Below are 57,671 nucleotides of genomic sequence, written 5' to 3' on the forward strand. Positions count from 1 at the left end.
GCAACATAATTGATAGGCTCAAGATTCAGTCTAGCCAACGATTAGTACTTATTTTGTTGGTGCGAAAGTTGAGTTATAATAAATAAACTATTAGAAAGGGGGAAGTGCCCGATGGAGAAATACATAATGGCTATAGATCAGGGGACAACAAGTACAAGGGCAATTCTTTTTAATAAAAATAGTGAAGTGGTCAATATTTCGCAAAGAGAATTTACGCAATATTTTCCACATCCAGGCTGGGTAGAGCATGATGCAAATGAAATTTGGGGTTCGGTGCTGGCTGTTATTGCTTCCTGCCTGACGGAAGCGAGAGTCAAACCTTCACAGGTTGCAGGAATAGGGATTACAAATCAGAGAGAAACAACCGTTGTATGGGACAAGGATACTGGACAGCCAATTTATCATGCAATCGTATGGCAATCAAGACAAACTGAATCCATATGTATTGAACTGCGTGATCAACAGCTCGGAGATAAGTTCAGAGATAAGACTGGATTGTTAATTGATCCATATTTTTCGGGAACAAAAGTGAAATGGATCCTCGATCATGTTGATGGGGCAAGAGAAAAAGCACAAGATGGGCAACTGCTTTTTGGAACAATGGATACCTGGATCATTTGGATGCTATCAGGCGGCAAGGCACATGTAACAGATTATTCAAATGCATCTAGAACTTTGATGTTCAACATCCATACATTAGAGTGGGATAAGGAATTATTGGATATACTGGGAGTTCCTGCTTCAATGCTTCCGGAAGTCCGGTCTTCCTCTGAAATTTATAGTCGGACCGTGCCGCAGCATTTTTTCCAGCAAGAAGTCCCGATTGCTGGGGCCGCTGGTGATCAGCAGGCTGCGCTGTTTGGCCAGGCCTGTTTCGAAACGGGAATGGCAAAAAATACTTATGGAACAGGCTGCTTTATGTTGATGAATACGGGTGACAAACCTGTTAAGTCTAACAACGGTCTGTTGTCGACTATAGCGTGGGGGTTGGAAGGAAATGTGGAGTATGCGCTTGAAGGCAGCATATTTGTCGCAGGGTCTGCCATTCAATGGCTGAGGGACGGTTTAAGGATGATTGATGATTCTCCCTCAAGTGAAATGTATGCTACGAAAGTGGACTCAACGGAGGGTGTGTATGTTGTCCCAGCCTTTGTTGGTTTAGGAACACCGTATTGGGATAGTGAGGTGCGCGGTGCGATTTTTGGATTGACCCGGGGGACTTCCAAAGAACATTTTATCCGAGCGACTCTTGAGTCATTAGCTTATCAGACAAAAGATGTATTGATGGCAATGGAGGCGGACTCTGGAATCGCCCTGAAAAAGCTCCGTGTTGACGGCGGTGCGGTGAAAAATAATTTCCTCATGCAATTTCAAAGCGATCTGCTGAGAGTAGCTGTTGAAAGACCACAAATCAATGAAACAACGGCACTAGGTGCTGCCTATTTGGCGGGACTTGCCGTTGGCTATTGGAAAGATAAAGAAGAAATCGGAATAAGATGGTCTTTGGACGAGGAGTTCCTGCCAAATATGTCTGATGAGAAAGCAGTAAAATTATATAAAGGCTGGAAAACAGCTGTCAAAGCTGCTACAGCTTTTAAACTATCCTAATCTGCTTAAAAAAGTGGGTGAATAACAAATGATTTTTTCTTCTTTAGCCAGACAACCAATTCTGAATGAAATGGCATCCCATGAATATGATCTACTGATTATTGGTGGAGGCATCACGGGGGCTGGAATTGCGCTAGATGCTGCTTCCCGTGGCATACAAACAGCGCTTGTGGAAATAAGTGATTTTGCATCAGGTACATCCAGTCGTTCAACAAAATTAATTCACGGAGGCCTGCGTTATTTAAAACAGGGTGAAATCAAAGAAGTGGCAGAACTGGGAAGAGAAAGAGCTATCGTATATAAAAATGCACCGCATGTAACAACACCGATATGGATGCTCCTTCCTTTTCATAAAACCGGAACGTTCAATAAATGGTCAACAGCCATGGGGCTAACACTCTATGATGCTTTAGCCCGCGTAAAAAAAGAAGAAAAAAAGAAAATGTTATCGCCCGCAGAAGCTATAGAAAAGGAACCGCTATTAAACAAAGATCTGCTGGGAGCGGGAGAATATGTCGAATATCGCACAGATGACGCACGCCTTACGATAGAAGTATTGAAAACAGCTGCTCAAAACGGAGCGGATATCATAAATTATGTAGAAGCGAAATCGTTTATTTATTGTTCGGAGCAAAAAATAATCGGTGCGCATGTAAAAGATATGTTGACCCAAAAAACATACAATATCAAAGCGAAAGTGGTTGTCAATGCTGCTGGCCCATGGGTGGATGCTGTAAGGTCAGCGGATACTGGCAGTAAAGACACAAAGAAACATTTGAAACTTTCTAAAGGTGTTCACATCGTATTTGATCAGTCCAAATTTCCTTTGCAGCATGCTGTTTATTTTGATGCACCAGATGGCAGACTAATTTTTGCAATCCCAAGAGAGGAAAAAACTTATGTAGGGACGACTGACACGTTTTATAATGAAGACTTGACGTTGGTTAGAGCGGATCAGGATGATCGTGAATACTTGCTTGCCTGCATTACTGGCTATTTTCCAGATGTTCAATTAACGATGGCGGATATTGAATCAAGCTGGGCAGGGGTGCGTCCGCTAATTTATGAAAAGGGGAAGGAGTCAACAAAGCTTTCCAGAAAGGATGAAATTTGGGAATCTAAATCCGGCCTCATCACAATTGCTGGTGGCAAACTGACCGGCTACAGAAAAATGGCTGAAAGAGCAGTTTCACTTGTTGTAAAAAGGCTGCTTATGCTGGGAAAAGGACCTTTTGGTGCTTCCACAACGAAGAAATGCGTTTTGTCAGGTGGGGCAGTGGGAAATGCGGATCAATTTACACAATTAATTAATCGTTATAAAAAGAATGCGTCCACCTTTAGTTTAACAGAACAGGAAATCAGCTACCTTGTTTCAAAATATGGTTCGAATGTTGACATATTATTAAATTGGGCGCTGGAGACGCGCCAATCAGTAGACCGACTCCTATACGCAGAGCTCATGTATGGGATTCATGACGAAATGACTGTTACTCCTTCTGATTTTTTCATCAGAAGGACAGGGGATCTATATTTTAATATCCAAAGGGTCAAGAGGTGTAAAAAAGAAGCGGTTCAATTAATGTCTGATATATTTAAATGGTCAATAGAACAAAAGAAGGTATATGAAGATGAGCTTGATTTCCAAGTAAGAAAAGCAATCGATTATAAGTAGCAGATATTTTTAATAAGACTAAGATTCTGTTAGAATAGATATAAGGATTCAAATGAAAGCAGTGAGACAATTGAATAGCAAAAAAAAGCTAATTGTTCTCGTAGGCCCTACGGCAGTTGGTAAAACTAAAACAAGTATTGCGATAGCAAAGGCATTCAATGGTGAAATCATCAGCGGTGATTCCATGCAAGTATATAAAGGCATGGACATCGGAACCGCGAAAATCCGCTCTGAAGAAATGGAAGGTATTCCCCATCATCTATTGGATATACGGGAGCCTGACGAATCATTTTCAGTCGCTGAGTTTCAATCCGTTGTCAGGCAGAAAATCAATGAGATAACTGCTAGAGGCTCCATCCCGCTCATTGTGGGTGGAACTGGCCTTTATGTACAATCGGTCCTTTATGATTACCGCTTTTCAGAAGTGGAAGGCGACCCATTATATAGGTCCGAATTGGAGAAAAGGGCTTCTGCCGGTGAAGGTCCGCAGCTATTCAGGGAATTGCAGGCTGTTGATCCTGATAGCGCCAAGGACATTCATCCGAATAATGTGAAAAGGGTTATCCGAGCTTTAGAAATCTTTCATTTGACGGGGAGAAGAAAGAGCGATCAGCCAAAAGCCCAAAATCATGAACTACTATATGATGCTTCATTAATCGGGTTAAGCATGGACCGTGAAGTATTGTATAAACGAATCAATAAACGGGTAGATATGATGATGGAAGCGGGTCTTTTAGAAGAAGTAAGGTATTTCTACGACCAAGGTCTGCGTGATGCTCAATCTGTTCAAGCAATTGGATATAAGGAATTATACGAATACTTTGCAGGTAACCTGACATTAGAAGCTGCAGTCGATTTGTTAAAGAAAAATACCCGACGATATGCTAAGCGGCAATTTACCTGGTTTCGTAATAAAATGGATGTCTCTTGGTTTGACATGACGGATGAAAGGGAACACTTGAACAAAATAAAGCAAATTATTCATTTTATTGCAGGAAAGCTAGAATTAAAATCGAATACATAACTAATAGAGAAAAAGAGGAGGCCATCAGATTGAAACAACCTGTCAATATTCAAGATCAATTTTTAAATCAATTGCGCAAAGAAGGAATCCCTGTTACTGTTTTCCTCTTAAACGGTTTTCAACTTCGTGGGCAGGTGAAGGGGTTCGATAACTTCACCGTATTATTCGAAACAGAAGGCAAACAACAATTAGTTTTCAAACATGCGATTTCGACATTCTCACCTCAAAGGAACGTTCAAATAAACTACGAAGATCAGTAATATAAATAATCAAAGGAACAAAAGCGTACCATAATTCCATTTCGGTGCGCTTTTTAATTGGGAAAAGCTCATGATATTCAAAAAACTACCATAACCGAACACAAAGTGCATCGAGTGATGCACTTTGTGTTCGGTATTTTTCATTTCATTCAGCAGAAGCCTTCTACTTATGTAAGTGGTGAGAGGAAAGTATATTGGTATTTCATTCAGTGGTGGTTCAAACCCCAGCTGAATAAAGTTAAAGCCTTCAGAGGATGCCACAGATTTTATCGAGCGCTACTTGATAAAATCCGGGCGCAAATATGCTAACGCGCAATTTATTCGATGCAATATGTGTTCGATTTCGATTAATAAATTTACATAAACATTGTAAACGGTTCCATGTATACGTGGCACAGATTTTGCAATTGTATTGTAATGAAGCAAATCACTGATCAGGAGGGCTATGAATGGGAGAACTAATTTTTACCTTTTGTTATGGCGGCGCATTGATTGCAGCAGGTGTTCTCGTAAAAGCAATAACATCCAGGCAAGCTGCAGAGCAGGTAAAAAAGAAAGAAGTAATGAGCAAAAGCAGGAAGCAAGGGAGTGTAATTTAACATGGCATTTTCCATTGGTATTTTAGTCTCTTTTATTTTAATCATGGTCATTGGGATTGGTATTTCTAGAAAAGTATCGAGCGTTGAAGAGTATTATGTTAGCGGAAGGAATGCTGGAACGTTACTCATTACAGGGTCACTTGTTGCTTCCTTTTTAAGTACGGTTGCTTTCATGGGAGAGGTTGGATTTTCTTATGACGGTTATCCAATTTTATTATTGATTTTAACTATTTTTAACGCGAGTGGGTATGTTTTTGGCGTACTGTTCTTCGGTAAATATTTACGTCGGAGCAAAGCACTTACGCTGCCCGAATATTTCGGAAAAAGATATAATTCTTCAAAAGTGAGAACATTAACAGCTGCAACGACCATTATCGGTGTTTCTGCTTATTTGATTGCTGTTACTCAAGGAGGAGCAGTATTATTGGCGGAAATCCTCGGAGTGAAATATGGGGTTGCACTCATATTAATGTGGATTGTGTACACCTCTTTTACCACTTTGTCAGGAGCGAAAGGAGTTTTAGTAACTGATACGTTTATGTTCCTGCTCTTTTCAATTGCAACATTCATTTCAATTCCGCTTATCATAAAAGCGGTTGGCGGCTGGCCGGGGGCGATAATGGATGGCGCGTCATTGGCTGCAAGACCCGATTTGTTAAGCTGGCATGGTATCACGGGGGAAGGAGCCTATATGGGAACGCCTGGAGAAGCACTGGCTTGGGCAATTATTATGGGAGTTGTTTGGGGATTTGTGATAGCTGTTTCTCCATGGCAGACAAGCCGCTATCTGATGGCTAAAAATGAGCATGTCGCAATCCGATCAGGCGTAATCGCGATGATTTCATTAATTACACTTTATTTGTTCTTGCAAATCGGAACGTCACTAGTTTCTGTTGTCAATCCAGATATTGTTCCATCGGAAAAAGTGTTTATTTGGGCGGCACAAAATTTGCTTCCAACGGGTGTTGGAGTTGTAGCTGTAAGTGGAATACTGGCTGCAGCCATTTCTTCCTGTTCGACTTTCCTTCAATTAATTGGAAATAGTGTAACGCGCGACCTTCTTCCAAAAGCTCAGGAGGGACAATTACCCAATAAACAGGCATTAAAGTTGAGCCGTATATCGATGTTTGGTGTAAGCGCCATCATCTTGCTGATTACATTCTGGCAGCCGCCATCCGTCATGTGGATCGGCTATTTTGCAGCAACACTATTTGCTGCCTCATGGGGTCCAGCTGCCTTTTTCAGCATTTATTCAAAAAAGGTAACAAAAACAGCGGCGTTTTGGAGTATTATTTTTGGATTTCTAGGTGTTGTTGGTGGTGAGGTGCTCAAACTGTTAGGAGTCACTCTTCCAATTTATCTGCATCCGGCTATTATCGGATTTTCGCTGAGTACGCTCACAATTATTGTTGTCTCCCAATTTACTACTGTAACCACAGAGGAACGAGATTTTCAGACTCATTTAAGAAAAATCCCTGTCGAAGAACTGGACAGCAAAGATCAAAAGCTGACGGGGAGATATCCTTATCTACTTATGGCGAGTGGTATCTTGATCATACTGATTACGTTCATTTTTTATTATCTCCCAATTTCAAAAATTGCACTTTAAGGAGGGTTTAACATTGACGGTATGTTACATACCCCTTTTGAATGGACAACAAATTAAGCCATCAGCTTTAGGCCTTTTAGAACAAGCTAAAAAGCTAAATGACAGAGTGATTGCTTTCATCGTCCATTGCGGGATTAACGAAGGCAACCTCCAGTTGGATTGTGATGAAATTCATCTCATAGAATTGTCGGAAGAAATGTGGCCGATTGCATCAAATCATATTGCAGCGTTTGAAAAGTTTCAAAAAAACTGTATGAAGGGGGAAGCTGTTTTATTCAGCGCTTCCCCTCTAGCCAATGAGATAGCCGCTGGACTGGCACTCAAATTAGATCAGCCGATCGTTAATAAAGTGATGGAAGCTGTTCGTAAGGAGCAGCATCTGTCTATCAAAAAAGAAATCTATGGAGGAAAAGCTTGCTTATACGAAGAGATTGCACTAGGCAGCATCATTACATATGATCCAGCATTCCTGCCGAATAGAAAAAATGATGTGAACAAGGAAGTGCGGAAGTTCCATCAGATTATGAATATTACGGCGAACAAAGATATTAAATTTATCGAAAGTAAGAAATTGAGTTGGGAAGAGGTCAGTTTGACAGAGGCTACATGTGTGATCGGAGTAGGCAGAGGAGTATACCAAGGAAGCGGCAGTCAATTAAAACAGATTGAAGAACTGGCAAAAATATTAAATGCCCCTATTGGGGGAAGCAAGGTGGCTGATGAATTGAAGCTCATCCCGAGAGAAAGACGCATTGGGTCAAGCGGCGTCTCTTTAGATAAGGCAGATATCTACATTGCTATAGGAATATCGGGTTCATCACAGCATTTAGCAGGAATTAAAAATGTCAAACATGTTCTTGCTATCAATAATGATGCAGCGGCTCCCATTTTCAAACGCGCTGATCTTGGAATTGTGAGTGATTATGAAGCAGCAATTCCTCTCTTGATTGAGATTATAAAAGAGAAAAGTGGAGTGAAGAACAGTGAGAATACTAGTTATCTTGAGGCAAGTGTATGAACAGAAATCTATTCACTGGGATTATGAAAATAATGAATTGAGGGATAAGAAGGCCACAATTAACCAGGCAGATTTGAGTGCACTGCAATGGGCTAGTGAATTTTCAAAAGAACATGATGTTTCTCTGGATGTATCAATTTTGGCTGGGGAAAAGTGCAGTGAAACTTTGAAAGGCACATTGGAAAAATTTGCGTTGGAAACATGTACCCATTTTATGTCATGCAGAAACGAGCAAGAGGACGCACGCTACCTAGCAGCTTTTGTCGAAAAAGGCATGTATGACTTAGTTGTCTGCGGTGATGAAACCGAAGATGACCATAATTCCTCCTTGCTCCCAGTGTTGGGATATTCTCTTGGTATGGATGTTTTGACCTCCGTACACCAAATTGAAGCGCAAGGATCACAACAACTGCTAGCTCATCGAAAAGAGGAAAGAGGCGCGACGCAAATATTCAATATGAAACTTCCAGCTGCCTTGTCACTTACAACTCAAATCAGTAGGTTGAGATACAGTAGAAAACCAAAATATGAAATAAATATTGTTAAAGAGGAACAAGTTGAGCAAATAATCAGATCGAATAGAAGGCTTGGCGCACCTGAACCCATTATTACTCTCGGACATGTGCCTACGGATAAGAACCCTTTGGATCGTTTAATACATGTCATGGGATTTTCTAAAAGCAGTAGTGCCGGTTTATCGCAGCAAGCAAAGGCATTGTCAGAGGAGCATCTTCATTTCACAGCAGAGCGGCTGATGAAATGGCTAAAGGAGTAGGACGAAATGGAAATAAGAAGAGATACCTTTTGGAATATTTCATCAGACATACAAATTTGCTTTTATATCCTTGCAGGTGTCGCAAGTGTCATTTTTTTATATGGATTTTATCGCAGATACAGGCTTTGGAATCGAGGACGCAAAGAAAAGATTGAGTGGAAAAATATAAAAGAAAACTTTGGGTGTTTTTCACAGCTTGTCATTAGACAAACAAAATTAAAAAAAGACAGAGCAGCCGGAGCGATGCATAAAATGATCGCCTACGGTTTTACGGCTCTATTTATTGGAACCGTCCTTGTTTTTGTTGACGAAGACTTCAGAATTCCCATTTTGCAGGGTAAGTTCTATTTAGTCTATGAGTTGGTTTTGGATGTTTTCGGCCTTCTATTTATAGTGGGGCTCATTGCTTTCCTTTTCATTAGAGGAGGGAAATTCAGAAAGAGAATGCTGCAAAGCAAAATGGATTACCTGTTCCTCATTTTATTCCTTTTGATTGGAATCGGCGGCTATATAACAGAAGGAATCCGTTTGAGCGAAACGAATATCCCTTACGCACATTGGTCACCTGTTGGATATGGATTAAGCCTGCTATTTTCAGGGAGCCGATTGTTCAATGGAGATACGTATTTGTTCTGGTGGCTTACACATGGTTTGCTTGCATTTGTATTAATTGCGATGATTCCTTTTACAAAACTGCTGCATGTGTTCACAGCGCCGTTGAATATTTTGATTTCACCTGTAAAGCGTTCAGGTGATTTTGATGCAGTTGTGCTAATGAAGAATGATCAAAAGGACAGGATCGCTGTTGAACATATGTATGATTTTACAAATTTACAGCTTTTAAGCACAGATGCCTGTACAGAGTGCGGCAGGTGTGATCATGTATGTCCAGCCAAGTTAAGCGGGAAGGATTTAGCACCAAGAAATATCATTATGAAAATTCGCGATAACATGTCTGAAAATAGGGCGATTTCCTCGTTTATCTCATCAGAGGAATTAAAGCAATGTACAAATTGCAGTGCTTGTGTTGAAGCCTGTCCGGTATCCATTAACCACGTTGATTTGATACTTGCTATGCGCAGAGGAGCTTTGACGGAAAAATTGTTGAATCCACATGCAGAAGAGGCCCTCGTCCATTTGGAGCAGGATCAAAATATTTGGGGATCTCCATGGTCTGAAAGGGAAGATTGGATGAAAGGTCTTAATATCCCAGTTTTAAGAAATGAAGAAGATACATCGAGGGAGGCATAAGAACATGGAAGTTTTATTTTGGGTAGGATGTGCGGCTGCTTACGACGCACGGCTCAAAAGGATTGCTGCAGCATTTGCAGATATTATGAATAAAGCAGGGGTCAGCTTTGCTATTTTGGGAAACGAAGAACGGTGTACGGGAGATATTGCCAGAAGAATGGGTGATGAAGACCTGTATGAAAATCTTGCAAGAACCAATATTGAGACATTGAATAGACACAGAGTGATCTCCATCGTCACTACCTGCCCTCACTGTTTCAATATGTTCAAAAATGAATATCCGAAGCTCGGTGGAATCTTTGAAGTCGAGCATTATACGACATTTATTTATAAGCTTATTGAGACAGGTAGGTTAAAGGTTCCTAAAATCGAAAAGAAAGAAATCATTACTTATCATGATCCATGTTACCTTGGAAGACAAAATGGCATTTTTGAAGAACCGAGGAGCATTCTTGAAATTCTTGGATATGAAATTAAAGAAATGGAACATACGAAAGAAAAGTCCTTTTGTTGTGGAGCAGGAGGAGGAATGATGTTTCAAGATGTGAACAAGGGTGAAAAAATCAATAATATTAGAGCGAATGAAGCTGTAGCGACAGGGGCATCAACTACTGCAACAGGCTGCCCATTTTGCCTCGTCATGATGGAGGAAGCGATTGGAGCCATCAATCAAAAGGACGGGACAAATTATTTTACACGTGATATTGCGGAAATCGTCAATGAGTTAACAGAAGGGAGATAAAGTGAAATGTCGTCGTTCAAATATTTATTTACCCCCCAGAAAATAGGCGCCACCACGGTAAAAAACCGCATTTTCAGCACAGGGCATATGACAACATATGTAGAAAATGGACTGCCGACAAAACAATTGATTGCTTATCACCGGGAGCGTGCAAAAGGCGGTGCAGGGCTTGTAATCGTTGAGGCGAATGCGGTACACCCATCCGCAGCCTTCACTTCAAATACACTGAGTGCGTACACGGACGAAATTATCCCTCATTACAGAAAGATGGGAGAAGCCGTGCATGAATTCGACTGCAAGATGTTCGTCCAACTATTCCATCCGGGCAGAGAGGTGTTCCCTTCCGGAACATCCGTAGCTGTTGCACCTTCGATGGTTCCGACTGATCGGTTCGGGGTAATGCCAAAAGCTTTGGAGAAAGATGAAATCAAAGATATTGTGAATGGTTATGCAGAGACAGCACTTCGTGTTAAAAAGGGTGGACTCGATGGAGCGGAAATCGTTGCTTCCCATGGCTATTTAGCAAGTCAATTTTGGTCTCCGCGATTAAACCTGCGGGATGATGAGTATGGAGGATCGTTTGAGAATCGCCTTCGCTTCCTAACTGAAGTGATTGAGGCGATTCGAAAGAAAGTAGGAGCTGATTTTACTATTGGACTTCGTCTGAGTGTGGATGATTTCGAAAGAGAAGGATCGACTTTCGATGAAGTTGTAGATATTCTAAAATATATTGACAAAGATATCGGTGGGTTGGATTACTTTAATTTAATAGGCGGAAGCTCGGCCACTCTTGCAAGCTCTGTATTCATCGTTCCTCCTGCAACGATTCCTCCGGCTCATTTTGCCCCTTATGCGGCAAAAATACGCGAGGCTGTTTCTATACCCGTCATGGTAGGATCAAGAATCAATGATCCGGTGATAGGAGAAAAAATACTGGCAGGCGGTCAGGCGGATATGGTAGCAATGACACGAGCTATGATTTGTGACCCTCATATGCCGAATAAGGCTCTTCGTGAGGAATTTGATCGGATTCGCGTATGTATCGGCTGCAATCAGGCATGTATTGGCCATATGCATGATAACATCCCGATCAGTTGCCTGCAGAATCCGGTCACAGGGCGTGAGAACCAGTACTCTGTGTTAACTAAAGCAGATCAGAGGAAAAGAATAGCTGTTGTTGGCGGTGGGCCTGCTGGAATGAAGGCAGCTGCCATTGCCGCTGAGAGAGGGCATTATGTTACCTTATACGAAAAGAGTGGCGAACTTGGAGGACAAGTAAAGCTTGCCAGAAAAATTCCAACTAGAGAGGAGTTTGGAGAACTGGTACCCAATCTGAAACGAGAACTTGACTATTATCGAGTGAATGTGGTATTGAATAAAGAAGTGAATAGCGACTTTTTACAAAAGGAACAACCTGATGAGATTGTTTTAGCTGTAGGTGGAAAACCATTCTACCCAAATGCGGAAGGTCTGGAATCTTCGCATGTGCTCAACACATGGGAAGTTTTGGAAGGTACGGGCCCAATCGGTCGAAAAGTTGTTATTGCAGACTGGAAAGGTGATATGCCTGGGATTGGTACTGCTCTTTATCTTGCTGAAAAAGGGCACGAAGTTGAGCTGGTCACAAACTCAGTCCATGCGGGTTTTTCCTTGCAGCAGTATGTCAGAGACATGCTGCTTGGACGCTTGGCCATGACAGGTGTGACGGTAATCCCGCAATATAAATTGTTAAAAGCTGAACCGGGTAAGGCCATTTTTGAAAACATATATACGGCGCAAAAGCTTGAGAGGGAAGCTGATACTCTTGTTCTTGCATACGGACATATTCAGGAAGTGGAATTATACAACGAGTTGGTACAAAAATTTTCCAATGTGAAAAGAATTGGCGATTGCATGGTGCCCCGAACAGTGGAAGAAGCGATACTGGAAGGGTTTGAATATGCGGCAAGCCTGTAGAGGTGAGAACTTTATGATAGATCGTCCTGCTTCATTGATTCAGAAAAATATGCGGCTTGGGGAATTGAGAAAACTGGCTGAATCAGCCAGTTTTCCAGCTTTATTAATAAGCCATGATAAAAAAACGATAGAGGGTGTACTGTCCGAGTCAGTTTATTGGCGCTCACTTGCCCTATATGGAGAAGAGGCACCGTTGGATTTAAGTATCAGTAAAAATTTTAAAATAGTGAATGAATTAGCTGAAATCCAAAGTTCAGCTTTTTTTTCTGCCGAGTTTTTCATTGTCCCAGGCTCTTCGGGAGAGTTTTTAGTTTACGATAAAGACCAGTTAAAAAATGTCTGGTTGAAAGAACAGCTATATAGTACAGAAAGAATGAATGATCTATTAAAAGAAGAAATTTATATTTTGCAGAAAAAGGCGGTGGAGTTTGAACAGGTTATCAATACATCATATGATGAGATATTTGTAACAGATGGTGAGGGCAAAGTTCTTTTGGTTTCTGATGCCTGTCAAAGGATGACGGGTGTTCCTAAAGAAAGGTTTTTAGGAAAGAATATTTATGAACTTGCAAAAACGGGTTTAATTAATAATAGCGTCACCATTGATGTTTTAAAGAAAAAGAAAATGGTGTCCGCCAAACAGAGCTATCCGAATGGTGTTCAAGTGGTCGCGACTGGGATCCCCATTTTTGATCATGAGGGGAACATCTATCGTGTGATTACAAACTCAAGAGATATTACAGAGTTGGTGCAGCTCAAAAATGAACTGGCAGAAGCAAAGTCCATTTTAAACGAAAGGTCAGCAGAGGATGTTGAGAGAGGGAAAGGTCCTTTATTTACTCATAATGATGATATGCTGGCTTTGATTGATATGGCTAAGAAAGTCGCGGTGACAGAATCAACTATTCTTATTCAAGGTGAATCTGGAGTCGGAAAGGGCATACTTGCCAAAATGATTCATGACGAAAGCTTAAGAAAAGCTCGTTCTTTTGTATCAGTAAATTGCGGAGCTATCCCCTTGTCACTCATCGAATCGGAGCTGTTTGGGTATGAATCAGGAGCATTTACAGGAGCGAAAACAAAAGGAAAGGCAGGGCTTGTGGAACTAGCGGATGGAGGGACACTTTTTCTTGATGAAGTGGGTGAACTCCCCCTTGAAATACAAGTCAAGCTTCTGCATCTTGTCCAAGAAAAGACTTTCAGGCGTGTAGGCAGCAATCAATTAAGAAAAGTCGATATTCGTATTATATCAGCAACGAATAAAAATTTAAAATCCATGATGGAAAAAGGTCTGTTCAGGGAGGATCTATATTATCGGCTCCATGTTGTTCCATTATATCTATTGCCGCTTAGAAAGCGTGTTGAAGACATTCCCTTCCTTCTCCAATTATTCTTGGAAGAGTTCAATGAAAAATATGACCGGAATGTCATCATATCCGATGAATCGCTTGCTGCTCTTCGATCATATAGCTGGCCAGGAAATGTCAGGGAGCTTGAAAACATGGTGGAGCAGCTCGTCGTTACTGCCAGTACCGATATTGTTTTTTTGGATTGCCTGCCAGATCAAGTTAAAAGCGGGAACGGAAAGCCGCTTGTCGTCATGAAAGGAATCATTCCATTAAACGATGCAGTGGAAAGTGTTGAGAAACAATTATTAAACACCGCAATCGAAAAATATAAAACTTCCAGAAAAATAGCAGCAGCACTTAAAGTGAATCAGACGACTGTGATCAGAAAACTGAAAAAATATGGATTAAGTACTACAGGCGCACGGCCATTTAGTGATCTTAAATAGCCGAACATATTTCTCCGGTAATCAAGCACCCTTATCACGAATATAATGAAGTGAGCCAGAATGGGGTTAAGGAACACAATTACATAACTGGGCGTATACTGTGTCTGAATGAGAGGTGAGAAGCTGTGGATGAGCCAATCAAGATGAAGAATAACGGTCAGATCAGTATCATGCTCAATATGCAGAAACGCGATCAATCAAGGCGATTGGATGGAAAACCAACTGTCTCTAATGCTTTGTCAAGCCAGCATTCGATATTAAGGGAAATCGAAGAGGAAATGAATACACTTGTAGGAATGCAGGATGTGAAAAAAACCCTTAAAGAAGTTTATGCATGGATTTATATCAATAAAAAACGGGAAGCCGCTGGGCTCAAGACGAGCCCACAAGCACTGCATATGATGTTCAAGGGGAACCCAGGGACCGGAAAAACGACAGTTGCTCGTCTGATTGGAAAGCTTTTTCATAAAATGGGTGTCTTGCCGAAAGGGCATTTAATAGAAGCGGAAAGAGCCGATCTGGTTGGAGAGTATATCGGTCACACAGCTCAAAAAACCCGTGATTTGGTAAAAAAAGCGGCAGGTGGAATTTTATTCATAGATGAGGCATACTCCCTTGGGCGCGGAGGGGAAAAAGACTTCGGAAAAGAGGCGATCGACACTCTTGTAAAACATATGGAAGACAAACAACATACATTCATATTGATATTAGCGGGATATTCCAAGGAGATGGACTATTTTTTGAGTTTAAATCCTGGACTCCAGTCACGCTTTCCATTAGTGTTTGAATTTCCTGATTACACCGTGAATGAACTGATGGAAATAGCCGCCCGAATGTTAAACGAAAAGCAATATGAACTGAGTCGAGAAGCCGGGTCAAAATTGAGGGATCATTTAATATATGTGAAGGCGCAAAAAAAACCATCCTTTTCCAACGGAAGATACGTTCGGAACATGATTGAAAAGGCAGTGAGATCACAGGCGATGAGACTTTTGATGGAGTCTCATATTAACCGTAAAGATTTAATGATGCTACTCAGCAATGATTTTAAACTAACCAAAAATACTTAGCTTAAAACCGCCTTCAGGCGGCTTTTCTTTTTTGAAATCAAACAACATTTGCTATGATGGGAGAATAATGCAAAGAAAGCAGGGGATGTAGTGCCATCATCAGAGAAAGAAAAAGTGATCCTCGTCGGCTGTCAGTTGACTGACAACGATCAGAAATTCCAATATAGTATAGATGAGCTTTCTTCGTTAACATCTACCGCCCGCGGAGAGGTTATTGCTCAAATTCAACAAAAGCGAGAACGTTTGCACCCGGCAACGTATATTGGCAAAGGTAAATTGGAAGAACTGAATCAGCTTGAAAAAGAGCTAGAGCCTGATTTGATCATTTTTAATGACGAACTAAGTCCGACTCAATTACGAAATTTGCAAAGTGTGCTGTCAAGCAGGGTGATAGACCGTACACATTTGATTCTTGATATTTTTGCACAGCGTGCAAAATCAAAAGAAGGGATTCTTCAGGTCGAACTGGCCCAACTCCAGTATTTACTGCCCCGGTTAGTGGGACAGGGAACTACCCTTTCAAGGCTTGGAGGCGGCATTGGCACAAGAGGGCCAGGGGAAACACAATTGGAAACGGACCGTCGTCATATCAGGAGACGGATTGATGATATCAAAAATCAATTGCAGACGATTGTCAAACATCGAGAGAGGTATCGCGAGAGGCGAAAAAGGAACAATACATTCCAAATCGCGATTGTCGGTTATACGAATGCTGGAAAATCCACATTGTTCAATCGGCTATCAATGGCAGAATCATTTGAGGAAGATAAGTTGTTTGCAACCCTTGACCCTATGACCAGAAGGGTCGTGCTCCCGAACGGCTTTTCTGCTTTGATAACAGATACTGTTGGATTCATTCAGGACCTGCCTACAACACTGATTGCTGCTTTCCGTTCCACATTGGAAGAAGTGAATGAAGCAAATCTTCTGCTTCATGTTGTTGACAGCTCCAATCCAGATTATTTTAACCACGAAAGGACAGTAAATGAATTATTAGAGGAGCTGAATATGGAGCATCTCCCGCAGTTGATCGTGTATAATAAAGCGGATGAAGTGCGTTCTGATTTCGTTCCTAGCTCAGGAGAAACAATATTGATTAGTGCGTTTGATGAAGCGGACAGAAACCGATTAAAGAAAAAAATTGAGGATATGGCTGTTGCTGCCATGCAGTATTACCATGTAATGATCCCTTCTGATGAAGGGCGCTTGCTCTCGGTTTTAAAAAGAGAAACCATATTACGGGAGCTCGTTTTTCTGGAAGAGAAGGAGTCCTACAGATGTAAGGGCTATGTTCTTCCAAATCACCCAATCACAGGGTCTTTAAAATTATTTGAAATCTGAAGGGGTATTGAAAACAAAATGTATAATTATTTACAGCATGAAAAAACGTTAAGGCCTTTCATTGAACAAGCTGAAGAAAAAGTAGCGGACATCCACCGAAGGATTGATCGCATTATTGAAGAAAACCAGTACAAAGTGCTGCGAAGCTTTCAGGAGCATCAAGTCGGGGAATTCCATTTTACTCCGTCAACAGGCTATGGATACAATGATTTAGGCCGAGAAACTCTTGAAAAAATTTACGCTGATGTGTTTGGCGGGGAATCTGCCCTTGTACGGCAGCAAATTGTTTCAGGTACCCATGCGATCTCTATAGCTTTATTCGGTGTATTGCGTCCAGGCGATGAACTATTATATATTACGGGAAAACCATACGATACACTGGAAGAAGTGGTAGGGATACGCGGAAATGGGAGCGGGTCGCTAAAAGAGTTTGGAATTAATTATAATGCTGTACCACTTAAAGAGAACGGAAAGGTGGACTTTGAGGCTGTATCGCAAGCGATGAAGCCGAATACGAAAGTCATTGGCATTCAGCGTTCAAAAGGCTATGATGACCGCCCATCATTTACAATTAAGGAAATCGAGGAAATGATCCGGTTTGTAAAGGAAATTGATCCAAAGGTCATCGTTTTCGTTGACAACTGCTACGGGGAATTTGTAGAAACGCTAGAACCATGTAATGTTGGAGCTGATTTGATGGCTGGCTCTCTCATTAAGAACCCTGGTGGCGGCTTGGTAAAAAGCGGTGGCTATATTATTGGAAAAGAAGAGCTAGTCGAAGCTTGTTCATACAGGATGACATCTCCGGGGCTTGGAGTCGAATCAGGAGCTTCTTTATATACGCTTCTGGAAATGTACCAGGGGTTCTTTTTGGCGCCTCATGTGACGGGTCAAGCTGTAAAGGGGGCAGTTTTCACCTCGGCCTTGTTAGAGTTGATCGGGCTTCAAACGACGCCTAAATGGGATGATTTCCGAACTGATTTGATTCAAGCTGTTCAATTTTCGAATGCTGATATGATGATAGAGTTTTGCCAGGCCATTCAGGCTGCATCGCCAGTTGATTCACATGTTACTCCTTTTCCAAGCGAAATGCCGGGCTATAATGATCAAGTCATTATGGCGGCCGGAGCTTTTATCCAAGGGGCAAGCATTGAATTATCGGCTGACGGTCCCATCCGGCCTCCGTATTCAGCCTATGTTCAGGGAGGCCTGACATACGCCCATGTAAAGATTGCTATCGCCTCTGCGGTAGACCGTTTAATTGAAAAAGGTTTGATCAAGCTTAATTAAGTGTATATATATAAATGACAGCATTTTACTGCTGTCATTTTTTGAAAAAAAACTTGACAGATGAAAACGTGGGAATTATATTACTAAAGTAATATTTTTCTCCGCAGATCTTGTCATGACTGCAGAGTGATTCTGCTTCACACGGGAGGAATTTTGTTCGATGGGAATATTTACGAAAGAAAGTATTGCGCAGCTTGCTGAAGAGCAAAATGTAAAGTTTGTGAGACTCCAATTCACTGATATTATGGGCACGGTGAAAAATGTTGAAATCCCAATCAGTCAATTGGAAAAGGCTCTTGATAATAAGATGATGTTTGATGGATCATCTATAGAAGGGTTTGTGCGGATCGAAGAGTCTGATATGTACCTGGTGCCGGACCTTGATACGTGGGTCATTTTCCCATGGACTGCCGGAAAAGGCAAAGTGGCTAGAATGATTTGCGATGTCTATCATAAATCTGGAGAGCCATTCTTAGGCGACCCGAGAAGCAATTTGAAGAGAGTTTTAAAGGAAATGGAACAATACGGATTCACAGACTTCAATTTGGGGCCTGAGCCCGAGTTCTTTTTATTCAAGCTGGATGAAAAAGGCGATCCAACTCTTGAGTTGAATGATAACGGTGGTTATTTTGACTTGGCTCCTACGGACCTTGGAGAAAATTGCCGCCGCGATATTGTGCTTGAACTTGAAGAGATGGGATTCGAAATTGAGGCATCCCACCACGAGGAAGCCCCTGGCCAGCACGAAATTGACTTTAAATATGCAGACGCAGTTACTGCGTGTGATCATATCCAAACATTTAAGCTAGTTGTTAAAACAATTGCACGGAACCATGGTCTTCATGCCACATTTATGCCAAAACCATTATTTGGGGTTGCAGGCTCCGGAATGCATTTTAACATGTCCTTGTTCAAAAATGGGAAAAATGCTTTCTATGATACAAACGGAGAACTGGAACTAAGCGAAACAGCATACCAGTTCATGGCAGGGGTTATCAAACATGCTCCTGGCTTTACAGCCATCACTAACCCGACCATTAACTCCTATAAGCGTCTTGTACCGGGTTATGAAGCACCTTGCTATATCGCTTGGTCTGCACAGAACCGCAGTCCGCTGGTTAGGGTACCTTCATCAAGGGGACAAAGCACACGGATTGAACTCAGAAGCGTGGACCCAACAGCTAACCCATATTTGGCGATGGCAGTCCTATTGCAGGCAGGTTTAAGCGGGATCAAGGATCAATTGACACCTCCGCCTGCTGTTGATCGAAACATTTATAATATGAATAAACAAGAGCGTGAGGAAGAAGGAGTAGCAGATCTGCCACACAACCTTGAAGAAGCGCTCCATGAATTGAAAAATGATGAAATCATTAAGGGTGCTTTAGGTAAACACATCTTTGATAATTTCATTGAAACGAAAGAAATAGAATGGCAAATGTTCCGGACACAAGTACACCCTTGGGAACGAGAACAGTATATGACCCTTTATTAAGCTAGATGTTTGGGGTGAATGGTGAGAATATGAGTTAAAAAGTGCCTTCACCCCTAAAAAAACACCACTTTAAAATACTGCCCATGTATTCGGGCAGTATTTTTTTGTTCATTTTTTGACACATGAGCACAAAAACGCAAGCGCCCTGCATGCTATCATAGCCTTATATTTCTTGTGCGAATTTCATATTTACGTTAGCTTACAATGTAATACTGAAGGGAATGACTCCAAGGTTACGAATGACTTGATAAATGGGATGGTGACAGGAAACAAGAAAGCGGATGGCTTAATTGGCAAAGAAATTGATTCGGAAGGAACGGCAGGATTAGAAAAGGAGAGGGGCAATCGCAAGGGAGGAGAAGATTGTAGCAGTAATAGGCTAAACAGAAGAGATACGGCGCCAGCATATGATTCAAATTGAGGTAGATGTGTAATATCCAGATGCGAATGACACATCTACCATCAGGCTTGAAAACTTAGAAATTTACTTTATATTTAACGTTCAGTCTTTTAGAAAAATAAAAGCATATCATACCTAAAATCAGGGATATGAGAAAAGGGACAAGTGCAATGGAAGGCATTATAAGCGTCCATACAAACAGGTATAGGCTTACTGCAAATATAAACCAACTTACTATTAATAAAAAACTGGATAAAAATTCTTTCATAAATATCACCACTTTTTAATGATGCTTAAGTTATAACATATTTCGAAAATTATTTTTTGCTCCTCACATGTCAAGGCAGGGTACACGTTGACAGCTATTGCTAAAAAATACAAAGCGACTGTTAAAGGGTGTGTCAAGATGAAGGCATTAAAAATCCAAACTGGATTTATCTTGGTCAAAATATTAAGTTACCTGGTACAACTGCCTCTCCTCGTAGGGAAGTTACGCCAAAAGCCATGAAACAGCATAACGGTGGTTAAGCTGTTTTACCGCTTGCAATTAAGTTCGGAAGCACCTTAAAGACTTTATTAGGATTTTCTTAATTTGACGCACTCGTTTGTTTGAACATGACACTTAACAGACTTATCAACTTTTTTCACTTTTCCACTTAAAAAATAACAATACTACTAAAACAGCAATACAGCCCCACCAAATACTTAATAAAGATTCATTTAATGAACCTGGGTGTTCTCCCTCCAATTTATAAGAGGAAAATAAACCACGAGTTATAAGAATAAATCCGAAAAGTACCGCACTAAACAACCAGTACCACCAACGCTTCATTGCTACGCCTCCAATAAAATCTTTATTTTAGGATTTTTTTCTCAACCTGATTCGTTAACTCAAATAAGGTTTTTTCGATAGTCTTAAACAACCAGATGTGCCTGTCACTTTAAATACAAATGAAGTCCATAGAAATATTTTAATACTATGCCGATCAATGCTTTCGTTGCTTACAACTATCGACAAATAACCATAAGCCCGACGTTCTGTCGAGCTTATGGTTATTAGATATATTTATTATTGGTAATTTATTGTAGATGATCAAAAATCTACAAGCTCGTATATGATGGCTAATCCGCAATATGTAGAGAAAATGTAATAAAAAATAGCTCTAATGTGAGGGCTTTTTCTAATCACTGTATATCAACAATATTAGTAATCAAAATGCGAATATTACTCTTTTAATTCAAAACCATCTTCCAGAAGCATTTTTTCAGATTCTTTCATACTCACACCATTATTTGTATTTCCAGAGAAGTCCATACCGGGAACATTTTTAGCTTTATCGAAATCCAATTTTCCAAAATCTACAGATAATGTTTCGACTGCTTCATTCTCTTTATATTCAATTTTCTGCTCGACGCCTTCTAATCCTTGATATTTTGTCGAAATTGGATCTAATACTGCTTGTGCTTCTTCTTTTGTAGCAACTCCTAATGCAGAATACGGTATTGTATTGTTGGACGTTTGTTTTGAAACGTTATCCCCTTTGTAAGTGTAAACTAATTCCATATCAATTCCGTTCTGATTAGAAATAAAGGTTTTTGTTTCTTCTTTACTCCCACACCCACTGAAAACTAGAAGAGTTAAGAGTAATATGATACTACCAAATATTTTTTTCATGTTTTTGCTCCTTATAGAATTTTTGCAACTTGGGTATTTTACCATTATTTTTCAAAATTAACCAGCCTCTAGAGTGAAGGCTTTTTAGAAATAAAACAAGCCCGATCCGCAGATCGAGATTTATCTTTTTTCACTATTTGCTTCTACCCACGTAATGTTTTTATATTAATTGCCGCAGATATGGATATATGCTCTATTCGTCCATAAAACCAAAAAGCAAAAGTATAATCTTCCCAAGATACACAAATACTTCTTAATTGCTAGTTGCCGCAGTAGTTTTCCTTTCCGACTTTCTGGTCAACGAGTCGAAGATGCCTGCTGAACCTGTAAGCAGTTTGTACCACTGTTGCCGGTGACCGCTAGAAATCATGTTATCTGTGAAGTGGCTGAGGGTTTGAATTATCAAAAAGAACGTTGGTCATTCCTGAAAAAACCTTTATAGAGATTCTTTATGGAAATTTGCTACGTTTGGTTTTGCCTCTGTAAATTGTAATAATTCATTATAAACCTTAAATGGATTTTCCTGTAGTGTTCTATCCATTTATCTAAATCAGCCTTTATAACAACTGAAAAAAGACAATCTGTATTTTCTTTAAATTCAACTAACTTACACTAATATGTTCAATTACATCAGCATCATGTTCATTCAAATCCTCAGTAACGATTGCTTTAACTTTTATGAGGTTATCATTCGCTTCAAAATTATTTGATTGATTTTGATAGACATCGATTAAAAAAGGGTAATCTTCAATCCGGGTTTTTCTATTGCAATCTTCTATTACAATAAATCCTATTGTATAATTCCAGCCATCTTTTTTGCTATGCATAAGACGAAATATTTCAAAGTTTTTCATCCTTAATTCGCCGATCAGATATACTTCTGGCATTTTCAAAATATCACCTCATTTACACAAATTCTCCGCCTAAATGCTCTCCTACTTCAAAAGAACTCTCAGTTATTTTAACTATATCATTTTATGTTAAGGTTTAACTTTTAAGTTACTTGAAATAGTGTGTTTTCTTATCTTTTTAGATTCCAAGACGTGTGCTGTAACTGTAAAGACAAGCAATTCATATTATGTCGTAGGAGGTGAGAGAAGGTGTTTGAAATCTACGACATAGCAATCATTCCAGTCATTGTCGGTCTGGTGGAAGTCTTCAAGCGGGCAGGTGTCCCTTGTAAGATTTTGCCCTTTATCTCATTGGCTCTTGGCATAATCATTGGAATTGTTTATGTGACAGAGTTTGATTTAAAGCAGGGCATCCTTGTTGGAGTCATGTTAGGGCTATCAGCTTCCGGATTATATTCAGGGACAAAAAGTACGATTGAGAAAGAGTGACGCATATGCGTTGCTCTTTTTTATAAGCAAGGTATAGCTTGTTATGGAAAATTTAATTCAAAGGAAGGGTTTATCTTTGTCCACCACCTAGCCGCTTTCAAGTAGTGGTGAGAGCTATGCCTCCTCGCGAATCGTCTTGTTTGCCCGCGCTAGACTATGCTGCTTGTCTTTTCTTACAAAAAATCCACAAAGGAACTAAGAGAGTCGCCTGTCCGGATGGTGCATAAAGCGCATTTAATATAGCAAGGAGAGGATCAATAATGATAAAGATTGCTATAGATGCAGGGCATGGCGGCTTCGGAGTAACAGCAGGCAAACGAACACCAGCAGGGGAGTATGAGTGGAATTTTAACAATAAAGTCGTTTTGTCAGCTATTAAATATTTCAAGCAATATCAAGGCGTTTCTCTGTTGAGGCTGGATGATTCAACTGGCAAAACAGATGTACCGCTAATTACTAGAACAAATAAAGCTAATGCTTGGGGTGCAGATATTCTTATTTCAGTTCATCACAATGCTAATACTGGTAGTTGGGGTGAATGGACAGGTACAGAAATTTACACTTACTTAGGAATCTGGCCACAAGCCGAAAAGTTGGCTTCCGTTGTTCTAAGGAAGCTGGTTCAAGCTTATGGATTGAAAGATAGGGGGCTGAAAAAAGCAGATTTTCACATGCTTAGAGAATCCAAGATGCCGGCGATCCTGATTGAGGGAGGTTATATGGATTCAAGCATTGATATTAAGAAAATGAGGGATGATAAGATCCTTGATGCTGCTGGAAAGGCGATTGCTGAAGGCGTGGCGGAGTATCTCGGTATGAAAAAAGTCATAAATAAACCTGTTTCCAAGCCAGCTGTACCAACTCAAAATAAGCCATCCAGCAGTTACAGCGGAACCAGTATCGTGGATTATCTTAAAAGTATCGGTATGGATTCCAGCAAGGAAAATCGCAAGAAGCTTGCTAAACAATACGGGGTCAGTGGATATGACTTTTCCTCAGGGAAAAATCTTGAATTGCTTAACAAAATGAGAGCAAATAAACCAGCTAGCACCCCAGCCACTCCTTCCAAACCAGCTGTTAAAAAGCAGACGGTTCATCTGCCTGCCGGGGCAAATACATGGCGAACATATAAGCTCGGAGTCCAGCCGGTCAAGAAGAATTCTGATTGGAGCCTTACACCTTCCAAGTACGGCGGACTCACTTATGATATTCTGGACAGGCCGTATCCTAATGTCGTCACAATCATGACGAGCCGCGGTAAACGAAATATTTATGTTGGACCAGAGACAGGTGCAGTTATTAGGTAAATATGTTCACATGGAATTCTTGGTTTTGGTACATGAACTTACACAGTCAACAGTCGTTTACAAGAATGACCTCTTCTTGATGAGAATAGGTCGCTTTTTTTGCTTAAAAGGCTTAAAATTTGAATAATTAAATAAAACAAGAGGATGAGTAATATGAACAGAATAAATTTGATAACACTTGGTGTAAGAAACATGGATCAGTCTTTAAAATTCTATAGGGACGGTCTTGGTTTTGACACGATGGTGGATGAAGAGAATCCAGGCATTGTATTCTTTAATAATGGGGGAAGTAAATTAGCATTATATTCTTTAAATGAGTTGGCAAAAGATATAAATGAACAGGAAGCCCCGGTTAGAACAGGTTTCCCAGGTATTACTCTTGCTTATAACGCAAAATCCGTTAAAGAAGTGGATCGTATTTTTGAAAAAGCTGAACAGGCCGGAGGGACAGTTGTTAAAAAACCTCAACCTGTTTTTTGGGGTGGATATAGCGGATACTTTTCAGACCCTGACGGCTATTATTGGGAGGTTGCTTATGGGGAAGATTGGAAATTTGATGAAAATGATATGTTAGTGATTGAGTAAAAAAAATTGCCTCATTCCGCGAAAAAGCCCGGTGTTGCCGACCGGGCTTAAGATCATGATTTTTCGAGTGTATGTAAACCTGTGAATTACACCTCTCCTAAAAAAGTGTGCCTTTGAATTTTTCCGGTTTTTTTACATAGCTTTCAATTATATACCCACAATCAGTACAAAGAATGTATTCAACATTTGAACCGAGGCCCATCTTACCATCCGGGTACATAACTCCATACCCTGTATGTTTCCCCTTGCCTAATTCTTTTCCACCACATTTTGGGCAATCTGTTGGTTTTGTAGATTTTTCCATTTTGAAAAACTCCTTTTAGGATCTGATTGTCTTCAAATTTTTAATGCAGGTTTGCGTGCTTAAGCAGGTATGAATACGAAAAAATTTAAATGACATAAATATTAAAACAATCATCTTAGTCAGGGAATCTATAAAACAAATAATAAAATGCATCATCCAAGATTGACCAAAAAATGAGCAATGCTTCAGTCATCATCTCTATTCTATAAAGAATCATATACTACATTTAGAATAAGAAAGAAAACTTATAGTATATGTTATACAGAGTATTTTTGCAGGTAACCAGGGGATATTAAGTTTTGAATAGAGAAAAACTTAATATCTCTTCAGCATTCCCGTTTTATTTGATAGACAGGCGCCAAAGGGCAGGGCATTAATTAACAAAAGTAGTATTACGAGCTTTCCAGTCTTCTAACTTTATAAATACCCAAAATCCATAAATACCCAATGTAATGACTGTAAAGAACCACCATTTAATCCAATGTCCAAATAATCCAATTGCAGAACCATGAAATTGCATTCGCTTTCCTTCGATGACAGTATGATTAATTTTCCATCCATAGATCATCGTAATAGACCAGGGGTAGCAAATGCCGAAGGTGCAAACTGTGACAAGCGTGCCGAGAATAACCCAGCCTATGTACTGTAATAGTCCTCCGTCAAAATAAGATGTTCTTCCTTTACGCGTTTCAAGTTTTTCCGTTTGCACGTATATCCCTCCATTTTTAAATTATGCAAATTTCCAGCAGAAAAAAGCATGTCTTGCTAACAATTAATATTGGCTGTACCTAATTTCTTTAAGGTGCGTGTGTAGGAATCGTAGTTTACGTTGCTCTCTATCCTAAAGCAACACGTCCCTGCAAAGTTCAAAGTAAAACATATAGCCTTGACCAATTTTTTTGTTTATCCAAAAAAGTGTGTAAGATAAAAATTAAAAATATACCCACCTATGGAAGAAACGCTTAAAACTAGCACGCCGATAGATAATATGTCAACATCCAGTTTTTCTTTTGGTTTTCTAAGGGTAATAATAGAAAGAATGATTCCAATAAGGAAAATTGCAACCCAAAGTGCATTTAACTGAGAACCCCAGTTAATGAAGTAATTAACTAAGAAGAAAAGATCCATTAAGAGTAAGATGAATAAAACAATCTTTGCTTTCTTCATATGGTTTAACTCCTCTTCCGTTTTTTATCATAGCAAAAAAGCATCTTAAGATCGATAACGATGAGCATTGAAATTAGAGCTCATTATTCAGTTGAGATAGATGGTAAAAAACCGTTTGAATATAAGCCGTCATCTATTTTTCAGAAACAATTTTGTTGAAAATGTTAACTTTAAGGTGCATGTGAGGAGATAAATATTTTTAATGGTACTCCTTCCGTTTCTTTTTTTCTATGAAAATCCAATAATAGTATGTAATCCAAAAAACAGGAATCGCCAAAAATGCGTAAAATGTGCGATGCTCTGGGAGTACAATAATTAGTACAATTCCCAGCATAAGAAATGGCGGAAAAAGTATAAAGTATTTCTTTTTATCCATTTTTATCCTCCTTGAATAGGTAAATAGATCCTATCATTTTATTTCTTAGAAAGGAAGCAATTGCTGTATTTGCGTAATTAGAGAGATAACGAAGGAGGAACTCGTTGAAAGATTGTCAGAGGTTATTTAAGTGAAGGATGCACGAAATGTTTTTAGGGATCTACATCCACTTAATGGTTACCTAATATTAAAATATGATACATATTATTCGTAAGATTAAAACGATGCGGGAGGTGCTTAAAGCAATGATTAAAAGGATCTTTAATTTATTTAAAGGTAGAAAATCAAATTCCGAAGAGCCTCAAAAGCTTGAATCAGTATCAGGAGAAGCTGATTACGAATACGAGCCTGAAGACAGACATTATTTTTATTAGGATTACTCTGTAAGTTTAGACTTAAAGATATATAGGGAGAAGCAGCAGATGTTTCTTTAAAATAAGTTTGATCATTTTCTACCTGTGTTGTTCCACAAAAGCGTCCTTTAACCGCGGAACATTATCGAAAATTTTTATAAAGTTTGGGCTTAAATCAAACATATTGTAGTGCTCTAACTAACAGCAGGATTATTTAATCCATTGAAGGAATTCCAGGCGATTACCGAATGGGTCATTTACATAAAAACGTTTAGCGCCTTCGAGTGGTTCATCTTCAATGACTTTGATCCCTTTTTCAATTATCTGCTCGCGCAGCCCTTCTAAATTTTCAACGTGGAAAGCTGGATGTGCCTTTTTGGCGGGTATAAAATCTTCCTGAATTCCTATATGAAGTTGATGCGCTCCACATTTAAACCAAACACCGCCACGTTTCACCAGGTTTTCGGGCTTTAGGATTTCCTCCATGCCAAGAACACCATTGAAAAAACTCCGTGCTTTATTTTCGCTTCCTTTTGGTGCAGCTAATTGAACATGATCAATTCCAGTGAATGAATACAACATAATAAAACACCATCCTTCTCCAATTCATCTCCCAACTAAAAGTATAACTTGGACTATTAATACTTAAAATTATTCATTTCATATAAATGTCAATAAGCATTTCTTATCGTATTTTTAATAAATCCAATCTTATCCATGTTTAATGATCTTCAACAAAATGGCCCGATCCCGATGGGGAAAGTATATGTCTTAAAATCATCATCCGAAGGTTGAATATTGCTCGCCAGAACCAATATAATCTTTTTGCTCCACAACACCGAGCTTAGCTTATAGTTGGCTTCAATCGGGACATTGGACTCAGTGACAATATTATCCTTAATCGACTCAACCAATTCAATGGATGCCATGAACAATGACATTATGACAAACTTTTTACTATAACAAAAGAAAAATATTGTTATATTCATTTCATAATGGCTAAACACACCTAAGATGTTATCTTTCAACGAGATGGGGAAGCCTCAATACCGTTCCGCATCCGGTGATAATCCACACCATGTCTTGTAGGTGGAACCAAAAAATGTTATAGTTCGCACCAAAAGTGTTATGACTGGCACCCAAAATGTTATCTATCACACCATTTAGTTAAGTGCTGAAAGACTTGATATAACAACAAATTTCAACGCAGACAACAATAAAACAAGGAAAACATCTAAAACAAAATAAGTAAAACACAAAACAAAGCGTGAAGTTGTCTTTTTGTCAGAAAAAGTCTTATCCACAGGTAAGTGATAGAAACAAATCGTCTTCTCTCCACCGGAAAAGTTGTCCCTATACTTAAGGCCTCGCCACCTATAAGTGTTTCGGTACAAGCTCAAAAATATCGTGGTTTTCAAATGCTTCGACCACTCGGTCAACCCATTCATAATAATGATATGCATACTCCAATTTATCAATGTCTATCATGGCAAGTTCTTTGATTTCTGAGCTGATATTTTCATCTTCAACCAGCTTTTTCAATTCCGCCAGTGATTTTTTTATCGCAGTAAGATGCATGGAAACAGCGTTCCTCCACTTGATAGAAAATAAGTCTATGAAACCCTGGTACCAATCTTCCTCTACTTGGTACAGGTCTTTTCTGACACCCTTTTTCCAGACCCGCTCCACCTGCTTGATATCGGACAGGGCTCTGACAGCTGTGCTCATACTTGTCTTGCTCATTCCCAATTCTTCTTTCATCTCATCCAGCGTCAACGGTTTACTATGGAAAAACATCGTTCCATATAATCTTCCAGCAGAATGTGTCATTCCATACAAGTCAATATTTTTAGCGATAACTTCGATAATCCGCTCCCGAGCTTTTTCAAGTTGTTCTCTGCCCTCCAAAACACTCACATCCTCAAAATTTCTCACGTTAATTCTTAATTACATTATTACAGATTGTTTGTAAAGTAAAGAATTCAATGGGGTAGGATACAACAGGAAAGCGGAGCATTTGTAAGCATGCCATTCGTTTTTCGTGTACAGTTTAAACTGTACACACTTTATAAACGTTATGTGCTGAATACCATGTTTGAGTTGATATGCTGTTTCCCCTACACTTGTAATGTAGCTAAGGGGTGAAAAAAATGGATGAGAAAAAGTCATATAAGAAAATAGAAGTTAAAGATGTGACCAAAATTTTTGGCAAACATACAAAAAAAGCGTTGCAGCTTTTGGATGCCGGAAAAACCAAAGCAGACATCCTGGAGTCAACGGGTGCAACTGTCGGGGTCAAAAATGCAACATTCGATGTCTATGATGGTGAGATATTTGTCATCATGGGGCTTTCCGGCAGTGGAAAGTCGACTCTTGTCAGGATGCTGAATCGACTGATCGAACCGACGGCAGGACATGTATTCCTGGATGGCGCGGATATCGTATCCCTGAATAAAGAAGAACTGCGGAAAGTAAGAAGAGAAAAGATCGGCATGGTCTTTCAAAAATTCGCACTCTTCCCCCACCGAACCATACTGGAGAACACGGAATATGGGTTGGAGGTCCAAGGGGTGAGCAAAGAAGCACGGGATATAAAGGCAAGAGAGTCATTGAAACTCGTCGGACTCGAAGGTTATGAAAGCCAGTATCCAGATCAACTGAGCGGTGGAATGCAACAGAGAGTCGGGCTTGCAAGAGCGCTTGCCAATGACCCGGATATTTTGCTCATGGACGAGGCATTCAGTGCACTCGACCCGCTGATTCGGAAAGATATGCAAAACGAATTGATTCAATTACACGATGAAATGGGCAAAACAATCATTTTCATCACACATGATCTGAATGAAGCGCTGCGGATTGGTGACAGGATCGCATTGATGAGAGACGGACAGATTGTCCAGATAGGCACACCAGAAGAGATATTGATGAATCCATCCAACAAATATGTTGAGCGGTTCGTTGAGGATGTGGACCTCTCCCGTGTATTGACAGCGAGCCACATCATGAAACAGGCGGAAAGTGTACAATTGGACAGAGGACCAAGGGTTGCACTAAGACTAATGAAGCACCATGGCATTTCTTCCATCTATATAGTCGATAAACAAAATCGCTTGCTCGGAGCAGTGACCGCTCAGGATGCCAATAAAGCATTTGAACAGGGCAAGTCGCTGAAGGATGTCCTCATTGAAAACATTTCTGCTGTGAAGGTAGACACCCTCCTTTCTGATCTCTTCAATCTCGTTTCAACCGCATCAATTCCTGTTGCTGTAGTAGATGAGAAACATAGACTGCAAGGGATCATTATCCGCGGAGCCCTCATCGGCGCTATGTCTGGTGATAATGAGTTTATTAATGAACAATCCGAATCAATGGCCAGCAATCATATGCGGGAGGTGCATTAGATGAGTATGAGTGATTTAATCCCGCAAATTCCACTTGCTGCGTGGGTGGATAAAATGGTGGATTGGCTCGTCACGACATTCGGTATTGTTTTCGACGGAATAACTACTGTTTTGGACGCTTTTGTCACAGGTTTGGTGGATCTGTTTAATATAGCGCCATCCATTCTGTTCGCACTGATTTTCGGATTGCTGGCATGGTGGATAGCAAATAAAAAAATAGCCCTATTTTCATTTATCGGGCTATTATTCATTGATTATTTAGGTTATTGGGGCCCGATGCTTCAAATGCTTGCATTGGTTCTGACATCGGTCATCATTTCAGTGGCCATAGGAATTCCAATCGGCATCTGTGCATCCCAGAATCATACCGTCAGAAGAATCGTTACACCGATTTTGGATTTTATGCAGACGATGCCTGCATTTGTTTACCTTTTGCCGGCCATTTTCTTTTTTAACATAGGAGTGGTGCCGGGAGTGATCTCTTCCGTCATTTTTTCAACACCTCCTACCATCCGGCTGACAACACTTGGTATCCGCCAGGTTCCGGAGGATTTAATTGAAGCGACAGAAGCGTTCGGTTCAACGACGATGCAAAAATTGATAAAAGTGCAAATCCCACTCGCTATGCCTTCAATCATGGCCGGTGTGAACCAAAGTATCATGCTTGCCCTATCAATGGTCGTCATCGCCTCCATGGTAGGTGCACCGGGACTTGGGGAAGAAGTGTACCGCGCTGTGACACAACTGAAAGTAGGCGTCGGTTTTGAAGCGGGTCTGGCAATCGTGGTTATTGCCATCATTTTAGATAGAGTGACACAACAAGCAGGAAAAGGAAAAGAAAGGGGATCGATTTCATGAGTTTGAAAAAGAAATTTACAGGATTAGGAGCTGCGGCACTATTGGCTGTTGGCCTTGCAGCATGTGGAAGCGACGACGCAAAGTCAGGAGGAGATTCCTCCGGATCCGGCTCTGTCGGGGAAAGCGTCAATTACAAAATCACGGGGATTGACCCTGGTGCCGGAATCATGGAAGCAACAGAAAGAGCCATTGAAGACTATGACCTAGAAGACTGGGAACTAGTTTCCGGTTCTGGCGCTGCTATGACCGCCGCTTTGAAAAAAGCTTACGATAAAGAGGAGCCGATCATTATTACTGGTTGGAACCCGCACTGGATGTTCTCTAAATATGATCTAAAATATCTCGAAGATCCGGAAGGTTCCTATGGTGGAGAAGAAGAAATCCATACCATCGGCCGCCTCGGTTTAAAAGAAGATAAACCGGAAGCATACAAAGTCCTTCAGCAGTTCCATTGGAAAGAAGAAGACATGGGAGCCGTCATGGTTGACATCCAAGAAGGCGCAAAACCGGAAGATGCCGCTAAGAAGTGGGTCGAAGAGAATCAGGATAAAGTAGATGAATGGACAAAAGGTGTCGACAAAGTCGACGGCGACAAATTTAAATTCATCTATGTCTCTTGGGACAGCGAAATAGCCAGCACAAACGTTGTAAAAACAGTCCTAGAAGATCTGGGGTATGAAGTGGAATTATCACAGGTGGAAGCAGGTCCAATGTACACCGCTGTAGCGGACGGAAGCGCAGATGCTCTGCTTGCTGGCTGGCTTCCTGTCACACATAAAACATATCTCGAAAAATTTGGCGACAAGCTGGACGACATTGGAGTCAGTATGGAAGGCGTAAAAATCGGTCTGGCCGTCCCTGAATATATGAACATTGATTCTATTGAGGATTTAAAAGAGTAGTGATGAAAGGAGCTCCTTTTAATATGGTACCTGTAGCTAGGACACTTGAAAAAGAGTGTTTTATCTACAGGTATTTTTTTATATACTTGAATTTCAAGATATGGGGAATAAGGGGACAACATGAGTAAGATAACATTTACACCTAGAGATAAAAACACTTCAAAATTCAGGATACAGTGAAGGAAGTCAAATATTTATTAATAAAATTGGCGAATTAACCGAAAGCCAAAAGAAGAAAAAAGTCGGAAAGCTGTATTAGGAGAAACAGGACAAGGAATTGCCCTCTTGTCCGGCTCAGTGAGGTGGAACCCTGAAACACGAGGAAAAAAGGCAATATCCAACTCCTGTTTTTTACTCTTCGGGTAACTCTGAACTAATCGCTGTTTTTCGCATATTGCTTCTGAGATTTGCCGATTGCTGCTTTGAAGTCTTTGCTAAAATGGGCTTGATCGAAATAGCCTAGATCCATCGCCAATTGAGTCATATCCACTCCACGTTCTATTAACTCGATTGCCTCATGCATTCGATGACGCCGAATAACCCATTTAGGGCTCACACTAATATATTGATTGAACCAACGTTGTAATGTCCTCTTGGAAATGCCGAACGGATCGACTAAGTGTTCAACTTTAGTGATGTCAGCATTATAAACGACCTTATCAATCACTTCATTGATGTTTTAAGTTTTAATGATGATCTTCTGGGTATGAAGCCTAACTGTTCATATTTTATGGATATATTGCGTGTAGAAGAGGAATTTGAGTATGATTATCCTGATATGCTCGCGATACGAGACTATGTTCAAGAAATATTATCTACTGCAGATATTGATGAGAAGCTTCCAAACTTAAAAAATACTGATTTTAATTACTTGTCTCAGGATAGATAATGCCATATCCAGTGATTTCAGCATGATGAATGAGACGCTTTTCTTGGCTCGTCATTTAACACAGCGATAAAACAAGCCCGGCGATTGTCCGGGTTTTAGTATTTAGGGAAGTGGCTCCGGCTGAAGATTGGTGCTTCTTCTTTTGGCATAAGGGGTGGCGTTCCGGCCTCAGGTAGAAAATAGATACTTATATAAATAATGATAAACGGAGTAACAAAACATAACAAAAATAATAAAGTAATGAAGCTCGCAATGGACATGTTTAAGAACTTCAAATCCTATCAATTCCTTTCACAGGATATCTCGAACAAGCAAATTCCATCTATTGTAGGGTAGCAAGTTAAGCTGAATGAAATTCTCTACAAATTTCTACTTCTGCTGTTATGAACATTAAATTCATATTTCTTTTTTTAACATAAGGATACATGCTGATTAAAAACAGATGAAAGTGAAATCTGGTCTACTCCTCGTTGTTATAATGGGTTTCTGAATAAATTCGGAACTTCGGGAGGTCAGAATATTGATTTCAATACGAAAGCAGGGACTGGTTGCATTTTCTATTCTGCTACTTGCAGCATGCAGCCCGGCTCAGGAAAATGCTTTAGATGAACTTCTTTCTGAAAATCAGAAAAAAACAACTGAATCTAATCAAAATATAGAAGAGCATCCAGCGTGGAATGACAGTCCAGCTGAACCTGTGATTGGTGAGAGTACTATCGAGCCACCAATAAGCAAGTGATTAACGATACGGACTTGTAAAAGTCCTTTTAAAAATGTCTAAAAGTCCGTTTCTTCTGTTTACTTCCATATTGGTTTCATATTCTTGTATGGGTTCAGTTGCTTTATCACTCTCACAACATCTCAAGAACCATTTATATTACATAATCGGAAAAGCCTTTGTTTGTAAAATTGTCTTTTATTCAGACCGCTGTAAATAATTGGGAGAGGTCACTTCACGTATAAAAATTATTGCGTCATAATGATCTTGTGGGTAAAGAGCCATTGGATAAAAACCTGAAAATCCTGATTCCAATAACCACCATCTTCTTTTGAACCACATTTTTTTATCGGCGCTTTGCTCTCTAACATCCAATGGAATAAATAAGTCTGATTCTGATGTCTCATATAGTAATGACTCTAAATGCCTTTTTTTCTTAATGTCTATTTCTAATTCAACCCGTAATTGCGTCGCAAATTTTCCATTACCAGCATAAAGTCCAATTACAAAAATGTCTTCAGGATACTTTTTTTGCAACCAATATCCAACTGATTTAATCCCTAATAATTTGGCCATTAAGGGGCGTTTTTTCCGTATATGAAAATTATGAGCCCAAACAATAATCTTCTCATTTTTATAATAGTGATTCATCAGCCACTCTAAATTTTGAAACATATTAAACCCTCTTTGGATCCCAGAGGACAGATAACCTTTTAAGTTCACCTGTAACCATTGTAATCTATTTTGCATCCCTCGTTGGATTAATAGTAGCATCCTTTGTATTTCAGGGTTCTTGTAGTTTTTCTGTTTGATTTTTAACAACTTTAATAAGTTTTCATATTCTTGAATGGCTACCTTCATTCTCTTTTTCAAAGGTTTTGTTATTTTTATCAACATTTCATCTTGCAATTCAAAATAATGTTTTTCAACTGCTCTCATAGATTCATATAACTCATAATCCGTGTGATCCTTTATCCAATCTAACATAAGCTCAGATATTAAAGGATAAGTAGGCTGGGGATCCATTCCACCAAGTATTATAGTCTGGGCCCATTCCTCGGAAAACAGCGGTATCATTTCTTCGTTATGGTAAATATCTAATAAGCTGTTTTGGATTTGTTTCTCAGGGGAGTCATTACTTAAAAACTGTCTACAGAGAGTTGCTTCCAAAAGTCCGCTTTCAAATATAACAATGTTAAACCCATGATTTTGACATAAATAACGGATTAAGTCAGTTTTGATCGTGAAATAGTCTGCTATTCCGTGTGAATTTTCACCAAGAAGTATTATTCGCTTGTCTTTTATAAAGCGGTCGATAAATGAAAAGTCATTACCTTCTTTTATTTCAGAAGCAGTTCTTTTAATTTGTTCCTTCCAGTGATTTCTAGTATTTTCTCTCATTTCATCCCTCATTCAAGAATGACTATAATATTAAAAAATTAAGTAAATCTATCATAAATAATCCGATGCAGCACTAGTATCATTAACGAAGAACATCTTTTTCACTTTCCCACACATTCGGGAAGTATATACCGTTCTATTTGTATTGATGATATATCAATACTACTATTGTTTTAATAAATATTCCAATGAATAATCTGATTTATGCATTAATTATATTTAATTAAGAAAAAGGTGATTTCACAAGTGCCTGTGTCCTTGGCAAGGTGAAGATTTCTGACCGAAAAATCGGAGAGCGGCTGCCAAAATATCAATCGAATGTAAGAGAAGTTTTTTTGTGAAAAAATACCTTGAAAGAAAAATTTGAATTAGGTCAATTAACATTTAATTACCGGTGAAATGCCGTTTTTGTTATAATCTTGATGGGCGGTATCGTTATTGAACTGCACCGACGAATGGCTATTTTAACTTCATTCAGCAGAATCATCCACTTCTTTATGTGGGTGAGTTGAATGCGTATTTCAGTAGGGGTTTAAACCTCGGCTGAATAAAGTTAAGCCTCCGGCGGATGCCACACTAAAGCTCGATAAAATCTAGGCGCATTTGATAAAGGGTTATCTGCCCGGATCCGTCATCGGACAGGGACAGAAGGGTGAAAAGCAAACGTGTAGACTCAGGCTCCTTCTGCCTTCTTGCCGGGATTCTTTTTTCAATGATGAATCCGTTTTGAATAACAGGAGGAATGAAAATGTACAGAACAATGATGAATGGAAAAATCCATCGTGCACAAGTGACTGAAGCTAATTTAAATTATGTAGGCAGTATTACGATTGATGAGGACATTTTAGATGCAGTCGGTATGACAGCAAATGAAAAAGTACAGATTGTAAACAACAATAATGGTGCCCGCTTGGAGACATATATCATTCCAGGCGAAAGAGGGAGCGGGATCATCTGTTTAAACGGAGCTGCTGCCCGTCTTGTGCAGGAAGGTGATATTGTAATCATTATTTCCTATATTCTTATCCCGGAAGAAAAAGTAGCTTCACATCAACCGAAAGTTGCCATTATGGATGAAAACAACTGTATTAAAGAAATTCTAACGGCTGAACCGGAAAATACAATATTGTAATTAAACACTTACGCCAACAGCTCGATATTCGTTGCGCGTAAGTGTTTTTTGTATGGAATGAAACGTCCAAATAACAGCTACCCAGGAATACTCTATTCATGACATTTTCAGCATTTTATCGGTAGCTAGGCAGGAGTACATTGGAATAATCAATAAAAAATTAATGATAAACATTAAATTTTTATTGATTTAAATTAAATTTCTAGTACAATAATATTGTGAAAGGGGAATGTGTATGAATGAGACAGCCGCAGCCAAACATTTCAAGCAGTTCGTTCAGTTTTTAATTGTTATTTTAAATATCCTGTTATTTTTCTGCCTTCTAGGGATGACGCTGATTGTTGTATCGCTGTTTGCCATTGGCTTTTTCCCAATAGAAGCGATACAAAATGTATTCGTAGAGGAAAGCGTTCATTTGTCCATTCATATAGAGGCCTTTAAAATAATCGTGGATCGAGATTTTGCGCATTATTTTCTCGATGAAAAGCGTTATCTCGTTCAAGCTTTGCTCATCGTGCTGATATTGATAGGTATTGTTTTCATTATTCTTAGGCAGCTACGTACATTAGTTCAAAATATTCGAAGCGGTATGATTTTCTCCGGGAGAAATAGTAAACAGATGAAACGAATTGCCTATATGATCATCTTTTTAAGTATTACGATTCGACCGCTGAAGACGTATTTTCTCTATTCAGTTGGAAAAATGCTGTCTTTGGATATATTGCTTCCCCAAGTTGAGTGGATTCAGAGTGTTCAATATCAACTCTTTGCCATTGATTGGTCCTTATTGCTATCTGGAATCTTATTATGGATTTTTTCAAAAATCTTCAGTTACGGTGCTTTTTTGCAGGAAGAATATGACGCTACTGTCTAGGAAGTGATGAGTTATGCCAATTATTGTTCGGTTAGACCGTGTCTTGGCGGATCGTAAAATGCAGTTGAATCAATTAGCGGAAAAGGTAGACATATCAATTGTGAATCTTTCCAATTTGAAGACTGGCAAAGTGAAAGCCATTCGCTTCTCAACATTGAATGTGATTTGTAAAGCATTGGACTGTCAACCTGGAGATATTTTGGAATATGTGGAAGATATTGAGGAAAGTGAATAGAAGTAAGTTGGGTCAGGGAGTTGTCTCATCTTTAAAAAAATAATCAATATGGAGGCAATTATATGACTATACTTATTAGTGCTTTCATACAGTTATTCATTTTTACCGTCATTCCATTCTTGTGGTGGTTGATCGTGAATAAACGACGGGAGCCATTTCTCTCCTGGATCGGGTTGAAGAAACCAATTATTGATCACAAAAAACAATGGTGGATTACATTTGTTGCAACATTGTTATTGTTATGCGGCCCTTTATTTTTCGTCTTAACCATGCGTATAGATACAGAGGCCGTTGCTGCCTCTCAGTTTGCCGGCCTTGGGGCAAAAGCAATCATTCCTTCACTCATCTTTTCCTATTTGCAAACGGGTTTGTCTGAGGAAATTCTTTTCCGTGGATTTATAGGCAAACGTTGCATTCGTGCATTTGGATTTGCCAAGGGGAACTTCATTCAAGCAACATGCTTTGGACTTGTCCACGGCTTGATGTTTGTGTTTTTGACGGATGTGACAGGGACGATTTTAATTACTGTCATCACAGGCATTGCTGGCTGGCTTATGGGGTGGATAAATGAAAAATTATCAAAGGGATCTATTGTTTCTAGCTGGTTGCTACACGGAAGTACGAATATGATTCCATCCGTCCTTATTATGTTCTCTATTATCGGCGCAAATTAAGATTTAGAAAGTAAATTACGGAAAAGTTAGAAATTTTTATGACAAATTATTAAAAGCTCCTGTTAACGAACCCGCTTAATTCCACATATTTCTAGCTTTATTACAAAATTAATAGTTTAATAGAGATAATAATTGAAAAAGGAGATGTACATATGGATCTTTCTTATCATGAAATTATTGTTGCTATTGATGGGTCAAAGCCTTCGGACTGGGCTTTCAAAAAAGCGATTGAGGTAGCCAAAAGAAACGACGCAACCTTGAATCTAGTTCATGTAGTAGATACAAGTTATTACCGCGGTATTGAAATGTACGATATGAATTTTACTAAGAAGGCCCTTAGTCAAGCTCAGGAGCTACTAGATCGCTATGCTCAGCAGGCAAAGGAACAAGGTCTTGACAAAGTGGAAACTATTGTTGAAGAGGGCTCTCCAAAAACAGTTATTACAAAGCACGCAGCCAAAAAAGTCAATGCAGATTTAATCATCTGCGGGGCAACAGGAATCAATGCAGTGGAAAGAATGTTCCTTGGGAGTGTTTCCGAGCATATTACTCGCCATGCTAAGTGTGATGTTCTCGTCGTTAGAACTGAGAAAGAATAAACAGATTAGATAAACCGAGCCATTAGAGATCACCTAAAAAACAAGGTGGTCTCTTTTTATTTTATATTTTGAAAATTTAGTATTGACAATAAATTATGACCTGTATATAATGTAGGCAAAATCATCAAGTTTATGCTGACTTTTTAAATAGGCCATTTTCGTATAACCCCACTGTTGGTGTGGGGGTTTCTACAGGGAACCGTAAACCTTAGCTACGAAAAGGCGCTTTCTTAATTTTGAAGGCTCCTTTTTGTAGCTTTTTTTATTGCCAGTAACTTCACTTCGGTTCCTCCAGTAACTCCCCAAAATCTGATTTCATACAACGTAAAATGGCCCTATACAAAATGTATGGAGGTTGATCTTTTGAAAATGATCGAATTCAAGGTCAATGGGCAGAAAACCTCTGTTACCTGTCCGCCCAGCCAACCGCTCCTTGACGTTCTGCGTAATGAATTGCAATTAACTGGCAGTAAGGAATGCTGTGGTAAGGGAGAGTGCGGCTCATGTACTGTTCTAGTCAATGGGGTTGCCGTTTGCTCTTGTCTTATGTTGATAGGACAAATTGAAAACCAGAACGTTGTCACGATTGAAGGAATCGGACAGACAGCAAAAATGGATCCCATTCAGCAGGCTTTCTGCGACGAGGGAGCTACCCAATGCGGATACTGTACGCCAGGATTCATCGTCATGGCCAGGTCGTTTTTGGATAGTATCGATCATATACCGACGGCTAACGAAGTTATGAAAGCATTGAGTGGAAATCTTTGCCGATGCACAGGGTATTCAAAAATCATCAAAGCTGTACAGGCAGCGGCCAAAAAACAATCATTGCAGGAGATATCTAATTGAACTTTAAAACCGCAGGCCTACTGTTGGCAGCAGGGCTATCCAGCCGCATGGGAAAATTAAAAGCGTTGCTTCCATGGAAAGGAATGCCCCTGATCCAATACCAGATTGAACAAATGAAAGAGGCAGATATTGATGAAATCATTGTAGTTCTCGGTTACCAGGCAGAACATCTACAAAAAATAATTTCTGCTTGTGGGACTCAAATAGTAATAAACAAACATTATGAATATGGAAAGAGTTCATCTATCCGAAAGGGGATTTCCAGTCTTCAAAAAGAAGTGGATGGAATTTTTATTTCGGCAGTTGACCAGCCTGTACCTTCAGCCATTTTGAAAACAATGAAGGCTCATCTGGAAAAAAACGAGACAGCAGTTGTGGTTCCAACATATGAAACGAAGAGGGGCCATCCTATTCTGTTACATGCCTCTACCAAGAATGATTTGCTGGTTATAAATGAAGAAACATTAGGACTTAGAAGCATTATTCGCAAGTACAAAAAGCAAATTACTTACTTGGAGGTCAATCACCCATCTATACTTTTAAACTTCAATAAACAGGAGGATTACGATAAAAATATCAGGGAGGCTTCAAATGAAAGTTTCCAAAATTGATATGCTCACTCCGACAACTGTAGAAGAATGCCTTTATTTTTTAAGTGATCAGGAAAAGGTGGTTCGTCTGCTAGCTGGTGGAACGGATGCTGTTGTGCGAATGAAAGACGGTATCAGCAGGCCTGAGACCTGGATCAACATAAAGGGGATGGATTCACTTAGATATATTCAAGAGGATAGAGATGGAATCCATATTGGGCCATTGACGACACATACTGATATACTCCAATCTCAGCTCCTATGGGATAAAGCTGACGTACTCGCATCTGCTTCAAATGAAGTCGGTGCTACCCAGATTCAGAATATGGGTACAATTGGGGGTAATTTGGGGACGGCGTCGCCGGCAGGCGATACGATTCCTCCTCTATTTGTACTCGACGCCCGAATTGAACTAAGCTCCATTAAGGGGAAGAGAGTCGTTCCAATCGAGGAATTTTTCAATGGACCAGGCCAGACGATACAGACGCCAAGTGAGATGATCACAAATATTATCATTCGTCCTCAAGAGGCTAATGAAATCGGCACTTTTGAAAAACTGGGGCCAAGAAAAGCGCAATCGATTTCAATTGTCAATGTAGCCATGTCATTAAAAATGGGAAAGGGGCAACGCGAATGTCTAGAAGGAAGGATTGCTTTCGGTTCTGTAGGGCCTACAGTCATCCGAGGACCTAAATGTGAACGAATGCTCACTCTCAGCTCCCTTACTGACGATATCATCAAGGATGTGGCTGATATTGCTTGGAAGGAGGTCATGCCAATCACTGACGGAAGAGCGACAGCGAAATACAGAAGAAGCATGGCGAGCGCTCTATTGGCTAGGGGATTATACAGGCTAATGAAAAGGTGGGACGACAAATGAAGGGGTTGAAAAAGTCAGTTACTGATGAAAAGTTAAAATGGGTCGGAAAGCCAGTCAAAAGAATTGACGGTCCTGAAAAGGTTACTGGAGAGCAAAAATATATGACCGATTATCATTATCCCGATATGGCTTTTGGAAAAGTTCTGCGTGCCAAATATCCTTTTGCTAAAATAAAATCAATCGATATATCAATGGCTGAGGCGCATCCTGAGGTCATTTGTGTGTTAACGCATAAGGACATCCCTGGGTTTAATGGATTTGGAATTGTCACACCCGATCAGCCAGTGCTATGTGAAGATATCGTTAGATGCACAGGAGATGCGATTGCACTTGTTGCAGCAGAAACTCTTGAAGCTGCTGAAGAAGCGCTGGGCCTAATTGAAGTGAATTATGAGCCATTAGAACCTGTGATGGACCCTGAAAAAGCTATGGTTCAGGGGGCGCCGCTGCTACACCCGGACGGAAATATTCATAGTCATGTCGTCATAAAAAACGGTGACATCGACAAAGGATTTGAAGAGGCTGACTTCATTTTTGAAAATACCTTTTATTCCCCGCGGCAAATGCATGCTTTCCTGGAAACCGAAGGCGGCTGGGGAAAGATTGATAAAGATGGTTCTCTGACTATTCAATGTCCCAGCCAATATGGCCATCGCGATAAGCTCCAGATCGCGAGAGCCCTAGCGTTGAACCCACGGCGCATTCATATTCATTCCAGCCCAAATGGTGGAGGCTTCGGTGGAAAAGACGAAATTACCGTTCAAATCTATCTAGCATTATTGGCTTTAAATACAAAAGGAAGACCAGTGAAGCTCCATCTGTCGCGAGAAGAATCCGTCATTGCTGGCATTAAACGCCATCCATTTAAAGTCACGGTGAGAACCGGGGCGAAAAAAGATGGAACCATCATAGCTCACAAAGTTCGTGCAGTGGGTGATACAGGGGCTTACGCATCATTAGGAGGAGCCGTGGTTGCATTGGCTATTGAACATGCGGCAGGTCCTTATAAAATAAAAAATGTCGACATGGAAGGCTTTTGTGTTTATACAAATAATGGTATTGCTGGCGCATTTCGCGGATTCGGCGTCAATCAAGTGTGCGTTGGAATTGAGACACATATTGATATGCTAGCGGAAAAAATAGAACTTGATCCGATTGAAATCAGAAAGAAAAACGCTTATCGCCAAGGCGATATCTCCAGTCTGGGCCATGTTGTAAAATCAAGCGTTGGTACTAGTGAAACCCTTGAAAGGGCGCAGGCATGCGATCTTTGGGCAAATCGCGATCTTTATAAGGAACAGGCGGTGGAGCCTTGGAAAAAGCGCGGAGTTTCGCTTGCAACTTCATTTCATGCCGTCGGAATGGGTCTTCGTACCCCGGATTATGGAGCAGCATCCATTGAACTACTGGTAGATGGAAGATTCAAAGTCGGTTTGGCGATTGAAGAAATCGGTACGGGAAACGGAACAGTGTATGCTCAGGTAGCAGCCGAGTGTTTAAAGTGTGATATTGACCATATCGTGGTCATACAAGGAGATACGAAAGAAACCTTGGACAGCGGAACGATTTCAGCTTCAAGATCAACTTATACCGGCGGCCGTGCCATTGCAACTGCCGCAACCAATATGATCAGCCTGCTTGCTGAAACAGCGGCAGAAATATTGAGAGAACCGGAGGATCAAGTGGTTGTTTCGCAGAATAAGTTTGCTGCAGCCACTAATGCAGACCGTTCTGTTTCCTATAAGGAATTGTATCAAGTGCTGAAGGGAAAAAATCAATCTACCCGTGTTGAAGGGCATTTTTACTTGCCGCGTGAAAAAAAAGAATTGAAAAATTCTGGTGGTGCACCTCATCACTTATATGGTTATATGACTCATGTTGTAATGGTTGAAGTAGACACTTTGACCGGAGAAACGGACGTCTTGAAAGTAGTAGCCATTCCTGATGTGGGAAAGGTGCTGAATCCACAAGGATTGGAAGGGCAGACGGAGGGTGGAGCCATTATGGGGATTGGCTACACCTTATATGAAGATGTCATCATGAAAGATGGTTATCATCAAACGAAAAATCTCACTGATTACATCATTCCGACAATCAGGGAAACCCCGGTGATTGAAACAATTCCGGTTGAATCAATGGAAGCATCCGGACCATTTGGTGCAAAGGGGATTGCAGAGGTTGTAATGATTCCGATCATTCCAGCGATTTTGAATGCTATCTATGATGCGGTAGGTGTCAGAATAAAGAAACTGCCAGCCAAACCGGAGCAGATTTTCCACGCAATTCAGGAGTCAAAGGTATATGAACCTGCTTTGGATGAGGCATATTGATGAGCAGAAAAGTGTATGAGAAGCTCTTGCATGCTGTTAAGGACAGTCAAGTGGACACTGCTCTTGTTACCATTACGAAGCATTTTGACGAGGCTTTGATTGGTTTAAAGATTTTATTTCAGGCAGGTGGCGTCCTCTTTGCTGATACGAGGTTAACAAAAGAATTTCAAGCTGCTATTCTTGAAAAGGTTTGGCCATTTTTCAAAAAAGGTGTTACAAAAGCATTCCAGTTTGAATACGGGAATTACCAAATGGAATGCTATATGGAAGTGTTTCCGGTACCACCGCGTCTGATTGTAGCGGGGGCGGGACATGTATCTGAGCCAGTAGCGAAAATCGGTAAAATGACAGGCTTTCATGTTACCGTCATAGATGATCGTCCAGAATTTGCAAACAAAGAGCGGTTTCCCACGGCAGACGAAGTTGTCTGCGCACCGTATGTCAGCTTCTTTAAGGCCCTCCATATAAACCCAAGTACATTTATTATATTGCTCACAAGAGGGCATAAATTTGATGTAGTCAGCTTGCAGGAGCTTTTAAGAAGAGAGGAAGCCATTTCTCAAGAAGCTCGGACAACCTATATCGGAATGATTGGAAGTAAACGCCGGATCTCTGGAGTTTTTGAACAGTTGAAGGACGAATTTTCAGATCATAGCTTTACAAATATTTATTCCCCCGTAGGCCTTGATATTGGAGGGCAGACACCAGCCGAAATTGCTGTCAGCATTATGGCTGAAGTTTTAAAAGTGAAAAATGGAAAAAGCGGAAATTCATTGAAGGAGAAAATTCCAAGCTATTCGCAATTGAAGTTTAGGGAGAGAGTGAGAAAATGAACACTCTGGATTTTTACGAAAAGATTATGTCTATACAAGAAAAAGGCAACTGTGCGGCTGTAGCTACGGTCATTCGAACTAAGGGATCCACACCAAGAGAAACAGGTGCGAAGATGATTATTTATCCAGATGGTCAAATCTTCGGAACGATTGGGGGCGGCTGTGGAGAAGGTGAAGTAATTGAAAAAGCGTTTATCGTTATGGATCGAGGAATTCCTCTGCAGCATCAAGTAGATTTGACAGAAGGTTTAATGTATGAAGATGGGGGCATTTGTGGAGGGATTATGAATGTGTTTATTGAGCCGGTCACATAAGCAAAGCCCCTGCGAACGCTTTTTTCCGGGAGCAGGGGCTTTGATGATAGATTAAGTAATCAGAAGAGGGATTTTACACTTAAAATGATAAGCAATCACTTCTTAATATGGTTTATTCGGCAGGGGTACTTCTTTTTCCCAGTTCATTTTCATAGATGAACAGAGCGTTTTGATCATTGCCGATACGTTTCAAATATTCGATATGGGTTTCAAAGGAGGCTTCCTCTTCAACCTGCTCGTCCAAGAACCATCTTAGGAACGAAATCGTTGCATGTTCTTTATGCTCCCAAGCCAAATCTGTCAAATCATAAATATTTTTTGTAACTTCTTTTTCTTGCAGCAAAGCTTTTTCAAAAGTGTCAAAAATGGAAGTATAGTCGGTTTGTGGTTCAGCCAAAGCGGAAAACTTTACATGCACTCCGCGGTCATTTAAATACTTATATATCTTCATGCCATGAGCGCGTTCCTCTTCTGCCTGCTGAAGATAGAAGTGAGCGAATCCAAGATAATTATTATGCTCGGCGTAAGCAGCCATCGCCATATAGCTATGCGCTGAATAAAATTCGTTGTTCATTTGTTTGTTTAATGCTTCGGCTAATTTCTCGTTGAACATGTCTATCCCTCCGTCAGTTAGTATACAGACATCGTAACCGAAAAAACTTTAATAGTCACGAAAAATGGGCCAAATTGATTACTTTTAGTTTTTTCTATTAATATTTTTATTTTTTTCATCAGACGAATCTAACCTAGCAGGCTCGATCCAGAAATGAGAGTATCAAAATTATTAGCTTTGTGTCCCCGAAGGCTATTTTTAGCTGGAAAATAATTTGTAAAGGTGTCTGCAAGCGAACCACTTATTTTCTAGTTAATAATTCAAGCTTTTGAGCTATATAAATAAGAACCATAGCACTTATCCCTTCCCACATTCCTCCGAAAAGGAGACCAATAATGCCCCCAAGCGCTATGTACAATGCCAAGTATTTATCTACCAATGATTACATCCTCCTATTATTTAATGCTAATCACCAATCTGAAGTTTCATCATATAAATACTTATATTATTACATCTATTATGAAAAATGGGAATGTTTCGTAGGATGAATTAGAAAGTATCGCCTAATTATGCTCTTCATCAGTGGAGTTCAGATTTGCTGTCATTATAGCCCTGACAGAATGTATGTTCTTTTTTTCTTGTGGATAATAGCGCTATTGCGTATACTTATCATTAAAATACATCGGAGGATAAAAATCATGCGGTCAGTTGCACTGGTTGAGTACACTGAAGAATTCGATGAACAATTATCCAATTACCACCTGTTAGAGGAACAACTTCAATTTACAAGTATGCCTTTGGATAAAATAAATGATCCCACCGTTTCTAACAGTGCTAAACATGTATTAATCCTTGCTAATGATGTTCCCGTAGGTTATTTTGCATTAGAAGATGGCGAAAAGCTATTAAAGTACAGTAATAATTCCAATGCTCGTTTGTTAACAGCTTTCTCAATTGATTCAAGAAATCAAGGAAAGGGATTAGCGAAGACAGGACTTCAGCTTTTACCAGAATTCGTTAGAAGTAATCTTCCAAGAACTAACGAAATTGTCCTCGGCGTCAATAAAAGAAATGCACCTGCTTGTCATCTTTATTTAAAAACAGGATTTATAGACGAGAACGAGATTTATGAAGGACCAAAAGGCCCGCAACATATTTTACATTTGAGGATTTAACTTAAATGTATCGATATTTTCTTGTGTTAAAGACAATAATTCATACTTCGTAGATTCCATGAACTTTCTAAGAGTTCATGGAATTTTTATATTCATAGACTCGCATTATTTTCATATAAATGAATAAACACGTAAAAATAAAGGATGAAAATAATGCTAAAACTTGCAGCTAAGTTCTTTGTAACTGTCACCGCTCTATTTTGTCTAGTTTCCGCCATAGCTTTTTCAAGTGTGAAAATCAGCTTGCTGTCATTTATCACCAGCGACCCTACAAGAACAGATTCCTTACTATACGTCATGTCTATGGAAAATCAGGCCTTAAAGAGCGTTCTACCAGAAGGATATGAGAGATCATTTGGGAGAGACGCATTGGAGTTGTTCACAAATATTAATCTAAGAAATATGAAGTCCTTCTTGATTAGTGAGATACCTGGGTTGAATGCTGCTACTCCAAAAATCATCGTAGCAGGAAAAGGAACAGATTTTACAAACCTACCGATTGAATCTCCGCCACCTGTTGATTTTGATGTCTATGAAGGGGAAGAGTATAAGGAGGAAAAGTCGGTCGAGGTGCCGCAAACAAAGGATCAGGCTGTCTTTATCTATTCAACACATTCAACGGAATCCTATTTGCCAATGCTGCCTGGGGTGACTGATCCGAATCTTGCGTGGCATAAAGAAAAGAATGTGACTTTATTAGGGAAAAGGCTTGGGGAGAAGCTTGAGGAAAAAGGAATCAAAACGTTGGTAAATAATAAGGATATTCAAGGAATTCTTAAAAAAAGAGGGATGAGCTATGAACAATCATATGCGGCGTCAAGAGAGGTAGTAGTAGAAGCAATGAAACAAAACAAACAGATTCAGTACTTTATTGATATCCATCGCGATTCCCTGAGGAAGGGAGTAACTACTACAACGATTAATGGTAAAAAGTATGCTAAATGCTTATTCGTTGTCGGTGAAGCTCATCCGAATTATGAAAAAAACTCCGAATTTGCAACGAATATTCATCATGCTATTCAAAAAAAATATCCGAGTCTTTCTCGAGGAGTCTTTGGTAAGTCAAAGGCTGGTGGGAATAATGGAATTTACAACCAAGATCTGGCTGAAAACTCAATATTAATTGAGATTGGTGGAGTGGATAATACAAAAGAAGAATTGGATAGAACAGTGGACGCACTTGCAGATGTGATTAGTGAATATTACTGGGGTGAAACAATGGAAGTAAATAAAGATTAGCGCATTTCTGTAAAGCATTGTAAAGACAGTTCCATCTTAATCTTTAATCTAAAAAAGAGCCTGTTACAGGCCCCGGGCTCAATGAATATCTCGTCTATAAAGACCCACGACTTTACCGAGGATGGATACATTTTGTACGATAATCGGCTCCATATTTGAGTTCTCCGGCTGGAGTCGAAAATATCCATTCTCTTTATAAAATCTTTTGACAGTTGCTTCATTCTCTTCCGTCATTGCTACAACGATATCTCCGTTGTTCGCCGTTTTTTGTTGTCTGACAATCACGTAATCTCCATCGAGAATTCCAGCATCAATCATACTTTCACCGACAATTTCAAGAATGAAGACCTGTTCATCGGAAGGGACTAACTGCTCAGGAAATGGGAAGTATTCTTCAATATTCTCTACAGCAGAGATAGGTAATCCGGCAGTAACCTTACCAACTAGGGGAAGATTAACCGTGTTTTTGGTTTCGATTTTTGTTTCTTCCTGATCAAGTATTTCGATTGCTCTTGGTTTGGTTGGATCCCTTCTGATTAGACCTTTGTTTTCCAGTCTTTCCAAATGTCCATGTACAGTGGAACTGGAAGCCAAACCTACAGCTTTCCCGATCTCACGTACAGATGGGGGGTAACCCTTTTTTTTCACTTCGTCCTTTATGAAGGTTAAAATAGCTTCCTGCCTTTTCGAAATCTTGGACATTGTTTCACACCCTTTAATCTCTATTATGAGTTATCCATATTATAGCATGCGGTTTCTATTAATACAAACGTAGGTTCGAATTTCCGTTTGACACAAACCTATGTTCTGGTTATAATAATTTACATAAACACGAACAAACATTCGGGAGAGTGATATTTATGTTACCAATCTTAAGGAATCATTCTTTTATAGTCATTTTTTTTATACTTTCAACTTTAATGGGGTTATTATTCATATTTAATTTAACAGAAGAGGAACAGCCCTCAGAGAATATGATGGGAAATAAACAAAATATTTTTGTGGAACAGACCCAGAACAGTCACGGGTTGATCGTAGAAGGCGACCAAGTGATAGAATAGAGAAAAGCATCATTGGAGTGATTTTCGAGTGAATGTCATTGTTTATTGCAGAGTAAGTACTGAAAAACAAGCGCAAGAAACTTCATTGGCCAGGCAGGAAGAAGAACTGGTGGCCGCCTCAGAGAAATGGGGCTTCCACATAAAGGCGATTATCCATGATCAATCCAGCGGCTATGATTTGGACAGGCCGGGATTGATGGAAATGTTTGATCAGATTGCTTTTGGAAATATTGAGGCTGTTCTTATTCAGGATGAAACGAGGCTTGGTCGTGGAAATGCCAAAATAGCACTTATACATTTTTTATTTAAAGAAGACATTAAATTATATACGCTGGCCCATGACGGTGAACTCCAAATATCCGAAACAGATTCATTGCTCCTTAATATAATAGGAATGATAGAAGAATATCAGCGGAAGCTTCATAATATTAAAATACGGCGAGGAATGAAAAGAGCTGTAGCAAAAGGCTATCGTCCTGAGCAAAATTTGAAAAGAAGCGGAAATGCAAACGGGAGAGAGCGTAAAGAAATCCCTGTGGAGGAGATCGTCCGCCTGAGGCAAAACAACTTGACTTTTGAAGAGATTGCATCAGTTATCAGAGGCTTTGGTTTCGATGTTTCAAAGGCTACTGTACATAGAAGGTATCAGGAATACATGGATAGAAAAGAGAATAAAAACAACGTTTAACACTCCTTTATTGTTTTCAAGCAGTTTTTTTAGTAGTATTGACTTGCGACAAAATGAAAACAAAGGAGTTTTTTTATGGTTTCAAAAGAAAAACTCGAAAGGATCAATCAACTCGCAAAAAAAGCAAAAAGCACCGGTTTGACAAAAGAGGAAGCAAAAGAACAGTCAAAGCTTCGAGGTGAATATTTGCAGTCTTTCCGTGCTTCAATGAGAGAGACGATTGAAAACGTACGAGTGTTCGATCCGAACGGAGACGAAGTGACACCTGAAAAGGTGAGAAAAATCCAAGAAAATAAGAAGCTACACTAGTAATGGTAAGGAGAAGCGGACGTCGTTTAATGCAAGGATATGCCGGCCAAGAAAACTTCAAAGCTAGAGAGTGAAATCTCATGATAGCCAGTTTCAACGTTAGTGCCGAAGAACGGGCGTCCGCATTTTTAAAACTTCATTCAGCAGAAACCTCTCCACTTCTATAAGTAGTTGTGGTATGAAAGCATAGTTCAGTGGGGTTCAAACCCAAGCTGAATAAAGTTAAGCCTCTAGCGGAGCTCGATAAAATCTGGGCGCAAATACGCCAAGACGCATTTGATAAAAGAGTTGTTTAATTTTATCAACCTCTTTATGATAATAATGATGAACATTTGAGAAGGGAAGAATAAAATGGCAAATCAACAATTAAAAGAACTCAATGCGCTCTCGATCAATTCAATCAGAACGTTGTCGATAGATGCTATTGAAAAAGCAAATTCTGGCCATCCTGGCTTGCCAATGGGTGCAGCTGCCATGGCATATGCACTATGGACAAGCCATATGGAGCACAATCCGAAAAATCCAGAGTGGTTCAATCGCGACCGCTTTATCTTATCAGCTGGTCATGGTTCTATGCTTTTATACAGTTTGCTTCATTTATCAGGCTATGACGTTACAATGGAAGATATTAAAAATTTCCGCCAATGGGGCAGCAGAACGCCGGGACATCCAGAATACGGCTATACTCCTGGGGTTGAAGCGACAACAGGACCGTTAGGGCAAGGTGTCGGCATGGCTGTAGGGATGGCTATGGCAGAACGGCATTTGGCTGCGACATACAATACAGATGATTTTAACATAATTGACCATTATACATATGCATTATGCGGTGACGGAGACTTGATGGAAGGTATAGCTTCCGAGGCTGCGTCTCTTGCTGGCCATTTAAAACTCGGAAAATTGATCATGCTGTATGATTCCAATGATATTACACTTGATGGAGATCTTTCTCAATCGTTCTCTGAAAATGTGGGAGGACGCTTTGAAGCATATGGCTGGCAATATATCCGTGTAGAAGATGGAAATGATGTCGAAGAAATCGGGAAAGCGATAGAAGAAGCGAAAGCAGATCAATCTCGCCCAACACTTATCGAAGTGAAGACCGTCATTGGGTACGGCTCTCCAAATAAATCCGGAAAGTCTGATGCGCATGGCAGCCCGCTAGGCGAAGCGGAAATGAAATTGGCAAAGGAATATTACAAATGGACATACGAAGAAGACTTTCATGTACCAGAGGAAGTCTATGAGCATTTTGAAAAAACAACAATCAGCCGGGGAGCGAACAAAGAAGCTGAATGGAATGAGCTATTCAATGCATATAAAAAGTCTCATCCAGAACTAGCCGTGCAGCTGGAGAACGCGGTAGATGGCAAGCTCCCAGAGGGTTGGGATAAAGATATTCCTGTTTATGAAGAAGGAACAAGTTTTGCGACAAGGGCTTCAGGCAGTGAAATAATGAACAGCATTGCCGAGAATCTTCCTTCTTTATTCGGTGGTGCCGCAGACCTGGCCAGCTCAAACAAAACGATGATTAAAGGCGAGCAGGATTTCAGTTCGGAAAATTATGCTGGAAAAAATATTTGGTTTGGTGTCCGTGAATTTGGAATGGGAGCAGCCTTGAATGGAATGGCTCTTCATGGAGGATTAAAAGTATTCGGCGGAACATTCTTCGTCTTTTCTGATTATCTGCGTCCAGCTATCCGCCTTGCAGCTTTGATGGAAGTACCTGTCACATACGTATTTACACATGACAGCATTGCTGTTGGAGAAGATGGGCCGACGCATGAACCCATCGAACAGGTGGCTTCTTTACGAGCAATGCCGGGCGTTTCAGTGATTAGGCCGGCTGATGCGAATGAAACTGCAGCAGCATGGAGACTGGCAATTGAAAGTGACAAACAACCGACTGCATTGATCCTAACAAGGCAGAATTTACCGACGCTTTCGGGGTCATCCGATTTGGCGAAATCCGGTGTGGAAAAGGGTGCCTATGTCATTTCCCCGGCGAAAAAAGATCAGGCCGATGTACTATTGCTTGCAACTGGTTCTGAAGTGAGCCTCGCAGTTGAATCACAAAAAGTACTGAACGCGCAAGGCATTGATGCAGCAGTTATCAGTATGCCGTCTTGGGATCGATTTGAAAAACAATCAAAAGAATATAAACAATCCGTTCTTCCTTCCTCAGTGAAAAAACGCTTGGCAATTGAAATGGGCGCTTCCCTTGGTTGGGAAAGATACACTGGAGACGAAGGTGATGTATTGGCTATCGACCGCTTCGGAGCTTCGGCACCTGGTGGCAAGGTGATAGAAGAGTATGGATTTACTCCAGAAAATGTGGTAGAAAAAGTAAAAGCACTCTTGAAATAATGAAATAAAAAGAGGGGGGGTTCCCCTCTTTTTAAACATGTCAGAAAGCCAAACAATTTATTATGTTTAGTTGTACTGTCTTTTGACAACCCGATTTCGAGTTTTCTCCTGATAAGTCATGAGGACAGGTATTGGACTTTTATTAGTTTTCGTTTGCTTAATGATATAAAAATACTCATAATGGAACTATCAATCGTTGCAACTTCCAGAAAGAACAGAAAAAAAGCTGGTCATTACAGCAATTGACAAACTTTTCTTTTTTCTTTCACTATAATAAGGGAAAACTGGCAATGGAGTGAAGTTCCGATGAGAACATACTTTATTTATTTGATTAAAGCTGAATTCGCTGACTATTTTTATGGACGTGAAAGCCGATTTTTTCAACTATTTGCCGGCAGTCATTCCGCTAATGGAGATCTCCAGGAGATTATACATAAGCAAATTGATTATATTACCGAACCTTTGCCATATTTGGATTTACATAAATTGTTCTCTCAATCCGTGCAAAACCAGCAAATTTATATAAAAGGAAAAGTATATTGCATGGGAAACGCAAAAAATAAGGATAAAGCAGAATTGGCCATTGAGGAAGATTGTCTGCAATTGAGCGCATGGGGCGGCTTTGAATCCGAAACAATCTTTTTTGAAGTGCTTAGGAAATACTCCGGACATTTTTTTGCTGTTGATATAGAAAATGAAAGATATGGCTGGGTAAAACCGGTTAAAGAGAGAAAATACATATGAAATCGTGCCATAGTATTGTATAATATTCGGGGATTCAGTAAACTGAAGTGAGACAACATGAAGGAGGAATTTTTGGATGGTTTGGCAGTTGATTTTAACGGGTGCGATCGCTCTTATAGCTGGAGTGGCGCTTGGATTCTTCATCGCCCGTAAATATATGATGGATTACCTAAAGAAAAACCCGCCAATTAATGAACAGATGTTACGTATGATGATGATGCAAATGGGTATGAAGCCTTCGCAAAAGAAAATCAACCAGATGATGGGCATGATGAAAAAGCAGATGGACAACAAGTAAGCGTTGATTTAACAACGTTTATACCCGGTTCTATCATGCTTCAAGGGTTGGTAAATGACATCAAAAAGATTGATTTGTGAATCTTTCCCCGTGATTATTTATAATCATTTGGTGAATCTTTCACTTTTTTAAAAAAGACCACTTAATTCGTTGGAAAATAAACCAATGAAGGGGTGGTCTTTTTGTGTTGCTTGAAGATGTTGTGAAAGAGTATGAATATTATTGTTTAGCTAAGGATTTCACAGAAAAAACGTTGATCAATAAACGCCAAGAGCTAAAACAACTATTAAAATTCTTAGATGAAAAACGTGCTGTTCATGAATTGGAAAGTATATCCTTCCACGACTTAAAAGCATATGCGAGGTATAAACAACAATCAGGATTGCAGCCATCGAGTCTAGTTTCAATGTTTAAAGTGATTCGTGCCTTCTTTAATTGGTGTGTCAGGGAGGAATATTTAGATGAAAACATTGCAAAAAAAGTGGATCTTCCCAAACAACCGAAGAAAGTATTAAAAGGATTCAGCACTGATGAAGTTGATCAAATGATAAACTCCTTCTCTTACAAAAACTATTTTGAAGCACGTAACAAGGCGATGATTGCCATGCTTAGTGATTGTGGACTTAGAGCCAAAGAATTAAGGGAACTTGAAACAAAAAATGTTAAAGAAACAACAATACTTGTCAACGGTAAAGGCAACAAAGAAAGGTATATGTTTATCTCACCAGCATTGAAAAAAATTCTTATTAGATATGAACGGATAAAGAAAGAGTATTTCAAAGAAAAATACTTCAATGAAAACTATTACTTTCTTTCATATAACGGTGATTTGCTTTCACATGTAGGATTAGACAAGGTGATTAAGGAAGCCGGTAAACGTGCTGGAATTGAGGATAAGAGGGTTTCACCTCACAGTTTTCGCCATTTCTTTGCAGTCCAATCAATTTTGAATGGGATTGACATTTTCACTTTATCTAAACTTCTCGGACACAGTGACGTATCGACAACTCAAAGATACTTACAATCATTAGAGGATTTTGAATTAATTAAGAAAGCAATGCCATCTAGCCCACTTATGAATCTAAATAAAAAATAATCAATCAGGAGGGACAAGCCTATGCAAACTATGGAACTCAACCAATACGAACAAAAAGTGATGGAGTGGATTGAGCAGAACTTTGATAAAGATTCCATTGCCATTGAGGATTTTAATGTACTCCCATATGGAAAAAGAATCATGGATATGCAAGGGAAAGAACTTGCCGTTTTCTTTGATTACTGGACTGATCAAGTCAAACATCTTCTTCCACAAGAATGTAGCTACTAATCAAATTTAAATAATCAGGAGGAATTACAATGTCAACAATCACAAAGAAGAAATATGAAGTCCTTGCGTTTGCCAAGTTACCAATCTCAATTGAGGTTGAAGCACAAAATGAACAGGAAGCCTTAGCAACAGGAAAAATACAACTTGATGATATGACAGCCATTGAGCAAATACAATTGATGATCAAACAAACGGACGGCAATGTGATCAATCCAACTGTACATGATTTTGACGTTGACGTTGTAGAAGTGCATGAGGAATGACTCCGTACCAAAATGTACAGGGGAAGGAGGTGACTTTATGGGGGCTTTATTCTTTGCTATAGTGTTTATCCCTTTGATGTTTCTTGGATACGTTTTGCTCAATCTATGGCTTTATGGGATAGATGGCATTAAAAAAGAGTTTATCAGTATTCGCCGTACCGATAAACTCCCGAACTAATTCAACCCTACTCACAATTGAATAGGATTACCCTGCCTTCATTCTACGAAAAAAATTATGATAATGCAAGGCTTAGTTTCCTATTGTCTTTTTTAGGTAGGGTATTCCGTTGGTGGACTGCCGACTCACACCAATTAAAACTAAACTGGAAAGGATATGGCTTATCCGCTGCAATAACTAAGCCTAGGCAACAAGTGACATCACCCTGTTTATGTCCGTTGCTGAATTGCGCGAACGGCAATTAACGGTTCGGTGGGAAAGTTTGAGGTAGATATACCTGCAAGACAAGCCATAAGTATGAGAATCCAATTTTGGACTCTCAAAACCTGTCATGGGCAAACTTTTGACAGTAGGCTTGTTTGGATGAATAATCCACGACTAACAGGGGCTATACGAAAATACGGATACCATAAGATGACGGAAAAGTGTCGCTTGCCCTATGATTCTTGACTATTTTTTTCTTGAATCATAGGGCAACATACTTTGCTTCCAAAAGCCGTTGTCCATAGAATCAAAAAAAGTATAAGGGCGTAAAGGCAAAGTCAAGTAATATAGTTTAAGATTACTATATTATTAGAATGTAATTGTATAGGATGAAAATTTAAATTTAGTAAAGCAATATGATTAGACATAATAAAATGATTAGAATTTATGCTCAATAATCTCAGAGAAAACATCAAAGGAACTAAACAATGTGAAGAATGTGGGGAAAGAGTTAAAGTCACTAATAACAAAGTAAAATACTGTGATCCATGTGCAAAAATAGTAAAAAATAATCAAAATAAAATGTATTATCATTTAGGAAAATAGGAATCTTATCAGCCCTTGATACTACAACATTCTTCCAATATAAGGAAACACCAAAAACCTCAAAACCATTGATACCACTGGGTTTGTAGTACATTTTCCTTAATTCTCGTTAAAGGAAGAGATGGACATCAACCATCATGCAAAAAATGCGACAATTACACGAAAAAGTGACTAAAAAACTCCACAAAAGAGCTATATATTGAGGAATGTTAAATAAATTAATATAAAATAGGTGTTTTAATTGTAGTAGGAAAATAGAAACACTGCCAACCCTTGATACATCAACGTTTCACTTTTATAAGGAATTTCAAGTACATTGGATAACATTGATATACGGGGCTTTAAGGGGGGCAATTCCTTAATCTCCCCTAAAGGAAGAATTGCTAGGGATTTTAGACCCCAATCCAAATTTGGATTCGGCTAATTTTTTCATTAAAAGCACATATAAAGATACACAAAATTAAGAAGGCAAGGATTGTAAAGCTTGTAGATAGTTTGGGCAGAAAAGCGTGGGTTTATAAGGGTTTTGCGATACTATATTAATAGTGAGGGGACTATAATTACACGAAAAACCGTAAATAAAACTCTCTAAAAGACCTATATATTGAGATCATATAATTTAACGTCAAAAAAGGGGTGTAAACATGCCTTCAAAGTGACTTAATAAGTGAGGGGTATTATTCTTATACCTAAAATAACACTTGACAAGGAATAGTCTTAAATATAAACGTAACTGGAAGTAAAAACTAAAATGGCTGCAAAAATATTTTGTAACATTTGTCTAATTCGTGAACAAAATGTAATTAATTGGTAAAAATATTGGGCTGAGTGGTCAAAAAGTGCGAATAAAACTCTACAAAAGAGCTATATAATGGGAGGTATGCAAAAAATAATGATTAAATTTTTTCGTAAAAAAAGTGACAAAAAAATGACTTGAGTTATTATTAGTTAATGTAAAGGCGAGAAAATAGAAACCTCTTTAACCATTGGTATATCAACATTTCACTTTTATAAGAAATCCTAACAGCATTTAAATAGATTGATTTATAAGGCTAAAACGAGTCAAAATCTTAATACTCGTTAAAGGAATAAAATGTGATTCTTTTAGGAAAAAGCCTAAATAAAACTCCACAAAAGAGCTATATATTGAGGAATATTAATTTTCATTGAGTATCATTTGCTAATGATATTGAATGAAGGTTAATACCTTCAAAGTGTCTAGTGCATAATTTAGTCAACTTTACATGTTGACCTCCTAATCTTGATGGGTGGGCTATAAGCCTACTCATTTTTTTTATTTATTTTTTACTCAATTTATTTAACTTTATATGAAAGGGGCTGATCAGATGGATTTACAAAGCCTTCCACCTGAGTTGTGGCTACAAGGGATATTCTGCGCATTATTTGTGTGGCTGCTAAGATTTGTCATGAGCGAATCAAAGGAACGAGAAGATAGACTATACCATCAAATTGAACGACAAAACGAGACACAGGAAAAAATCGTATCCTCTCTTGAGAGACTAGAAAAGGATGTATTGGAAATAAAGAAGGGGGTTAAGTAATAATGGCAGAAATTAAAGAGGATGGCTATGTATCGCTTCGTACTTTTATTACTTCTAACTGGAAAACTATCTCTATTTACAATGAACAAGACACAGAATTAAAAAAAAATTTCCGTTGATGATAACAAAGTCAAGTGGACTCATCAAAAAGAGACTAGGCAAGAACTTGCGGGATTTGATAAGCAGGGTAGACCGTATTATGACGAATTTGAATATGAAAGCAATCAAGAGTTGGAATTAACGATTATCCTAAAAGGGTCTGATTTTCCACCTGATACCACAGTATCAAAGTCAGTAATCCTGCATGAGCATGACGGTAAAAAAGATGTGATTTCAAGCGAAGATTTTCAACCTTTCACCTTTGAAAGTGACAACGATGAACTAACAATTAAGCATAAAATACAAGTCCCTGCCGTTGGGTAGGTGATTGATGATGATAATTAAATTACATTCATACGTCAATCCGATTCAATCAATAACAAAGCATGACAAGGAAGTTGTATTAAAAAAGGAAACTGTCCAGGCAAAGTCTTTAATCTTACCAATTAAAACAGTTATATTGGTTAGTCAAAAAAGTGAAACCAATATAAGATCCTACATATCACC

Annotated in this window: 64 protein-coding genes, 2 pseudogenes and 1 riboswitch (1 of these 67 running past the window's edge); of the genes and pseudogenes, 51 read left to right on the forward strand and 15 right to left on the reverse strand. The window is 39.4% G+C overall.

The genetic code is table 11. The features are described from left to right. Positions 1-111 precede the first annotated feature (111 nt). The 17 genes from glpK to H9631_RS22385 all read left to right on the forward strand — a co-directional run bounded on the left by glpK (position 112) and on the right by H9631_RS22385 (position 19,926). A complete protein-coding gene (glpK, locus tag H9631_RS14070) occupies positions 112-1,608 on the forward strand; it encodes a glycerol kinase GlpK (RefSeq protein ID WP_191813837.1) in 1,497 nt (498 codons plus the stop codon). A 28-nt stretch (positions 1,609-1,636) separates the two neighbouring features. After that, positions 1,637-3,280: a glycerol-3-phosphate dehydrogenase/oxidase gene (locus H9631_RS14075; protein ID WP_191813839.1), complete on the forward strand. Its 1,644-nt coding sequence runs from the start codon at positions 1,637-1,639 to the stop codon at positions 3,278-3,280. Positions 3,281-3,332: 52 nt separating this feature from the next. Next, on the forward strand, positions 3,333-4,304 hold the full coding sequence (miaA, locus tag H9631_RS14080; RefSeq protein ID WP_191813841.1) for a tRNA (adenosine(37)-N6)-dimethylallyltransferase MiaA: 972 nt from the start codon (positions 3,333-3,335) through the stop codon (positions 4,302-4,304). 29 nt (positions 4,305-4,333) lie between these two features. Further along, positions 4,334-4,564, forward strand: a complete 231-nt coding sequence (gene hfq, locus H9631_RS14085; protein WP_160707646.1) for an RNA chaperone Hfq — start codon at positions 4,334-4,336, stop codon at positions 4,562-4,564. A gap of 449 nt (positions 4,565-5,013) precedes the next feature. Next, positions 5,014-5,163 carry a hypothetical protein gene (locus H9631_RS14090; RefSeq protein WP_191813843.1) on the forward strand — a complete coding sequence of 50 codons (150 nt, stop codon included), beginning with the start codon at positions 5,014-5,016 and terminating at the stop codon, positions 5,161-5,163. 1 nt (position 5,164) lies between these two features. Continuing rightward, positions 5,165-6,772: a sodium:solute symporter family protein gene (locus H9631_RS14095; protein WP_191813845.1), complete on the forward strand. Its 1,608-nt coding sequence runs from the start codon at positions 5,165-5,167 to the stop codon at positions 6,770-6,772. A gap of 13 nt (positions 6,773-6,785) precedes the next feature. After that, complete coding sequence (locus tag H9631_RS14100) at positions 6,786-7,790, forward strand: electron transfer flavoprotein subunit alpha/FixB family protein (RefSeq protein WP_191813847.1); 1,005 nt, start codon at positions 6,786-6,788, stop codon at positions 7,788-7,790. Beyond that, a complete protein-coding gene (locus tag H9631_RS14105; protein ID WP_191813849.1) occupies positions 7,756-8,565 on the forward strand; it encodes a hypothetical protein in 810 nt (269 codons plus the stop codon). The genes H9631_RS14100 and H9631_RS14105 overlap by 35 nt, the downstream gene beginning before the upstream one ends. Before the next feature lie 6 nt (positions 8,566-8,571). After that, on the forward strand, positions 8,572-9,816 hold the full coding sequence (locus H9631_RS14110; RefSeq protein WP_191813851.1) for a (Fe-S)-binding protein: 1,245 nt from the start codon (positions 8,572-8,574) through the stop codon (positions 9,814-9,816). Positions 9,817-9,820: 4 nt separating this feature from the next. Next, on the forward strand, positions 9,821-10,558 hold the full coding sequence (locus tag H9631_RS14115; protein ID WP_191813853.1) for a (Fe-S)-binding protein: 738 nt from the start codon (positions 9,821-9,823) through the stop codon (positions 10,556-10,558). 6 nt (positions 10,559-10,564) lie between these two features. Continuing rightward, on the forward strand, positions 10,565-12,514 hold the full coding sequence (locus tag H9631_RS14120; protein WP_191813854.1) for an oxidoreductase: 1,950 nt from the start codon (positions 10,565-10,567) through the stop codon (positions 12,512-12,514). Positions 12,515-12,527: 13 nt separating this feature from the next. Next, positions 12,528-14,309, forward strand: a complete 1,782-nt coding sequence (locus H9631_RS14125) for a sigma-54 interaction domain-containing protein (RefSeq protein ID WP_191813856.1) — start codon at positions 12,528-12,530, stop codon at positions 14,307-14,309. A gap of 125 nt (positions 14,310-14,434) precedes the next feature. Continuing rightward, the gene (gene spoVK / locus H9631_RS14130; protein WP_191813858.1) at positions 14,435-15,379 is read left to right on the forward strand and encodes a stage V sporulation protein K; all 945 of its coding nucleotides are present in this window, start codon (positions 14,435-14,437) and stop codon (positions 15,377-15,379) included. A 90-nt stretch (positions 15,380-15,469) separates the two neighbouring features. Further along, positions 15,470-16,720, forward strand: a complete 1,251-nt coding sequence (gene hflX, locus H9631_RS14135) for a GTPase HflX (protein ID WP_191813860.1) — start codon at positions 15,470-15,472, stop codon at positions 16,718-16,720. Positions 16,721-16,738: 18 nt separating this feature from the next. After that, entirely contained in the window at positions 16,739-18,010 is a 1,272-nt protein-coding gene (locus tag H9631_RS14140; RefSeq protein WP_191813862.1) for a methionine gamma-lyase family protein, read from the forward strand. A gap of 160 nt (positions 18,011-18,170) precedes the next feature. Continuing rightward, complete coding sequence (gene glnA / locus H9631_RS14145) at positions 18,171-19,505, forward strand: type I glutamate--ammonia ligase (protein WP_191813864.1); 1,335 nt, start codon at positions 18,171-18,173, stop codon at positions 19,503-19,505. A 244-nt stretch (positions 19,506-19,749) separates the two neighbouring features. Beyond that, complete coding sequence (locus H9631_RS22385; protein ID WP_225221046.1) at positions 19,750-19,926, forward strand: hypothetical protein; 177 nt, start codon at positions 19,750-19,752, stop codon at positions 19,924-19,926. Positions 19,927-20,539: 613 nt separating this feature from the next. Here H9631_RS22385 and H9631_RS14150 read toward each other — a convergent pair. The 3 genes from H9631_RS14150 to H9631_RS14160 all read right to left on the reverse strand — a co-directional run bounded on the left by H9631_RS14150 (position 20,540) and on the right by H9631_RS14160 (position 22,473). After that, complete coding sequence (locus H9631_RS14150) at positions 20,540-20,737, reverse strand: hypothetical protein (protein ID WP_191813866.1); 198 nt, start codon at positions 20,735-20,737, stop codon at positions 20,540-20,542. 393 nt (positions 20,738-21,130) lie between these two features. After that, positions 21,131-21,580 (reverse strand): YehR family lipoprotein, encoded by a 450-nt coding sequence (locus tag H9631_RS14155; protein WP_191813867.1) that lies wholly within the window; start codon positions 21,578-21,580, stop codon positions 21,131-21,133. Between the two features lie 602 nt (positions 21,581-22,182). Beyond that, positions 22,183-22,473, reverse strand: coding sequence for a hypothetical protein (locus H9631_RS14160; protein WP_191813869.1), 291 nt, complete (start codon positions 22,471-22,473; stop codon positions 22,183-22,185). A gap of 207 nt (positions 22,474-22,680) precedes the next feature. Here H9631_RS14160 and H9631_RS14165 point away from each other — a divergent pair, with 207 nt between their 5' ends. From H9631_RS14165 to H9631_RS14175, 3 genes are all read left to right on the forward strand, one after another. Continuing rightward, entirely contained in the window at positions 22,681-22,920 is a 240-nt protein-coding gene (locus tag H9631_RS14165) for a hypothetical protein (protein ID WP_191813871.1), read from the forward strand. Positions 22,921-23,180: 260 nt separating this feature from the next. Then, positions 23,181-24,227, forward strand: a complete 1,047-nt coding sequence (locus H9631_RS14170) for an N-acetylmuramoyl-L-alanine amidase (RefSeq protein WP_191813873.1) — start codon at positions 23,181-23,183, stop codon at positions 24,225-24,227. A 153-nt stretch (positions 24,228-24,380) separates the two neighbouring features. Next, positions 24,381-24,812 carry a VOC family protein gene (locus H9631_RS14175; RefSeq protein WP_191813875.1) on the forward strand — a complete coding sequence of 144 codons (432 nt, stop codon included), beginning with the start codon at positions 24,381-24,383 and terminating at the stop codon, positions 24,810-24,812. Between the two features lie 97 nt (positions 24,813-24,909). Here the strand turns inward: H9631_RS14175 and H9631_RS14180 are convergent, their stop codons facing one another. The 4 genes from H9631_RS14180 to H9631_RS14195 form a co-directional block, all read right to left on the reverse strand. Further along, entirely contained in the window at positions 24,910-25,116 is a 207-nt protein-coding gene (locus H9631_RS14180) for a transcription initiation factor TFIIIB (protein ID WP_191813877.1), read from the reverse strand. A 373-nt stretch (positions 25,117-25,489) separates the two neighbouring features. Continuing rightward, a complete protein-coding gene (locus H9631_RS14185) occupies positions 25,490-25,825 on the reverse strand; it encodes a YjgN family protein (RefSeq protein ID WP_191813879.1) in 336 nt (111 codons plus the stop codon). A gap of 194 nt (positions 25,826-26,019) precedes the next feature. Next, positions 26,020-26,283, reverse strand: a complete 264-nt coding sequence (locus H9631_RS14190) for a hypothetical protein (RefSeq protein ID WP_191813881.1) — start codon at positions 26,281-26,283, stop codon at positions 26,020-26,022. A gap of 199 nt (positions 26,284-26,482) precedes the next feature. Beyond that, positions 26,483-26,659 (reverse strand): hypothetical protein, encoded by a 177-nt coding sequence (locus H9631_RS14195; RefSeq protein WP_191813883.1) that lies wholly within the window; start codon positions 26,657-26,659, stop codon positions 26,483-26,485. A 245-nt stretch (positions 26,660-26,904) separates the two neighbouring features. On the opposite strand from H9631_RS14195, the gene H9631_RS22615 reads away from it, so the two are divergent. Then, on the forward strand, positions 26,905-27,033 hold the full coding sequence (locus tag H9631_RS22615) for a hypothetical protein (protein WP_263600718.1): 129 nt from the start codon (positions 26,905-26,907) through the stop codon (positions 27,031-27,033). Between the two features lie 189 nt (positions 27,034-27,222). On the opposite strand, the gene H9631_RS14200 is transcribed toward H9631_RS22615, so the two are convergent. The 3 genes and pseudogenes from H9631_RS14200 to H9631_RS14210 all read right to left on the reverse strand — a co-directional run bounded on the left by H9631_RS14200 (position 27,223) and on the right by H9631_RS14210 (position 28,920). After that, on the reverse strand, positions 27,223-27,594 hold the full coding sequence (locus tag H9631_RS14200; protein ID WP_191813885.1) for a VOC family protein: 372 nt from the start codon (positions 27,592-27,594) through the stop codon (positions 27,223-27,225). A 170-nt stretch (positions 27,595-27,764) separates the two neighbouring features. Beyond that, a pseudogene (locus H9631_RS14205) lies at positions 27,765-27,941 on the reverse strand (RepB family plasmid replication initiator protein); the annotation flags it as partial. A 445-nt stretch (positions 27,942-28,386) separates the two neighbouring features. Continuing rightward, positions 28,387-28,920 (reverse strand): GbsR/MarR family transcriptional regulator, encoded by a 534-nt coding sequence (locus tag H9631_RS14210; RefSeq protein ID WP_120118784.1) that lies wholly within the window; start codon positions 28,918-28,920, stop codon positions 28,387-28,389. Between the two features lie 242 nt (positions 28,921-29,162). Between H9631_RS14210 and H9631_RS14215 the strand changes: the two genes are divergently transcribed. Genes H9631_RS14215 through H9631_RS14225 form a run of 3 tightly spaced genes read left to right on the forward strand, consistent with a single transcriptional unit; the run spans position 29,163 to position 32,173 of the window. Next, positions 29,163-30,413 (forward strand): quaternary amine ABC transporter ATP-binding protein, encoded by a 1,251-nt coding sequence (locus H9631_RS14215; protein WP_191813889.1) that lies wholly within the window; start codon positions 29,163-29,165, stop codon positions 30,411-30,413. 6 nt (positions 30,414-30,419) lie between these two features. Then, positions 30,420-31,271, forward strand: coding sequence for an ABC transporter permease (locus H9631_RS14220; RefSeq protein WP_191813957.1), 852 nt, complete (start codon positions 30,420-30,422; stop codon positions 31,269-31,271). 2 nt (positions 31,272-31,273) lie between these two features. Further along, complete coding sequence (locus tag H9631_RS14225) at positions 31,274-32,173, forward strand: glycine betaine ABC transporter substrate-binding protein (protein WP_120118795.1); 900 nt, start codon at positions 31,274-31,276, stop codon at positions 32,171-32,173. 373 nt (positions 32,174-32,546) lie between these two features. On the opposite strand, the gene H9631_RS14230 is transcribed toward H9631_RS14225, so the two are convergent. Further along, positions 32,547-32,840: a helix-turn-helix domain-containing protein gene (locus H9631_RS14230; protein WP_318246813.1), complete on the reverse strand. Its 294-nt coding sequence runs from the start codon at positions 32,838-32,840 to the stop codon at positions 32,547-32,549. A 6-nt stretch (positions 32,841-32,846) separates the two neighbouring features. On the opposite strand from H9631_RS14230, the pseudogene H9631_RS14235 reads away from it, so the two are divergent. Further along, a pseudogene (locus H9631_RS14235) lies at positions 32,847-33,062 on the forward strand (hypothetical protein); the annotation flags it as partial. Between the two features lie 520 nt (positions 33,063-33,582). Next, positions 33,583-33,801, forward strand: coding sequence for a hypothetical protein (locus tag H9631_RS14240; RefSeq protein ID WP_191813891.1), 219 nt, complete (start codon positions 33,583-33,585; stop codon positions 33,799-33,801). A 177-nt stretch (positions 33,802-33,978) separates the two neighbouring features. Here the strand turns inward: H9631_RS14240 and H9631_RS14245 are convergent, their stop codons facing one another. Continuing rightward, positions 33,979-35,181: an erythromycin esterase family protein gene (locus H9631_RS14245; RefSeq protein ID WP_191813892.1), complete on the reverse strand. Its 1,203-nt coding sequence runs from the start codon at positions 35,179-35,181 to the stop codon at positions 33,979-33,981. A 748-nt stretch (positions 35,182-35,929) separates the two neighbouring features. On the opposite strand from H9631_RS14245, the gene panD reads away from it, so the two are divergent. The 11 genes from panD (at position 35,930) to H9631_RS14300 (ending at position 44,491) form a co-directional block, all read left to right on the forward strand. Next, on the forward strand, positions 35,930-36,313 hold the full coding sequence (gene panD / locus H9631_RS14250) for an aspartate 1-decarboxylase (RefSeq protein WP_191813894.1): 384 nt from the start codon (positions 35,930-35,932) through the stop codon (positions 36,311-36,313). Positions 36,314-36,548: 235 nt separating this feature from the next. Further along, the gene (locus H9631_RS14255; RefSeq protein ID WP_191813896.1) at positions 36,549-37,187 is read left to right on the forward strand and encodes a DUF2975 domain-containing protein; all 639 of its coding nucleotides are present in this window, start codon (positions 36,549-36,551) and stop codon (positions 37,185-37,187) included. 13 nt (positions 37,188-37,200) lie between these two features. Beyond that, positions 37,201-37,422: a helix-turn-helix domain-containing protein gene (locus H9631_RS14260; RefSeq protein ID WP_191813898.1), complete on the forward strand. Its 222-nt coding sequence runs from the start codon at positions 37,201-37,203 to the stop codon at positions 37,420-37,422. 62 nt (positions 37,423-37,484) lie between these two features. Beyond that, a complete protein-coding gene (locus H9631_RS14265; RefSeq protein WP_191813900.1) occupies positions 37,485-38,096 on the forward strand; it encodes a CPBP family intramembrane glutamic endopeptidase in 612 nt (203 codons plus the stop codon). A gap of 152 nt (positions 38,097-38,248) precedes the next feature. Beyond that, the gene (locus tag H9631_RS14270) at positions 38,249-38,695 is read left to right on the forward strand and encodes a universal stress protein (RefSeq protein ID WP_191813902.1); all 447 of its coding nucleotides are present in this window, start codon (positions 38,249-38,251) and stop codon (positions 38,693-38,695) included. A gap of 138 nt (positions 38,696-38,833) precedes the next feature. Beyond that, positions 38,834-38,930, forward strand: a riboswitch (purine riboswitch). A 134-nt stretch (positions 38,931-39,064) separates the two neighbouring features. Then, a complete protein-coding gene (locus H9631_RS14275; RefSeq protein WP_225221052.1) occupies positions 39,065-39,544 on the forward strand; it encodes a (2Fe-2S)-binding protein in 480 nt (159 codons plus the stop codon). Then, a complete protein-coding gene (locus tag H9631_RS14280) occupies positions 39,541-40,155 on the forward strand; it encodes a nucleotidyltransferase family protein (protein WP_191813906.1) in 615 nt (204 codons plus the stop codon). The genes H9631_RS14275 and H9631_RS14280 overlap by 4 nt, the downstream gene beginning before the upstream one ends. Beyond that, the gene (locus H9631_RS14285) at positions 40,136-41,014 is read left to right on the forward strand and encodes an FAD binding domain-containing protein (RefSeq protein WP_191813908.1); all 879 of its coding nucleotides are present in this window, start codon (positions 40,136-40,138) and stop codon (positions 41,012-41,014) included. Before H9631_RS14280 ends, H9631_RS14285 begins: the two co-directional genes overlap by 20 nt. After that, on the forward strand, positions 41,011-43,344 hold the full coding sequence (locus tag H9631_RS14290) for a xanthine dehydrogenase family protein molybdopterin-binding subunit (RefSeq protein ID WP_191813910.1): 2,334 nt from the start codon (positions 41,011-41,013) through the stop codon (positions 43,342-43,344). The genes H9631_RS14285 and H9631_RS14290 overlap by 4 nt, the downstream gene beginning before the upstream one ends. Beyond that, entirely contained in the window at positions 43,344-44,177 is an 834-nt protein-coding gene (locus tag H9631_RS14295) for an XdhC family protein (RefSeq protein ID WP_191813912.1), read from the forward strand. Before H9631_RS14290 ends, H9631_RS14295 begins: the two co-directional genes overlap by 1 nt. After that, positions 44,174-44,491 carry an XdhC family protein gene (locus H9631_RS14300; RefSeq protein WP_191813914.1) on the forward strand — a complete coding sequence of 106 codons (318 nt, stop codon included), beginning with the start codon at positions 44,174-44,176 and terminating at the stop codon, positions 44,489-44,491. The genes H9631_RS14295 and H9631_RS14300 overlap by 4 nt, the downstream gene beginning before the upstream one ends. 112 nt (positions 44,492-44,603) lie before the next feature. Here the strand turns inward: H9631_RS14300 and H9631_RS14305 are convergent, their stop codons facing one another. Further along, positions 44,604-45,104 (reverse strand): ferritin, encoded by a 501-nt coding sequence (locus H9631_RS14305; protein ID WP_191813916.1) that lies wholly within the window; start codon positions 45,102-45,104, stop codon positions 44,604-44,606. 241 nt (positions 45,105-45,345) lie between these two features. Continuing rightward, a complete protein-coding gene (locus H9631_RS14310) occupies positions 45,346-45,483 on the reverse strand; it encodes a hypothetical protein (protein WP_191813917.1) in 138 nt (45 codons plus the stop codon). A 259-nt stretch (positions 45,484-45,742) separates the two neighbouring features. On the opposite strand from H9631_RS14310, the gene H9631_RS14315 reads away from it, so the two are divergent. Next, positions 45,743-46,219: a GNAT family N-acetyltransferase gene (locus H9631_RS14315; RefSeq protein ID WP_191813919.1), complete on the forward strand. Its 477-nt coding sequence runs from the start codon at positions 45,743-45,745 to the stop codon at positions 46,217-46,219. Positions 46,220-46,372: 153 nt separating this feature from the next. After that, entirely contained in the window at positions 46,373-47,458 is a 1,086-nt protein-coding gene (gene spoIIP, locus H9631_RS14320) for a stage II sporulation protein P (RefSeq protein WP_191813921.1), read from the forward strand. Between the two features lie 78 nt (positions 47,459-47,536). On the opposite strand, the gene lexA is transcribed toward spoIIP, so the two are convergent. Further along, positions 47,537-48,160, reverse strand: a complete 624-nt coding sequence (gene lexA / locus H9631_RS14325; protein WP_191813923.1) for a transcriptional repressor LexA — start codon at positions 48,158-48,160, stop codon at positions 47,537-47,539. 158 nt (positions 48,161-48,318) lie between these two features. Between lexA and H9631_RS14330 the strand changes: the two genes are divergently transcribed. The 12 genes from H9631_RS14330 to H9631_RS14385 all read left to right on the forward strand — a co-directional run. Continuing rightward, entirely contained in the window at positions 48,319-48,519 is a 201-nt protein-coding gene (locus H9631_RS14330) for a hypothetical protein (protein ID WP_191813925.1), read from the forward strand. Between the two features lie 28 nt (positions 48,520-48,547). Then, entirely contained in the window at positions 48,548-49,207 is a 660-nt protein-coding gene (locus tag H9631_RS14335; RefSeq protein ID WP_191813927.1) for a YneB family resolvase-like protein, read from the forward strand. A gap of 75 nt (positions 49,208-49,282) precedes the next feature. Beyond that, positions 49,283-49,516 carry a DUF896 domain-containing protein gene (locus H9631_RS14340; protein WP_191813928.1) on the forward strand — a complete coding sequence of 78 codons (234 nt, stop codon included), beginning with the start codon at positions 49,283-49,285 and terminating at the stop codon, positions 49,514-49,516. Positions 49,517-49,867: 351 nt separating this feature from the next. Further along, on the forward strand, positions 49,868-51,883 hold the full coding sequence (tkt, locus tag H9631_RS14345; RefSeq protein ID WP_191813930.1) for a transketolase: 2,016 nt from the start codon (positions 49,868-49,870) through the stop codon (positions 51,881-51,883). A gap of 306 nt (positions 51,884-52,189) precedes the next feature. Next, complete coding sequence (gene sirA, locus H9631_RS14350) at positions 52,190-52,627, forward strand: sporulation inhibitor of replication protein SirA (RefSeq protein ID WP_191813932.1); 438 nt, start codon at positions 52,190-52,192, stop codon at positions 52,625-52,627. 76 nt (positions 52,628-52,703) lie between these two features. Further along, positions 52,704-52,925 (forward strand): YneF family protein, encoded by a 222-nt coding sequence (locus H9631_RS14355; protein ID WP_191813933.1) that lies wholly within the window; start codon positions 52,704-52,706, stop codon positions 52,923-52,925. A gap of 184 nt (positions 52,926-53,109) precedes the next feature. Beyond that, positions 53,110-54,021: a tyrosine-type recombinase/integrase gene (locus tag H9631_RS14360; protein WP_191813935.1), complete on the forward strand. Its 912-nt coding sequence runs from the start codon at positions 53,110-53,112 to the stop codon at positions 54,019-54,021. A 21-nt stretch (positions 54,022-54,042) separates the two neighbouring features. Then, entirely contained in the window at positions 54,043-54,252 is a 210-nt protein-coding gene (locus H9631_RS14365; RefSeq protein WP_191813937.1) for a hypothetical protein, read from the forward strand. 29 nt (positions 54,253-54,281) lie between these two features. Further along, a complete protein-coding gene (locus tag H9631_RS14370; RefSeq protein ID WP_191813939.1) occupies positions 54,282-54,515 on the forward strand; it encodes a hypothetical protein in 234 nt (77 codons plus the stop codon). 37 nt (positions 54,516-54,552) lie between these two features. Beyond that, a complete protein-coding gene (locus H9631_RS14375) occupies positions 54,553-54,693 on the forward strand; it encodes a hypothetical protein (RefSeq protein ID WP_191813941.1) in 141 nt (46 codons plus the stop codon). Positions 54,694-56,849: 2,156 nt separating this feature from the next. Next, complete coding sequence (locus H9631_RS14380; RefSeq protein ID WP_191813943.1) at positions 56,850-57,065, forward strand: BhlA/UviB family holin-like peptide; 216 nt, start codon at positions 56,850-56,852, stop codon at positions 57,063-57,065. Positions 57,066-57,498: 433 nt separating this feature from the next. Further along, on the forward strand, positions 57,499-57,671 hold the start of the coding sequence (locus tag H9631_RS14385) for a hypothetical protein (RefSeq protein ID WP_191813945.1). It continues 202 nt past the right edge of the window; the window shows 173 of its 375 coding nt (coding positions 1-173); the start codon lies at positions 57,499-57,501; its stop codon lies beyond the right edge, outside the window.

The organism is Bacillus norwichensis (assembly GCF_014836955.1).
In the GTDB taxonomy this organism is placed as follows: Bacteria; Bacillota; Bacilli; order Bacillales; family Bacillaceae_C; genus Siminovitchia; species Siminovitchia norwichensis.

Coding starts and splice junctions, on each gene's coding strand:
- glpK (WP_191813837.1), top strand. CDS start 112: ATGGAGAAATACATAATGGCTATAGATCAGGGGACAACAAGTACAAGG.
- H9631_RS14075 (WP_191813839.1), top strand. CDS start 1,637: ATGATTTTTTCTTCTTTAGCCAGACAACCAATTCTGAATGAAATGGCA.
- miaA (WP_191813841.1), top strand. CDS start 3,333: ATGAAAGCAGTGAGACAATTGAATAGCAAAAAAAAGCTAATTGTTCTC.
- H9631_RS14090 (WP_191813843.1), top strand. CDS start 5,014: ATGGGAGAACTAATTTTTACCTTTTGTTATGGCGGCGCATTGATTGCA.
- H9631_RS14095 (WP_191813845.1), top strand. CDS start 5,165: ATGGCATTTTCCATTGGTATTTTAGTCTCTTTTATTTTAATCATGGTC.
- H9631_RS14110 (WP_191813851.1), top strand. CDS start 8,572: ATGGAAATAAGAAGAGATACCTTTTGGAATATTTCATCAGACATACAA.
- H9631_RS14115 (WP_191813853.1), top strand. CDS start 9,821: ATGGAAGTTTTATTTTGGGTAGGATGTGCGGCTGCTTACGACGCACGG.
- H9631_RS14120 (WP_191813854.1), top strand. CDS start 10,565: ATGTCGTCGTTCAAATATTTATTTACCCCCCAGAAAATAGGCGCCACC.
- H9631_RS14125 (WP_191813856.1), top strand. CDS start 12,528: ATGATAGATCGTCCTGCTTCATTGATTCAGAAAAATATGCGGCTTGGG.
- H9631_RS14140 (WP_191813862.1), top strand. CDS start 16,739: ATGTATAATTATTTACAGCATGAAAAAACGTTAAGGCCTTTCATTGAA.
- glnA (WP_191813864.1), top strand. CDS start 18,171: ATGGGAATATTTACGAAAGAAAGTATTGCGCAGCTTGCTGAAGAGCAA.
- H9631_RS14150 (WP_191813866.1), bottom strand. CDS start 20,737: ATGAAGCGTTGGTGGTACTGGTTGTTTAGTGCGGTACTTTTCGGATTT.
- H9631_RS14155 (WP_191813867.1), bottom strand. CDS start 21,580: ATGAAAAAAATATTTGGTAGTATCATATTACTCTTAACTCTTCTAGTT.
- H9631_RS14170 (WP_191813873.1), top strand. CDS start 23,181: ATGATAAAGATTGCTATAGATGCAGGGCATGGCGGCTTCGGAGTAACA.
- H9631_RS14175 (WP_191813875.1), top strand. CDS start 24,381: ATGAACAGAATAAATTTGATAACACTTGGTGTAAGAAACATGGATCAG.
- H9631_RS14180 (WP_191813877.1), bottom strand. CDS start 25,116: ATGGAAAAATCTACAAAACCAACAGATTGCCCAAAATGTGGTGGAAAA.
- H9631_RS14190 (WP_191813881.1), bottom strand. CDS start 26,283: ATGAAGAAAGCAAAGATTGTTTTATTCATCTTACTCTTAATGGATCTT.
- H9631_RS14195 (WP_191813883.1), bottom strand. CDS start 26,659: ATGGATAAAAAGAAATACTTTATACTTTTTCCGCCATTTCTTATGCTG.
- H9631_RS22615 (WP_263600718.1), top strand. CDS start 26,905: ATGATTAAAAGGATCTTTAATTTATTTAAAGGTAGAAAATCAAATTCC.
- H9631_RS14200 (WP_191813885.1), bottom strand. CDS start 27,594: ATGTTGTATTCATTCACTGGAATTGATCATGTTCAATTAGCTGCACCA.
- H9631_RS14215 (WP_191813889.1), top strand. CDS start 29,163: ATGGATGAGAAAAAGTCATATAAGAAAATAGAAGTTAAAGATGTGACC.
- H9631_RS14220 (WP_191813957.1), top strand. CDS start 30,420: ATGAGTGATTTAATCCCGCAAATTCCACTTGCTGCGTGGGTGGATAAA.
- H9631_RS14245 (WP_191813892.1), bottom strand. CDS start 35,181: ATGAGAGAAAATACTAGAAATCACTGGAAGGAACAAATTAAAAGAACT.
- panD (WP_191813894.1), top strand. CDS start 35,930: ATGTACAGAACAATGATGAATGGAAAAATCCATCGTGCACAAGTGACT.
- H9631_RS14255 (WP_191813896.1), top strand. CDS start 36,549: ATGAATGAGACAGCCGCAGCCAAACATTTCAAGCAGTTCGTTCAGTTT.
- H9631_RS14260 (WP_191813898.1), top strand. CDS start 37,201: ATGCCAATTATTGTTCGGTTAGACCGTGTCTTGGCGGATCGTAAAATG.
- H9631_RS14265 (WP_191813900.1), top strand. CDS start 37,485: ATGACTATACTTATTAGTGCTTTCATACAGTTATTCATTTTTACCGTC.
- H9631_RS14270 (WP_191813902.1), top strand. CDS start 38,249: ATGGATCTTTCTTATCATGAAATTATTGTTGCTATTGATGGGTCAAAG.
- H9631_RS14275 (WP_225221052.1), top strand. CDS start 39,065: ATGATCGAATTCAAGGTCAATGGGCAGAAAACCTCTGTTACCTGTCCG.
- H9631_RS14285 (WP_191813908.1), top strand. CDS start 40,136: ATGAAAGTTTCCAAAATTGATATGCTCACTCCGACAACTGTAGAAGAA.
- H9631_RS14290 (WP_191813910.1), top strand. CDS start 41,011: ATGAAGGGGTTGAAAAAGTCAGTTACTGATGAAAAGTTAAAATGGGTC.
- H9631_RS14295 (WP_191813912.1), top strand. CDS start 43,344: ATGAGCAGAAAAGTGTATGAGAAGCTCTTGCATGCTGTTAAGGACAGT.
- H9631_RS14300 (WP_191813914.1), top strand. CDS start 44,174: ATGAACACTCTGGATTTTTACGAAAAGATTATGTCTATACAAGAAAAA.
- H9631_RS14305 (WP_191813916.1), bottom strand. CDS start 45,104: ATGTTCAACGAGAAATTAGCCGAAGCATTAAACAAACAAATGAACAAC.
- H9631_RS14315 (WP_191813919.1), top strand. CDS start 45,743: ATGCGGTCAGTTGCACTGGTTGAGTACACTGAAGAATTCGATGAACAA.
- spoIIP (WP_191813921.1), top strand. CDS start 46,373: ATGCTAAAACTTGCAGCTAAGTTCTTTGTAACTGTCACCGCTCTATTT.
- lexA (WP_191813923.1), bottom strand. CDS start 48,160: ATGTCCAAGATTTCGAAAAGGCAGGAAGCTATTTTAACCTTCATAAAG.
- H9631_RS14330 (WP_191813925.1), top strand. CDS start 48,319: ATGTTACCAATCTTAAGGAATCATTCTTTTATAGTCATTTTTTTTATA.
- H9631_RS14340 (WP_191813928.1), top strand. CDS start 49,283: ATGGTTTCAAAAGAAAAACTCGAAAGGATCAATCAACTCGCAAAAAAA.
- tkt (WP_191813930.1), top strand. CDS start 49,868: ATGGCAAATCAACAATTAAAAGAACTCAATGCGCTCTCGATCAATTCA.
- sirA (WP_191813932.1), top strand. CDS start 52,190: ATGAGAACATACTTTATTTATTTGATTAAAGCTGAATTCGCTGACTAT.
- H9631_RS14355 (WP_191813933.1), top strand. CDS start 52,704: ATGGTTTGGCAGTTGATTTTAACGGGTGCGATCGCTCTTATAGCTGGA.
- H9631_RS14365 (WP_191813937.1), top strand. CDS start 54,043: ATGCAAACTATGGAACTCAACCAATACGAACAAAAAGTGATGGAGTGG.
- H9631_RS14370 (WP_191813939.1), top strand. CDS start 54,282: ATGTCAACAATCACAAAGAAGAAATATGAAGTCCTTGCGTTTGCCAAG.
- H9631_RS14375 (WP_191813941.1), top strand. CDS start 54,553: ATGGGGGCTTTATTCTTTGCTATAGTGTTTATCCCTTTGATGTTTCTT.
- H9631_RS14380 (WP_191813943.1), top strand. CDS start 56,850: ATGGATTTACAAAGCCTTCCACCTGAGTTGTGGCTACAAGGGATATTC.